This window comes from Gemmobacter lanyuensis, from assembly GCF_014652355.1.
Lineage (GTDB): Bacteria > Pseudomonadota > Alphaproteobacteria > Rhodobacterales > Rhodobacteraceae > Gemmobacter > Gemmobacter lanyuensis.
Map to the genome: position 1 here is coordinate 111,485 of NZ_BMYQ01000004.1, position 55,436 is coordinate 166,920.

Genomic DNA, 55,436 nt, shown 5'->3' on the forward strand with positions numbered 1-55,436 from the left:
TGAAAGATCCCGGGAAGCGATGGATGCGATCCGCAACCAAGGCCTGTCCAAGCAGCTGATCAGGGAAAAGTATGACTGCGTGATCGGGGTGCAGAACGCCTCGTTCACGGTGGGTCGTGGCGAGATCTTCTGCATCATGGGCCTGTCGGGGTCGGGGAAATCTACCCTGATCCGGCACATCAATCGCCTGATCGAGCCGACCGCCGGGTCGATCATCATCGAGGGCCAGAACGTCAACGCAATGAACGCCCGCGACCTGCGCGCCCTGCGCGCCGAGCGCATCGGGATGGTGTTCCAGAGCATGGCGCTGATGCCGCACCGCACGGTGCAGGAAAACGTGGGCTTCTCGCTTGAGGTGCGCGGTCTTGCAGATGCGCAGCGCGCCAAGATCGCCCAGGCCATCGAGGCAGTCGACCTGACCGGCTGGGAAAAGAAATACCCTGACGAGCTGTCGGGCGGGATGCAGCAGCGTGTGGGTCTGGCCCGCGCCATTGCCGCCGACCCGACCATCCTGCTGATGGACGAACCCTTCTCGGCGCTGGATCCGCTGATCCGCAAGCAGCTGCAGACGACCTTCATGGAGCTTTCGGCAGAGCTGCACAAGACCACCGTCTTCATCACCCATGACCTGGATGAAGCCATCCGCATCGGTGACCGGATCGCGATCATGAAGGACGGCGTTCTGGTGCAGATCGGCACGCCTGAACAGATCGTGACAGAACCCGCCGACGATTATGTGGCGGAATTCGTGGCCGGGATCTCCAAGCTCGATCTGGTGACGGCCGCGCGCATCATGCAGCCGCTGGCCCAGTATGAGGCCGCCAACGGCCCGCAGAATATCAGTGCCTGGTCGGTGGCCCGGCCTGAAGACAAGCTCAATACGCTGGTCGATCTGGCCGTGGGGTCGGACAGCCCGATCCGCATCGAAGCCGAAGGTCGCACCGTGGGTGTTGTGACGCGCCGCGCGCTGCTGCGTGGCATCCAGGGCCGCGAGGAAGTCGGCACCAGCGCGATGGAGACGGCGTGATGGAAGAAAAGACCTTTGACTGGCTGAACCCCTTTGCTTCGATCGACCTCGGCATCGGGGCCTGGGCTGACGGGATCAAGGGCTGGGCGATTTCCAACCGGGATCTGATCCAACCGCTCAAAATCTTCTTCGAGGGCGTGATCGTGCGGATCGAGGCGGCGCTTCACGCCGTACCGCCGGTTGTCATGCTTATCCTGCTGACGCTGATTGCTTGGCAGGCCGCCGGGCGCCGCGTGGCCATTCTGGTGGGGTGCTGCCTCGTCCTTCTCGGCCTGTTGCATCCGGAGGCCTGGGGCCTTGCGATGACGACGCTGGCCATCGTCACCTCCTCGGTGCTGCTTTGCGTGCTGATCGGGCTGCCGCTTGGCATTCTGGCCGGCAAGAGCGACCGGTTCGAATCCTTCGTGCGTCCGGTGCTTGATACCATGCAGACCATTCCGGCTTTCGTGTATCTGGTGCCGGTGGTGATGCTGATCGGCATTGGCAACGTGTCGGGCGTGATCGTGACCATCATCTTCGCGCTGCCGCCGCTGGTGCGTCTGACCTCGCTCGGCATCCGCAGCGTAAACCAGAGCGTCGTTGAAGCCGCACGCGCCTTTGGTGCAACGCCCGGGCAGATCCTGTTCAAGGTCGAGCTGCCGTTGGCCACGCCCACCATCTTGGCCGGCCTGAACCAGACCATCATGCTGTCGCTGTCGATGGTCGTGATTGCCTCGATGATCTCGGTCAAGGGGCTGGGCAACGAAGTTCTGCGCGCCATGGGGCGCCTCGATGCCGGCAAGGCGATCGTGGGCGGCTTGGGCATCGTGATGCTGGCCATCGTGCTGGACCGCATCACGCAAGGTTTGGGTCGTTCGGGGCGCGAACGTGGCCACCGTCACTGGTGGCAAACCGGCCCCGTCGGCCTGATCACCGGGCTTTTCGCCCGCAACTAAAACCAAATCAAAAGCCACAACAGGAGGACTCAATGAAACATCTGGCTCTGACCTCGATGCTTGCCCTGGCCCTTGCGATGCCCGCATTCGCCAGCGAAAAGCCCGGCGAGGGGAAAACCGTCCGCGTCATCATGCCGACGCAGATCGAAGAGCACTTCCACCACTACGTTCTGCTGCGCGCCCTGCAGGATCTGGGGTATGAAACCGCCGAGCCCGCCGAAGCGGAATACCAGACCATCCACCTGGCAATCGGGTCGGGCGACGCGGATTTCACCGCCAACCACTGGCAGACGCTCCATAACGCCTTCTACGAAGAATCCGGCGGCGCTGCCGTGATGACCAAGGTCGGCGTGATCCTGGAAGGCGCGCTGCAGGGCTACATGGTCGACAAGGCCTCGTATGATGCCGGCATCACCGACCTGTCCATGCTGAAGGACCCGGAAGTCGCCAAGAAGTTCGACGCCGATGGTGATGGCAAGGCCGACCTCGTCGGCTGCATGCCCGGCTGGGGCTGCGAACGTGTGATTGAGCACCAACTCACCGAGTTCGGCCTGCGCGATACCGTCAGCCACAACCAGGGTTCGTATCAGGCGATCATTGGTGACGCGATTGCCCGCCACGCCAACGGCGACCCGATCATCTACTACAACTGGGTTCCCTACTGGGTCTCGGGCGTGCTGGTGCCGGGCAAGGACGTGGAATGGCTGAGCGTTCCCTACACCTCGCTGCCCGATGGCAATGACGCGAACACCACCTTCGATGGCAAGAACCTTGGCTTCGCCGTGGACAATGTGAGCGTTCTGGCCCGCAATGACTTCCTCGCGGCGAACCCGGCGGCCAATGCGCTGTTCGAAACTGCCAAAATCCCGGTGAATGACGTTTCGGTCGCCGCACTCGCCATTTCGAAAGGCGCAGACAGCACCGAAGAAATCTGGGCTCTGGCGGACAAATGGATTGCGGACAACCGCGCCACCTACGACTCTTGGCTGGACGCGGCGCGCAAAGCGTCGGAATGATCTGATGACACGGGGGAGGGCGCTACGGCGCCTTCCCTTTTATGGGATGCGGAACCATGACCAAAACCTCGCACTTCGTATTCCTGCTGCTTGAAGACTATACCCATCTCGCTTTCTCCTGCGCGGTCGAGCCTCTTCGGATCGCGAATTTCGTTTCGGGCCAGCCTCTCTACAAATGGTCGCTTGCCAGTGCCGACGGCATCTCTGCGCGCTGTTCAAACGGGTCTGTGACGCTGGTTGATGCCGGGCTCCAGCCCCTGTCCCGTGTGGATCGGCTGTTTCTGGTTTCGGGCCTGAACGTGCAGAACCATACCAGCCCCGAAGTGCTGAATTTCCTGCGGCGCGAGCGTGTTGCCGGCACGCAGATCGGTGCGATCTGTTCGGGCGCTTATGTCCTTGCCAAGGCCGGCTTCCTGAATGGTATCGATACGGCGATCCATTGGGAATATCACGATCTCATCACCGAGGAATTCCCCGAGGTTTCGCTGGTGCGGAACGTCTTTGTGGCCAATCAGAAGCATATCACCGCCTCGGGCGGGACGGCGGCGGCCGATCTGATGCTGCATCTGATTGCCAAGGAACATGGCGGCGATCTGGCGACCGCGGTGGCCGACCAGATGGTTTACAATGCCGTGCGTGAAGGCAGCGCCGCGCAGCGCGTGTCATTGCAATCGCGCCATGGGATGCGGAACGCCCATCTGGCCCGGGCCATCCATCTGATGGAAGCGAATATCGAGGACCCCTGTTCCCCCTTCGAAATCGCCGATCAGGTGGGCATTTCCACCCGCCAGCTGGAGCGTCTCTTCGGGCGTTATCTCAACACGTCGCCCAAGCGCTACATGATGGAAATGCGTCTGCATCGCGCGCGCAATCTGATCGTGCAGACGGAACAGTCGATCGCCCAGATCGCCATGGCCTGCGGGTTCAATTCGACCTCGCATTTCTCCAAGGTGTTCCGCAGCCATTACGGCGTCTCACCGATCAGCCATCGCAGCACGCTGAACTGACCACATCCACCGACCCACAAATGACAAACCCCGCGACACCGCGGGGTTTTGGTCATTTTTGGCGATGGGTGAGAGGCTGGACAACGACCCAAGCGGGGCTCGTTACGGCTGCTTCCTTCCGGACCTGACCGGGTTGGCGAGGCGCTCGCCCGCGCCAACCTCTCACCGCCTCAAATAGGGGAGGCGGCAGGATTCTGCAAGCCCCAAAGGCCCATCACTAACGTGGCAGGGTGGTCAGAAAATCGCGCAGCAGGGCAGAAAATCTGTCCGGTTCCGCCCGCTGGCTTTGCAGATGGTCGCCCCGGGTGTGGAGAAAGGTCGTCCCGCCCGCGCGTGCCTCAAGCAGGGCAAAGCTGATGTCGGCGGGGACGATGCGGTCGGCCGAGCCGTGGAACAGCAGAATCGGACCTTTGAAGTTTGCCAGCACAGGAATCACCTGTGCATGGCCCATGTATTCCCCATGGGTCAGCGCGAAGGCCGAAATCGCCAGCGGTACCCCGATGCTCCGCAAAGGCAGGCCCAGCCGGTCGGTGATATGCTGCATCACCATCGGGAAATCGAGCGCGGGCGCATCGAGGATGACCGCCGTGACCCGGTCGGCCAGGGTGGAATGACCAAGAAACTGCCCGACGATGCCGCCCCCCATCGAAGCCCCGATCAGAACCACCTTGTCGATCCCGCGGGTTTGCAGGGCGGCGACCGCGGCCTGAAGATCCTGCCATTCCGTCACGCCAAAAAGGCGCAGCCCTTCCGGCGAGGCCGGGGCCCCCGCGTCGTTGCGATAGGTCATCATCAGCACCGGCAGACCTGCGGCATGCAGGTCGCGCAGGTACAGATACCCATCTTCACGCGCGCCGCCGATCCCATGGACAAAGATTGCGGCCGTCTTGCTGCCTGGCGTGCCGGGAACCCACCAGGCGGGTGCGGCACCAAGCGGCGTCTCGATGGCAATCTCTTCGAACGGAAGGCCAAATGCCTGTTGCGGCGTGCCGCGATAGCCCAACGTCATCGGGTCGGTGATCGAAGCATCCGGGTCGGAAAAGGCCTGACCCGACAGCACCTGCACCATCAACCGATGGGTGAACCAGGTTGAAAACAGGACAGCCAGACCCGCCAGCAGCGTGACGGCCAGTATAAGGCGGCGGGGCCAGGGGGAGGGTTTCTTCATTTTCAGATCAACCCCACCAGACGCGCGCCATTGATAAGATCGCGAGCGACATGATGGGCATGCCGACCGTCAGTTGGCAGGATGTCCGGCACCTGGATCACGGTGCACCCCGCCGCACGGGCAGCCTCGGCCCCCGGTTCGCTGTCCTCGAACACCAGACACCGGGCGGGATCGGCCCCCAGCAGCGCCGCGGCCAGCAGATAGGGTTCCGGGTGCGGCTTGGCGTTCTGCACATCTTCCAGTGTCACCACATGGCGAAAGGCCGCTGCGATACCAGCCTTGTCCAGTTTCACATGGGCGCTGTCCCGATGCGAGGAGGTGCAGATCGCCATGGGCAGGGTGATCTTGTCCAGCAGGTCGCGCGCCCCGGGCTTCAGCGGCAGGTCGGTTGCGATCGCGGCCTCGAATCCGCCGCGCCAGAGGCGATTGAGTTCTTCCAGATCCAGCTGCGGATATGCGGCGCAAAGAATGGCATTGCTGGTCGGGGCATCCTTGCCGATCAGGCTGTGGAAGATCGCCTGATCTGCCGGAAGGCCCATCTGCACGAAGGATTCGACCCCGACGCGCATGGCGACGGATTCGGTATCGATCAGCGTTCCGTCCAGATCGAAGATCACGGCGTCAAACATGGTGTGCCCTTCCCTGCTGCCCTGCAGGATTAACGGATCAGAGATGCAGACGGAAGCGCGCAAAGCCTTCGTCGGTCAGACCCAGTGGCTCTGGCCGGAAATGGGCGATCCTGTCCAGATGCGCGGTGGCGGCCGGTGCGGTATCATATGTGACCGTCGTGCCGGGCATGGGGCGAAAGCGGAATGTCTCGGCCGGGGCGGGGGCGGTTGGTTCATGTTCGGCCAGATGCCGCAGCAGGATATCGCGGATCGGGGCGCGGCCGACATCAACCAACCGTTCGGGCCGCGCCTGCGCATAGCCGCCGCATCCGGCTGACCGATAGCTGTTGGTTGCCAGCAGAAATTCCTGATTTGGGTCAAGGGGAAGCCCGTTATGCCTCAGGTCATGCACACGTCGGGCATGGGGTGCGCGCAAACGGCCGTGGCGATTGTAGCGGCTGGGTTGGCTCAGATCGATCTCGAAGCTCAGTCCCAGGATCCGGTCATGGTTGTAGCACGGAAAATCAGCGTCGATCAGCGGCACATCCACCGCGCCCGGCTGGATCTGATGGAACAAGGTCACGGCATTTTCCAGCCAGTCAGCCAGTTCCGCCCCGGTCAGGCGCAGCGCCGCGATGGTATTGGGAAAGATGTAAAGATCCGCGACATGGCGCAGCGCAAGGTCGCCCGCCGGGATCTGGGTATAGTTCTGCGGCCCGCCACGCCCCCCGGCCTTCAACGGCGAAACCGCCGATACGATGGGCAGCGCGGCCTCGGTCCGTCCTGCCACCTGGCGGGCGACGTGTCGGGCCTGCGCCTCGGCCACCACGCGCATGGCGGCACTGGCGGTGGCGGTGGCAAAGAATGTGTCCAGCGGCACCAGGCTGCGCCCGACGCTGCGGCGCGAAAAGGCGACCGTGGCGCCGTGTTCGGCGCGCACTTCCTCGACCACCTCGGGCAGGGCGGGGGTCCCGGGTGTGATGCTGCGCAGCGAAACGGCGGCCGGGCGGCTGGTCCATCGGCCCGCGTGCCGTTCAAGCTGCAGGTCGATCACGCCGATATGCATGGCATTGAAGCCGGGCATGACCACGGGCACCCCCGCGATGGTGCCGCGTGCAAGATCCACCCCCGGCGCACCGGCAAAGGTGGCAGACGGGAACAGAAGATGGCTGTGCCCTGCGATGATCGCATCAATTCCCGCCACCTGTGCGAGGGCAGAGCTTGCATCCTCGGCGCGGTCGCCAGCCATGGGCGTGCCGATCCCGGAATGGGACAAGGCGATCACCACATCCGCCCCCGACGCGCGCAATTCCGGAACGCGGGCCTTCGCGGTTTCCACGATGTCACGGGTAAAGATCCGACCCTCGAGCAAGGGGCGGTCCCATTCCACGATTTGCGGCGGCGCAAAGCCGATGATGCCGATCCGAAGGCTCTCGGTCCGGCCGTTGCCAAGGGTGATCTCCCGCGTGATCAGCGCATGGGGCGCGACAAAGGTTACATCCTCGGCCGGGGATGGGCCCAAGGCCCAGGCGATGTTGGCGGAAACGAATGGGAAGCGGGCCCCCTCCATCATTCCCGTCAGCGTGGGCAGGCCATAGTTGAATTCATGATTCCCCAGCGTTGCCGCATCATAACCGAGCCGGTTCATCACACGCACCGCCGGATGGATGCACCCTTGTTGCAGGCCGGGCCCCAGAACGTAATCGCCCATCGGGTTCCCTTGCAGGAAATCACCATTGTCAAGGAGCAGGCTGTTTGCCACCTCGGACCGCGCTGCAGCGATCAGGGTGGCGGCATGCGCAAGACCCAGTGTCGGGTCGGGCCGGTCGGCATAATAGTCATATCCCATCAGATGCACATGCACATCCGTGGTCGCGATGATCCGCAGCCGGGCGCTGTTCCGGTCGGGGGGCGGATCTGTGGACGCGGTACCAGGCACGGGCTGTCCTTGCTGCCAACAGGGCGGTCGGTTCCGTTCGCGGCGCGGGGGCTGCGTCGCGCCGGACAGAGGAAGGTAAGATACTGACAAGGCTAGGCTTCGGTGGGACCATGTCAACGCGAACAGCCGTTAATTCTCGTTCAGGTTGTTCTTTCGCAACAGGCCGCGCGCCTCAGGCTGCGGACAGGGGCTTTACCGATCCCGGGCTGCGTGCCAGAACCGCGGGGCAACAGGCGGGGGAAGCGGATGCGGCTGGCAGAAACGGTGACCTTCGGGGGATCTGGGCTGAACCGCGCGGCCCATCTGCGCGGGGATGCGGCGGCGCTGCAACAGGCCCTGTCCACGGGTTGTGTGCTGCCGGTCTGGCGGGGCAAGCCGCTTTTGTGCGCAGACGCGCTGGGGTGGCTGCCCGCGGGCCATGCCGCCCTGGCCCATGGTCGGAGCCCGGTCTTTCTGGGGCTGGACGAGGCGGGGCTGGCCTATTTCACGCAAGACATTTCCGACTGGACGCCCGAAGCCGGGGCCGAGGCGGTGGAGCAGGGGTTTCTGGACCAGTCCATCCAGCGCCATCCCGCGCTGAACGAGGCTTACGGGTTCGAGGAACTCCGCGCCGTCATGGTGCGCCTGACCGCGCGCGATGCAGAGCTGGCCGCCACCGCCCGCGCCGTGCTGCATTGGCACCGCAGCCATGCCTTCTGCGCCACCTGCGGGCAGGCCTCGGACATGGTTATGGCGGGCTGGCAACGTCAGTGCCCCGGCTGCGGCGCGCAGCATTTTCCACGCACCGACCCGGTGGTCATCATGCTGGTCACGCACGGTAACCGCGCGCTGATGGGCCGGTCCCCCGGCTGGCCCGAGGGGATGTATTCCTGCCTTGCGGGGTTTGTGGAACCGGGGGAATCGATTGAGGCTGCAGTGCGGCGCGAGGTGCTGGAAGAGGCCGGGGTCACGGTCGGTCCGGTGCGCTATCTGGCGAGCCAGCCCTGGCCCTTCCCGGCCTCGCTGATGATCGGCTGTGCCGCCGAGGCGCTGACCGAGACCATCACCCGCGATCCGGCCGAGCTGGAAGACGCCCTGTGGATCAGCCGCGAGGATCTTCTGGCGGCCCAGAGTGGCGAGAGGCCCGGCCTGATGCCTGCGCGAAAGGGCTCCATCGCCCATTTCCTGCTGACGAACTGGCTTGCGGATCGCCTGAATTGATTGGAAACAGAAAATCACCACGAAAATCTAGACGATTTTCTGAACGAGGGTTTTGAGCCGAATGAAACTCAGCACGCGCGAAGATATCGAGGCCCCGCTCTCATTCGTTTTCGGTGCGTTTGCCGACACCGAAGGGTGGGAGCGCGCAGCGATGCGCCGGGGCGCCGAGGTCACGCGGACGGATCGTCTGGCCACGCCGGGGCCGGGGATGGCGTGGAATGCCGCCTACAACTGGCGCGGCAAGATGCGGCGGGTTTCGATCAAACTTGCCGCCATCGACCCGCCGAACAGCCTGCGTTTCCAAGGCTTTGGCGGTTCGGTTGAGGCGGATTTGGCCCTTGAATTCGTGGAGCTTTCGGCCCGTCGTACCCGCGTGGCCTTTGCCGTCGATCTCAAGCCGCGCAATCTGGGCGCGCGGGTGTTCCTGCAGTCGCTCAAGCTCGCGCGGGGCAAGATCGAACGCAAGTTCGAGGCCCGCATCGCGCAGCTCTGCAACGACATCGAAGAACGGTATCGCCAATCCGCGCGGCGCTGATCTGCGCCGCGCCGGTGGGGGCAGACCCTCAGTCGCGGCTGCGGTCGGCCGGATAGACCCCCAGAATGTCCATGTGCGAGGTGAAATAGCGCAGCTCGTCCAGCGCCAGCGCGACATTCGGGTCCGACGGGTGGCCTTCGATGTCGGCGTAGAATTCGGTCGCCGTGAAGCTGCCGCCCACCATGTAGCTTTCCAGCTTGGTCATGTTGACGCCATTCGTCGCAAAGCCGCCAAGTGCCTTGTAGAGCGCGGCCGGAATGTTGCGGACGCGGAAGGTGAAGGTGGTCATCATCCGCGGGCTGCGGCGGCTGTGGTCGGGATCGCGGCTCATCACCAGAAAGCGGGTGGTGTTGTTCTTCTGATCCTCGATCTCACGCGCAAGAACATCCAGCCCGTAGATTTCCCCGGCAAGTTCGGATGCGAGCGCCGCCTCGGCCGGGTCGCCCAGACGGGCCACTTCCATCGCGCCGGCAGCATTGTCGTGCCAGTTCATCGTGGCGAAGCCGTGGGACCGGATGAAGCTGCGGCACTGCCCGTGCAGGATCGACATGCAGCGCACGCGGCGGATCTGGTCGATGGGCGTGCCCTTTACCGCCAGCAGTGCGATATGGACGCGCACGAAGGCCTCATCGATGATGTGCAGGCCCGAATTCGGCAACAGGGTGTGCACGTCTGCCACGCGGCCATAGGTCGAGTTTTCCACCGCCAGCATGCCCAGATCGACCTCGCCGCGGCGGGTCATGTCGACCACATCCTCGAAGGTGGCGCAGGGCACGACCTCCATGTCGGGGCGCGACTGGCGGCAGGCCTGATGCGAATAGGCGCCCAGCTCTCCCTGAAAGGCGATGCGTCCGGCCATGTGTCCTTCTCCTGTTGTTTGCGCTCCCATCGCGGCGGGGGGCGGCTTTGGCGGGCTGCGGACGGATTGGTCGTGGTCAAATCGCCGCATTTGCGGGGCCGGACGTGCTACTACACCTTGAAACCGGAGGGGGGAAGCGGATAGAAGCCCCCGAAGCTACATGCCAAAACGGGACGCGACATGTTCGACACGATGACATTCACCAAGGTGCTGGGCGCGGTCTGCGGGTCGCTGCTCGTGTTCCTTCTGGGCAACTGGGCAGCTGACGCCCTCTATTCGATGGACGGCGGTCACGGCGGCGAGGAAACGCAGGCCTACAGCATCGCGGTCGAAGGTGGCGATGCCGCCGGTGGCGCTGCTGCCGATGCCGGCCCGGCCTTCGCCGAAGTCTTTGCTGCGGCCGATGCCGCCAAGGGCGAAAAGGTCTTTGCCAAGTGCAAGGCCTGCCACAAGGTCGATGGCACCGATGGCACCGGCCCGCACCTGAACGGCGTCGTGGGCCGTCAGATCGCCGCCGCCGCGGGCTTTGGCTATTCGGACGCGCTCAAGGGTATGGCTGGCAAGGCCTGGGCCCCGGAAGAGCTGAACCACTGGCTGGAAAACCCCAAGGCCTATGCGCCGGGCAACAAGATGTCCTTCGCCGGTCTGCCCAAGATCGAAGATCGCGCCAACCTGATCGCCTGGCTGGCCACCCAGCAGTGATCGGCAAAGCAGCCTGATTTCAGGGCCATCCCGCCGGGGTGGCCCTTTTGCTTTGCGCGGCACCCGGCCGCAGGCGCGGCTCACGCATTCGCGCCTTGAGGGGGCGGGATTTTTCGCTACTCTCTGCCCCGGGGCCGCCGCAGAACGGCCCGTGACAGGAGTGCCGAATGTCCCGATCCCGTGCCGCCGCCAAAGCCGCCGTTTCCCCGCTTCACCCCGCGTTGCACTGGCTTGGCCTCGGATTGGCCGCGCTGTCGGTGGGGATGGTCGCGACACTGGCCCGGGCAGAAGATGGCGTCACCGTCGCGCATGGCATCTCGACCTTCGGGGATCTGAAATACCCGGCCGATTTCCAGCATCTGGACTATGTGAACCCCGATGCCCCCAAGGGCGGTGAAATCAGCGAATGGACGATGGGCGGGTTCGATTCCATGAACCCCTTTTCGGTCAAGGGCGTGGCGGGCAGCCTGTCCACCATCATGCTCGAATCGATCCTGACCGGAACGGCGGATGAGATCGGCGCAGCTTACTGCCTGCTCTGCGAGACGATGGAATATCCTGCCGACCGGTCCTGGGTGATCTTCAACCTGCGCCCCGAAGCCAAGTTTTCGGACGGCACGCCGCTGACGGCTGAGGACGTGCTCTTTTCCTATAAAACTTTTCTGGCCAAGGGCCTGACCGATTACCGCGCCGTGCTGGGCCAGCAGGTCGAAAAGGTCGAGGTGCTGGACCCCCACAAGATCAAGTTCACCTTCAAGGCCGAATTCCCCAAACGCGACCTGCCGCAAGAGGTGGGGGGGCTGCCGATCCTGTCGAAGGCGCAATATGAACGCGACGGCCTCGATCTCGAGGAAAGCACGCTGAAGCCCTATATCGGCTCCGGCCCCTATATGTTCGACCGGATGGAGGTGGGCCGCACCCTCGTCTACAAGCGCAACCCCGATTACTGGGGCGCGGATCTGCCGATCAACAAGGGCCGCAACAATTTCGACCGCATCCGACTGGAATATTTCGCAGACAGCTCGGCCGCGTTCGAGGCGTTCAAATCCGGGACCTATACCTTCCGCAACGAAAGCTCGTCCAAGCAATGGGCGACGGGTTATGATTTCCCGGCGCTGACCGCGGGGCATGTGGTGAAGGCCGAACTGCCCAATGGCAACAAGGCCACCGGGCAGGCCTTCCTGTTCAACCTGCGCCGCGACACCTTTCAGGATCCCCGCGTGCGCGAGGCGATCGGCCTGATGTTCAACTTCGAATGGTCGAACCAGACGCTGTTCTACGGGCTGTACAAGCGCATCAATTCGGTCTGGGAAAACAGCTGGCTTGCAGCCGAAGGCACCCCCTCGCCCGAGGAGGCGGCGATTCTCAAGCCCCTGGTCGATGAAGGGTTGCTGCCCGCCACGATCCTGACCGACGCGCCCGTGATGGCGCCCGTGTCTTCTGACCGGCAGCTTGATCGCAAGGCGCTGCGCGCGGCCTCGAAACTTCTGGATGATGCGGGCTGGCCGGTGGGCGAGGGCGGTCTGCGCCGGAACGCCAAGGGTGAGGTGCTGAAGATCGAATTCCTCAATGATGACCCGTCCTTTGACCGCGTCATCAACCCCTTCGTGGAAAACCTGCGCGCGCTTGGCGTCGATGCGGTGAACACCAAGGTGGACCCGGCGCAGATGGAAAGCCGCACCCGCCCGCCGCAATATGATTTCGACATCATCACCGGGCGCGCGGCATCAAGCTATATCTCGGGGGCAGAGCTGAAGCAGTACTATGGCTCGGCCACGGCGGATGTATCGGCCTTCAACCTGATGGGGCTGAAAAGCCCGGCGGTGGATCGGCTGATTGATGTGCTGCTCGCGGCCGACAACAAGGATGCCCTGACGGTTGCCACCAAGGCGATGGACCGCGTGCTGCGTGCCGAACGCTTCTGGGTGCCGCAATGGTTCAAGGATACCCATACGGTGGCCTATTTCGACATGTTCGCCCACCCCGAGGCCCTGCCGCCCTACGCTCTGGGCGAGCTGGATTTCTGGTGGTATGACGCCGAAAAGGCCGCCGCCCTGAAAGCTGCTGGCGCCATCAAATAACAAGAACGGGCAGACGCACCCCATGGGCGCCTATATCTTCCGACGGCTCTTGCTGATCCTTCCGACGCTATTCGGGATCATGCTGATCAACTTCACCCTGACCCAGTTTGTGCCAGGGGGGCCTGTTGAACAGGTCCTTGCCCGGCTGGAAGGGCAGGGGGATGCGTTCCAGAACATCTCGGGCGGTGGGGATGCCGGGGTGGAAGACCCCGGCGCCTCGGGGTCCGAGGGCAGCTATATCGGCGCGCGCGGTCTGCCGCCCGAATTCATTGATGCGCTTGAGGTGCAGTTCGGCTTTGCCCGCATCACCTGCGCGCCGGGCTATGACGGCCCTGTCACCACCAAGGCGCCCGAATGTGCCAAGGAACCCATCGCCCTGATGGAGCGGTTCTGGATCATGATGGGCAACTATGCCCGCTTCGATTTCGGGCAAAGCTATTTCCGGTCCATCTCGGTGGTGGATCTGGTGCTGGAAAAGATGCCGGTCTCGATCTCGCTGGGGCTGTGGTCCACGCTGATCGCCTATCTGATCTCGATCCCGATGGGCATCCGCAAGGCGGTGCGGGATGGCTCCAGCTTTGATACCTGGACCTCGGGCATCATCATTATCGGCTATGCCATCCCCGGTTTCCTGTTTGCCATCCTTCTGCTGGTGGTCTTCGCAGGGGGCAGCTACTACCAATGGTTCCCCTTGCGGGGTTTGACCTCTGACAACTGGGAGGAGCTGTCCTGGCTGGGCAAGATCGCGGATTACGCCTGGCACATGGTGCTGCCGGTCACGGCCTCGACCATTTCCAGCTTTGCCACGCTGACCCTTCTGACCAAGAACAGCTTCCTTGATGAAATCCGCAAGCAATATGTGATGACCGCCCGCGCCAAGGGCCTGTCCGAGGGGCGGGTGCTTTATGGCCATGTCTTCCGCAATGCCATGCTGATCGTGATTGCGGGCTTTCCGGCGATTTTCATCGGGGTGTTCTTCGGCGGGTCGCTCATCATTGAGACGATCTTCTCGCTCGATGGGTTGGGGCGGCTGGGCTATGAGGCGGCGATTGCGCGCGATTACCCGGTGCTGTTCGGGACGCTGTTCATCTTTGGCCTGATGGGGCTGGTGGTGGGGATCCTGTCGGACCTGATGTATGTCTGGGTTGATCCCCGGATTGATTTTGAGCGGAGGGGCTGATCCATGGCGCTGTCCCCGCTGAACCAGCGACGCTGGCGCAATTTCAAGGCCAACCGCCGGGCGTTCTGGTCGCTGTGGATTTTTGCGGTGCTGTTCGGCCTGTCGCTTTTTGCCGAGGTGCTGGCCAATGACCGCCCCCTGCTGGTCAGCCACAAGGGCGAGTTTTACACCCCCTTCCTGCGGTTCTATCCCGAAACCGAATTCGGCGGTGATTTTCGTACTGAGGCCGCCTATCGCGACCCCGAGGTGCAATGCCTGATCGTGGCCCAAGGGGCCGAGGCCTGCTGGGACGACCCAGAGGGGATTTTGGCCGAGGCTCAGCAGGGCACGGTGGAAGGCCGGCCGATCACGCCGGGCTGGATCATCTGGCCGCCGATCCCCTACAGCTACAACACCATCAATGACATCGGCGGGGCGGCCCCTTCGGCGCCCGATGCGAACCACTGGCTGGGCACGGATGACACCGCGCGCGATGTGCTGGCGCGGGTGATCTATGGCTTCCGCCTGTCGATCGCCTTTGCGCTGATCGTAACGGCGCTGACCTCGGCCATCGGGATCGTGGCGGGGGCGGTGCAGGGCTATTTCGGCGGCTGGGTCGATCTGGTCTTTCAGCGCGTGATTGAAATTTGGGGTGCGACGCCGTCGCTCTATGTCATCATCATCGTGGCGGCGATCTGGCAAATGAATTTCTGGCTGCTGATCGGGCTGATGGTGCTGTTCGGCTGGACCTCGTTGATCGGGGTGGTGCGGGCCGAATTCCTGCGCGCGCGCAACTTCGAATATGTTCGTGCCGCCCGCGCGCTGGGGGTGCCCGACCGGGTGATCATGTTCCGGCATGTGCTGCCCAATGCCATGGTGGCCACGCTGACGATGATGCCCTTCCTCGTCACCGGGGCCATCGGCAGCCTTGCCGCGCTGGATTTTCTGGGCTTCGGCCTGCCTGCCTCGGCCCCTTCGCTGGGCGAGCTGACGCAACAGGCCAAGCAGAACCTGCAGGCGCCCTGGCTGGCCTTTACGGCCTTCACCACCTTTGCGCTGATGCTCTCGCTCTTGATCTTCATCTTTGAAGGGGTGCGCGACGCCTTTGACCCGAGAAAGACCTTCCAATGAGCGTGCTGTCGGTTGAAAACCTGAACATCCGCTTTCGGCAGGACGGGCGCCTGATCCATGCGGTCAAGAACGTCAGCTTCAGCGTCGGCAAGGGCGAAACCGTGGCCCTTGTGGGGGAAAGCGGGTCGGGGAAATCGGTTACCGCGCTGTCCACCGTCGCCCTGCTGCCCGATGCGGCGCAGGTGGACGGGTCAATCACTTATACCGGCACGCAGATGGTGGGGGCGCCGGAACCCGCGCTGCGGCGCATTCGCGGCAATGACATCAGCTTTATCTTCCAAGAGCCGATGACCAGCCTGAACCCGCTGCACACCATCGAGCGGCAGCTGGGGGAAAGCCTGTCGCTGCATCAGGGCCTGACGGGTGCTGCCGCGCGCAGCCGCATTCTCGAACTGCTGACCAAGGTCGGCATCCGCGACGCCGAAACCCGGCTGAGCGCCTATCCCCACCAGCTTTCGGGGGGGCAGCGTCAGCGGGTGATGATTGCCATGGCGCTGGCCAACGGCCCTGACCTGCTGATCGCCGACGAACCGACCACCGCGCTGGATGTGACGATCCAGGCGCAGATTCTGGATCTGCTGGCCGATCTGAAGGCGCGGGAAGGGCTGAGCCTTCTGTTCATCACCCATGATCTGGGAATCGTGCGCCGCATCGCCGACCGCGTCTGCGTGATGAAGGATGGCGAGATCGTCGAACAAGGCCCCGCGGCCGAAATCTTCGCCCATCCGCAGCACCCCTACACGCAAAAGCTTTTGGCGGCCGAACCCAAGGGGCGGGCCGAGCCGCTTGCTCCGGGCGCGCCCGAGGTGGTGCGCGCTGATCACCTGCGCGTCTGGTTCCCCATCCAGACCGGGCTTCTGCGCCGCGTGACGGGCCATGTGAAAGCGGTGAATGACGCAAGCCTTTCGGTCCGCGCCGGCGAAACGCTGGGCGTGGTGGGCGAAAGCGGGTCGGGCAAGACGACGCTCGCGCTTGCGCTGCTGCGGCTGATCAACTCCGAGGGGAAGATCGCCTTTCAGGGGCGCGAGATCGCGGATCTGACCGGGGGCGCCATGCGCGACCTGCGCCGCGATATGCAGATCGTGTTTCAGGACCCCTTCGGATCACTTTCGCCGCGCATGACGGTTGAAGAGATCATCGCCGAGGGGCTGGGCGTCCATGGCGTTGAACCGGGCCGCAACCGGCGTGACATGGTGGCCGAAATCATGGGCGAGGTCGGGCTCGACCCTGCCGCCATGGGCCGTTACCCGCATGAATTTTCGGGCGGACAACGGCAACGCATCGCCATTGCGCGGGCCATGATCCTGCGCCCGAAGCTGGTGGTGCTGGATGAACCCACCTCGGCGCTGGATATGACGGTGCAGGTGCAGATCGTCGATCTGCTGCGCGATCTGCAGCGCAAATGGGGGCTGGCCTATATCTTCATCAGCCATGACCTGCGTGTGGTGCGTGCCTTGTCGCACAAGGTGATCGTGATGAAGAATGGCGACGTGGTCGAGGCGGGCGCGGCGCAGGCCGTCTTCGACGCCCCGCAAAGCGATTATACCCGAACCTTGATGAAAGCGGCCTTCGGCGCCGATGTGTAATTATGAAAATCCTGTTTGTGCATCAGAACTTTCCGGGCCAGTTTTTGCATCTGGCCCCGGCGCTGCAGGCGCGGGGGCATGAGTGTCTGGCGCTGACCGACGGGGCGAATAACCGCCCTTCGGCCATCCCGGTGGTGAAATATCGCCACAGCAGTCCTGCGCCCGAACCGCAGGCCTGCCGTCTGGGCCGCAACTTCACGCAGATGAGCGACCGGGGCGTCACGGTGGCCCGTGCCTGCCTGCAGCTGCGGGAAAAGGGCTATGTCCCCGACGTGATTTTCGGCCATTCCGGCTGGGGCGAGACGCTGTTCCTGAAAGAGGTCTGGCCCGAGGCGAAGCTGCTGGTCTATTCCGAATTCTACTACAAGGGCCGCGGCGCCGATGTGGGCTTTGATCCCGAATTCGAACAGCCGAGCTTTGATCAAGTGATGATCGCGCAGGGGCGGGCGGCCCATCTGGGGCAGGCGCTTCTGCATGCCGATGCCGGGCTGTCACCGACGCATTGGCAGGCCTCGACCCATCCGCCCATCCTGCGCGAGCGGATCGAGGTGATTTTCGACGGGGTGGATACCGAGACGATGCGCCCTGACCCCACCGCCACGCTGGCCCTGCCCAATGGCCGGGTGCTGAAGGCGGGGGATGAGGTACTGACCTTCGTCAACCGCAACCTTGAACCTTATCGTGGCTATCACACCTTCATGCGCGCGCTGCCTGCCATTCTGGCCGAACGCCCCGAGGCGCAGGTGGTGATCGTGGGGGGCGATGATGTCAGCTATGGTCGCCCCGCCCCCAAGGGCCAGAAATGGCGCGACATCTTCCTGTCCGAGGTTCAGGACCGACTGGATCTGAGCCGTGTGCATTTCATGGGCAAGGTGCCCTATCCGACCTTTGTCAGCATGATGCAGGTCAGCCGCGTGCATGCCTACCTGACCTATCCCTTCGTCCTCAGCTGGTCGATGCTTGAAGCGATGAGCGCGGGGTGCCTTGTGATCGGGTCGCGCACGGCGCCGGTGCAAGAGCTGATTGATGATGGTGCGAATGGGCGTCTGGTGGATTTCTTTGATGCGCCGGGATGGGCGCGGATGATCACCAAGGCGCTGGCACGCCCCGAACGCTTTGACGACATGCGCCGCAAGGCGCGGGAAACCATCTTGCGGGGCTATGATCTGAAAACCGTCTGCCTGCCGCGGATGATCGACTGGGTCGAAAGCTTCGGCCCCCGTCCATAAGCAAAAGGGCCGGGGAGGACCCGGCCCTTTTCATCAGATCGCGGCGGAATGCTGCGCCTTTGACTGGTCGTAATCGTCAAAGCAGCGCGCAATCATGCGGGTCAGCGGGCGCGCCTTGACCGGGATCGACATCCCGTCGGCAGTGAGCTGCACCATATCGCCGAACTGGGCGACAGCCTTGTCGAACATGGCCGCAAGCTGCGCCTCGGTCGCGCCGAAATCAGCCAGAAGCTCGGCCCGGTTCACGCGGAAGTCAGACATCAGCGCCTCGATGATGCGGCCGCGCAGCTTGTCCTCGCCCGCGAAGACATGGCCGCGGTGGGTGGTGAATTCACCCGCGCGGATCGCCTTGGTGTAATCCGAGGTGCCAGAGGCATTCTGGGCATAGCCCTGCGGAAAGCGCGAGATGGACGAGGCGCCAAGCCCCACCAGGACCGGCGCCGTGTCATCGGTATAACCCTGGAAGTTCCGCCGCAGCGTGCCGTTGCGCGCAGCCACGGCCATGCCATCGGTCGGGCGGGCGAAATGGTCGATCCCGATCGCCTCATACCCGTCCCACTGGAACAGCTTGGCGGCGGTTTCAAACAGCTTCAACCGTTCCTGCGGGGTCGGAATGGCATCCGAGGGGATCATCTGCTGGCGGCGGCTCATCCACGGGACATGGGCATAGCCGTAAAGCGCCACCCGGTCGGGCGAGAGGCTGAGAAGCTTCTGCACGCTGTCGGAAATACGCGCCTGCGTCTGATGCGGCAGCCCGTAAAGGATATCGGCATTCAAGCTTTTGACGCCGCGGTCGCGGATCATCTCGGCCACGTCGCGGGTCAGTTCATAGGGCTGGATACGCCCGATGGTGCGCTGGATTTCCGGGTCAAAGTCCTGCACCCCGATCGAGGCGCGGTTCATCCCCGATTGCGCCAGCGCGTCCAGACGTGGGGCATCCACCTCATCGGGGTCGATCTCGACCGAAAATTCCGCACCTTCGCCCATCGGCACGGCGTCAAAGATCGTTCCGGCCAGATCGCGGATCAGATCGGGGGCCAGAAGGGTGGGGGTGCCGCCGCCCCAATGCAGCCGGCTGAGCCGCACGCCACGGGGCAGATGCCGGCGCAGCAGGGCGATTTCGGCCTTCAGCGTTTCGACATAGGCCTTCACCGGCTCATCGGTCGAGGTGCCCTGCGTGCGGCAGGCGCAGAACCAGCACAGCCTGCGGCAGAAGGGCACATGCAGATAGAGCGAGATTTCCGACCCCTCGGGAATCGCCTCGATCCATGCTGCAAAGAGCTTGGGCGTGACGGCATTTCCGAAATGCGGGGCAGTGGGATAGCTGGTGTAACGCGGCACGCGCGCGTCAAACAGACCAAGCTTGGCGAGTTGCGATTCCTGTTCCATCCGGCTACAGTTAAAGGCACGCCGTGCGAAAGCATTGATACAGATCAATATCAGGAAGACCCGGATGCCGATGCAGGACATGCACCTTGTGCATCACGAGTGTGGGGATTGCCCCATCCGTCACCGTGCGGTTTGTGCCCGCTGCGAAGCAGATGAACTGCAACGCCTTGAACAGATCAAATATTATCGTACCTATCAGGCTGGTCAGACGCTGATCTGGTCGGGCGACCGGATGGATTTCGTGGCTTCGGTCGTGTCGGGCATTGCCACTTTGACGCAGACGATGGAAGACGGCCGTCGCCAGATGGTCGGGCTTTTGCTGCCGTCGGATTTCGTGGGGCGCCCGGGGCGGTCGACCGCTGCCTATGACGTGACCGCCACCACCGATCTGGTGATGTGCTGCTTCCGCAAGAAACCGTTTGAAGAGCTGATGGTTTCGACCCCGCATATCGGCCAGCGTCTGCTGGAAATGACCTTGGACGAACTGGATGCCGCGCGGGAATGGATGCTGCTTCTGGGGCGCAAGACGGCGCGGGAAAAGATCGCTTCGCTGCTGGCGATCATCGCGCGGCGCGATGCCTCGCTCCGGGTGAAAGCGGCCAAGGGCGCCCTGGTGTTCGACCTGCCGCTCACCCGCGAAGAAATGGCCGATTATCTGGGGCTGACGCTGGAAACGGTCAGCCGCCAGATGTCCGCGCTCAAGCGCGACGGCGTCATCCTGCTGGATGGCAAGCGCCACGTCACCATTCCCGATCTGGACCGCCTGCTGGAAGAGGCGGGCGACGACAGCGACGGCGGCGTTCTGGACTGAACGCTTTCGGGCGGCCCGCGATACGGGCCGCCGGGTCGGCGCATCAATGCGCCATCAGAACTGGCACCTCCGCCTGTTCCAGCATATTGCGGGTTGCGCCGCCCAGAATCGCCTCGCGGAACCGGGAATGGCCATAGGCGCCCATCACCAGCAGATCGGCATTCATGTCGCGCACATGGCGGTTCAGCACGTCTGAAATGCGCGGCATAGACCGTGCCAGCACCGAAACCTCGGCCTTGACGCCGTGACGGACGAGCATCTGGCACAGCATCCCGCCGGGGTCCGACCGTTCCGGGCCATGCTGCGGCGGATCGATCACCGCGATGTTCACCAACCCCGCCCGTTTGAGGAAGGGCAGCGCGCGGCGCACGGCGACCATGGCCTCGCGGCTCTGGTTCCAGCCGATCACCACCCGTTCGGGCAGTTTCACATCCGCGCTGTCGGGCAGCACCAGCACCGGGGCCTGCCCCTCGAACAGCGCCGATTCCAGCACCGCCTCGGCTTCGCCGCCCCGGCCCTTGCCATAAGGGCGCGGCAGCACCAAGAGATCGGCAAAGCGCGCACGCTGTGCCACCAGTTCGCCCACGGCGCCCACCTGGGCCACCGCGCTTTCCAGCGACCAGCGCAGGTCCACCGCCTCGGCCGAAAGCAGCGCCTTGGCCGCAGTCTCCGACTCGCGCGCGTCCTGTTCGGCGCGCTCCATTGCGACCTGCATCAGGACCGCCCCGCTCCCAAGGTAGGAATACCCCAGCTGGGTGCGGTCGATCCCGAGGGCAAGGACATCCAGATGTGCATCGAGTGCAACTGCAAGATGCGCCGCGCTGGGAAGTGCGGATCTGGCTTCATCCGGCGAAGAAATGATCGTTGTCAAGGATTTGTAGGCCATGACGCTGTCTCCTCGGGTGTTGGGAAGATGCCCCAAGCTATGCGCGGGGTCACCTTGCCGCATTGACCTCGATCAAGCGAGCCCCCCCTTTGTGTTGACATGGATCAATGCCGCTTGGACGCTCATCTGCGAAAGCGGAATGGTCGAAAAGCGCCCGGACGACTCGTGCAAGCGGGACGGACCGGGCCAAGACGAAGGGACGCAATATGTGGGATTACGTTAAACTGGTCGTGCTCGGCCTGATCGCGGTCTTTGCCGCGATCGCGGCCAATTACGCGCTCGACCTCGCCTATATGGTGAACGCGATCGTCGTCATGCTTGCGGCAGCCATCACCTTCATCGTGGTGGCCCGCGGAATGTATGAGCCGAAGGTCGCGGTTTCCGCCAATGAATACAACGACGGCGTCGTGCGCGCCGGCGTCATCGCGACGGCCTTTTGGGGCGTCGTGGGCTTTCTGGTCGGCGTGGTCATCGCCTTCCAGCTGGCCTTTCCGTCGCTGAACATTCCTGGCGTCGAGGGCATTCTGAACTTCGGGCGCCTGCGTCCGCTTCACACCTCGGCCGTCATTTTCGCCTTTGGCGGCAATGCCCTGATCATGTCGGCCTTCTACATCGTGCAGCGCACCTGCGCGACCCGGCTCTGGGGTGGGAACCTCGGCTGGTTCGTGTTCTGGGGTTGGCAGCTGATGATCGTGCTGGCCGCGACCTCGTATGTTCTGGGCGGGACCCAGGGCAAGGAATATGCTGAAACCGTCTGGTACATCGACTGGTGGATCGTGGTCGTCTGGGTCGCCTTCCTGGTGGTGTTCTTGGGCACGCTGATCATGCGCAAAGAGCCGCATATCTACGTTGCCAACTGGTTCCTGCTGTCGATGATCATCACCGTGGCCATGCTGCACGTGGTGAACAACCTCGCCATCCCGGTCAATATGTTCTCGTCCAAGTCGGTGTCGCTGTTCGGCGGCGTGCAGGACGCGATGACCCAGTGGTGGTATGGCCACAACGCGGTGGGCTTCTTCCTGACCGCGGGCTTCCTGGGGATGATGTACTACTTCGTGCCGAAACAGGCCGAACGTCCGGTCTACAGCTACAAGCTGTCGATCATCCACTTCTGGGCGCTGATCTTCCTGTATATCTGGGCTGGTCCGCACCACCTGCACTACACCGCGCTTCCCGATTGGGCCGCGACGCTGGGCATGGTGTTCTCGGTCATGTTGTGGATGCCCTCGTGGGGCGGCATGATCAACGGCCTGATGACGCTTTCGGGCGCCTGGGACAAGCTGCGGACCGACCCGATCATCCGCATGATGGTGGTGTCGATCGGCTTCTACGGCATGTCCACCTTCGAAGGCCCGATGATGTCGATCAAGGCGGTGAACAGCCTGTCGCACTACACCGACTGGACCATCGGTCACGTCCATTCCGGCGCGCTTGGCTGGAACGGCATGATCACCTTCGGCGCGCTCTATTTCCTGACGCCGCGTCTGTGGAACCGCTCGGGGCTCTATTCGCTGAAACTCGTGTCCTGGCACTTCTGGCTGGCGACCATCGGGATCGTGCTTTACGCGGCTTCGATGTGGGTGACCGGCATCATGGAGGGCCTGATGTGGCGCGAAGTCGATGCGAACGGTTTCCTCGTGAATGCCTTCGCCGATACCGTGGCCGCCAAGTTCCCGATGTATGTGGTGCGGGGTCTGGGTGGGGTCATGTTCCTCAGCGGGGCGCTCATCATGTGCTACAACCTGTGGATGACCGTGAAGGCCGCACCTGCGAAGGTGTCTGCCGGCGCGGCTGTCCCGGCTGAATGAGGAGGGAAACGAAATGGCTTTCCTCGACAAACACAAAGCAATCGAAACCCATGCCACGCTGCTGCTGGTCCTGTCCTTCCTGGTCGTGACCATCGGGGGCTTGGTGCAGATCGTGCCGCTGTTCTACCTGGAAAACACCATCGAGAAGGTTGAAGGGGTCCGCCCCTACAGCCCGCTCGAACTGGCCGGGCGTGAAATCTACGTGCGCGAAGGCTGCTATGTCTGCCACAGCCAGATGATCCGTCCCATGCGGGACGAGGTCGAACGCTATGGCCATTACAGTCTTGCGGCGGAATCGATGTATGACCATCCGTTCCAGTGGGGCTCCAAGCGCACCGGGCCGGATCTGGCCCGCGTCGGTGGCCGCTATTCGGACGAATGGCATGTGCAGCACCTGATCAGCCCGCAATCCGTCGTGCCGGAATCCGTGATGCCGAAATACGCGCATCTCATGGATAACGAACTGGATGGCGCGCATATCGGTGACAGCATGTGGGCGAACAGCGTGGTGGGCGTGCCCTACACGGATGAGGCCATGGCAAATGCCCAGGCCGACTTCCAGGCCCAGGCGGACCCGAACGCCGATACCGAAGGCCTGCTGGCCCGCTACCCCGGTGCCGTGGTCAGCAACTTCGATGGCCAGCCCAAGCTGACCGAGATGGATGCGCTGGTGGCTTATCTGCAGGTGCTGGGCACGATGGTCGACTTCTCGACCTTCCAGCCCGATCCGAGCCGCTGAGGAGGGGGGATCATGGATACCTATTCCTTCCTTCGCCACTTCGCTGACAGCTGGATGCTTCTGCTGATGACGGCGCTGTTTGTGGGGGTGGTGGTTTACGCCTTCCGCCCCGGCAGCCGCAAGCTTCAGGACGATGCCGCCAACTCGATCTTCCGCAATGAGCGGCGCCCCGCGCCGCCCGCTGCGGAACCGGCCAGCCGCAATTTCAAGGAGGCGTGAGAGATGTGCGCCAAGCAAGTGAAGAAGGTCGGTGACGTCGAAACCACCGGCCACGAATGGGACGGCATTGCCGAGCTCAACAATCCGCTGCCGCGCTGGTGGCTGTGGACCTTCTACCTGACCATCATCTGGGCTGTCGGCTATTCGATCTACTACCCCGCCTGGCCGCTGCTGACGCAGGCCACGCAGGGGATGGTGGGGCAGTCGGCCTCCGGGGATACCCGTCTGGCCGTCGCCGAAGAGATCAAGCGCTTTGACGATGCCAACGCCCCGATCAAGGCCAAGCTGGTGGCCGCCGACCTGAACGCGATTGCCGCCGATCCCGAACTTGGCGGTTACGCCAAGGCCGCCGGGGCCGCCGTGTTCAAGACCTGGTGTGCCCAGTGCCACGGTGCCGGTGCGGCGGGCGTGCAGGCCGGGGGCTTCCCGAACCTGCTCGACGACGACTGGCTCTGGGGGGGCGATATGGAGGCGATCCATACCACCATCACCCACGGCATCCGCAACACCACCGATCCTGACGCGCGCTATTCGCAGATGCCCGCCTTCGGCACCGATGGTTTGCTTGAGCCGACCCAGATCGGCGAGGTGGTCGAATATGTGCTGCAGCTGTCCAAGCAAGAGCATGACGCGACCAAGGCCACCGCTGGCGCACAGATCTTTGCGGAAAACTGCGTGGCCTGCCACGGTGAACAGGGTCTGGGTGACCGCACGCAGGGCGCGCCGAACCTGACCGATGCCGTCTGGCTCTATGGTGGCGATCGCGCCAAGATCACGGAAACCGTCACCAAGGCCCGTTTCGGCGTCATGCCGAACTGGAATGCCCGCCTGTCGGAAGACGAGATTCGCGCCGTTGCGGTCTATGTGCATGGTCTGGGCGGCGGCGAGTAATCGCCCCACCCCTTCCTTCAAAATGCAAAAGGCCCCCGGAGCGATCCGGGGGCCTTTACTGTTCATCCTGCATGATCAGCGCGTCCGGGGGCTGGGCGGCGTCGTGTCGCGCGGCGGGGTGGTGCGGGTGGCTACCATCAGGCTTTCTGCAATCAAGGCTAACATCTCCATCTCCTTTTCTGTCTGGATGGGTTGAATATGGCATGAAAAGAGGGTTGCATCGACTCAGAGATTTTTCGCGCATGTAAGTTGAGGTTACATTATGGATTGGCGCCTGATGCCGCCGCTTTCAGCCCTGCGTGCCTTTGCCGCCTTTGCCGAGGCCGGCGCGATCGAGGCGGCCGGCGCGCGGATCGGGGTGACGCATGCCGCCGTATCACAGCAGATCCGCGCGCTTGAGGCGCATCTGGGTTTGTCGCTGGTCGAACGTGGCGGTCGCCGCCTGACCCTGACGCCAGAGGGCCGCCGCCTTGCCGAGGCGCTTGAGGCAGGCTTTGGCCAGATTGCCACTGTGATCGCCGCGCTGACTGGCGCGGATCAGACGGCGCCGTTGCGGATCACCACGACCCCCACCTTTGCCGCCGGTTGGCTCATGCCGCGCCTGCCGGATTTCCGGGCGCGCCACCCCGATGTGGACCTTGCCATCGACCCCGCCCCCGAAAACCGCGACATCGGGCGCGAGGCCGATGTCGGCCTGCGCTACGGCAATGGCGACTGGCCGGGGCTGGAGACGCGGCTGATCCTGCGGTCTTCGGTGGTGGTGGTGGCCGCACCCCGGCTGGTTCCGCCGGGCGACGGTGCGGATCTCGCCCGATTGGCGGGTCTGCCCTGGCTGCAAGAGCTTGGCACCACCGAAGCCACCGCCTTTCTGGAACAGAACGGCCTGACGCGGCGGGCAGGCGCAGCCATCATCTCATTGCCCGGCAATCTGATGCTTGACGCCGCGCGCGACGGGCAGGGGGTAGCGGTGATCGCCCGCGGCTTTGTCGAGGCCGATCTTGCGGCGGGGCGCCTGCATGTTCTGCACGAAGATGCCGCGCGCGAGGGGTATTTTCTGGTTACCCGCCCCGGCCCGCAGCGCCCGGCCCTGCGCGCCTTTACCACCTGGGTGCTGCGACAGTCTGGCGCAGGCTTTGCGCCCAAACCGCCCCCCGGCATTTGACGCAGGTCAAGGTGCGGCCCGCGGATCGCGGGCAAGGTGATCTTGTTCCGGTTGCAAGGCCGGGCATGGCACCGCCGTCCCATCCTGTTCGCGCGTTTCCTGGGGGCGACGGTGCCTTTTTCTTTCCGCCGGATCAGCCCCCAGATCAGCCCATCGACGCCCCGCGACTTTGCCCGCGTTCGGCCAGACGCCGACTGTCGCGTCGGGTGATCCAGATCGCCAGCCCGGCCCATGTCACGATATAGGTGGCCCCCAAGCCCAGCACGACAAGCCCGGGCAGCGGCCCGATGTCGGCGCGGGCGATGAACGTGGCCAGATCGGGCACCGAAACCGGATGAACCAGCAGCTTGCCGACATAGGCCAGGGACTGGATCAGCACGATCCAGAGATAATTCGACCGCACCCGCCGCGCCACCGCCACCAGATAGCTGACGTGATAATCCGGCGCGCGATAATCCTGTGCGAGAACGCTGCGCCAGACGACCGGATCATGCGGTGCGACGGGGTCCAGAATCGGCACATAGAGATGCCGCTCCATCCAGCGCGCCCGCGCGCGCCAGACGTTGAAGTAACGATAGCGCCGCGCCTCGAGCGCGAGGAAGAACAGCACCAGCACCCCCACCAGAACCAGCGGCAGGGGCGACGCCTCGGGCGAGCTGAAGGTGATCGACAGTGCCACCCCCAGTGTCACGACCGACCAGTTTGTCGTGGTATCCAGCCGCGTGCGCCACACGGTGGAACGATAGACCTCGCCTCGGTAGAGATGCGCCAGCGCCCCGATCTCGGCCGCGCTAAGTTCGGCTGGGTCCTTGGGGTTGGCCGGTTCGGTCATGGGCGCTCCTGTTTCTGGGCGCGCGGGCGGTGATGCGTCCCTTGGCCGCAGCATGACAGGCTGCGAAACAGCGGTCAAAGCCTGGTTTTCAACCGCAAAAGTCAAGCCGCCCGGCCCTTGGGATGTTTTTGGCCAATATGACGCATGGCTTAGGTGTATCGCCGATGCGATTTTTGATACAGGTCAAGGCAGGGGCGTGGCCCTTCCGCGCATATCTGCCGCCAGAACGCCAGTCGGAGTTTTTCCGTGTCCAGCCCAGATACCGATCATGCCCTTTATGCCGCGCGGGAACCCGTGTTCCCCAAGCGCGTCAAAGGCGCCTTCCGCACCCTCAAATGGTGGCTCATGGCGCTGATGCTGGGGGTCTATTATCTTGCCCCCTGGATTCGCTGGGACCGTGGCCCCGCGCTGCCGGATCAGGCGATTCTGCTGGACCTTGCGAACCGCCGGTTCTTCTTCTTCATGATCGAGATATGGCCGCATGAATTCTATTTCGTCGCGGGCCTGCTGATCATGGCGGGTCTGGGGCTTTTCCTGTTCACCTCGGCGGCGGGGCGGGTCTGGTGCGGCTATGGCTGCCCGCAGACCGTCTGGACCGACCTGATGATTCTGGTGGAGCGTTGGGTTGAAGGCGATCGCAATGCCCGGCTGCGCCTGCACCGCCAGAAATGGGACATGGAAAAGATCCGCAAACGCGCGATCAAATGGACGCTGTGGATGCTGATCGGTCTGGCCACGGGCGGGGCCTGGGTCTTCTACTTCACCGATGCCCCGACGCTGGCACGCGATCTGGTCACCGGGAACGCCCATCCCATCGCCTATACCACCATCGCGATCCTGACCGCGACGACCTTCAGCTTCGGCGGCTTCTTCCGCGAACAGGTCTGCATCTATGCCTGCCCCTGGCCGCGCATCCAGGCCGCGATGATGGACGAAGACACGCTGACCATCGCCTATCGCGAATGGCGGGGCGAACCGCGCGGCAAGATGGCCAAAGGCGGCGGCGTGGCCGAAGGGCAGGGCGATTGCATCGATTGCATGGCCTGCGTCAACGTCTGCCCGATGGGCATCGACATCCGCAACGGTCAACAGATGGCCTGCATCACCTGCGGCCTGTGCATCGACGCCTGCAATGAGATCATGGACAAGATCGACCGCCCGCGCGGCCTGATCAGCTATCTGGCGCTGACCGATGAAACCCGCGAACGGACTGGCCTGCCGCCGAAAAGCGTGTGGAAACACGTTTTCCGCCCGCGCACCATTCTTTATACGGCGCTCTGGTCGGCGGTGGGCATCGGCCTTGTGGTGGCGCTGTTCCTGCGCTCGGACATTGACATGAACGTCAGCCCGGTGCGGAACCCGCTTTACATCACCCTGTCGGATGGCACGATCCGCAACGTCTATGACATCCGTCTGCGGAACAAGCTGGGCGAGGCGCATGACTACGCGCTGACCGTGACTGCCGATGCCGACCTGGCGCTGCGCGTGGAAGGGGCCGAGGGCAATGTGGTGACGGTTCCGGCCAATGACACCCTGTCGGCCCGGGTCTATCTGGATGCACTGCCTGACAGCAAGGCCGCGCATGAGGGCCGGACCGAGGTGCGCCTTTGGGTCACCGATGACGAAGGCAAGGGCGGCACCCCGGCCCGCATTCACCACGACACCGTCTTCAACGGAAAAGAGGCGCAGTAACATGGCCCAGATCACCGGACGTCACGTTCTTGTCTTCACCGTGGGTGCCTTCAGCATCATCATCGCGGTGAATGTGCTGATGGCCTGGAAGGCGATTTCCACCTTTCCGGGCCTTGAGGTGCAGAATTCCTACGTCGCCTCGCAGCAATTCGACGCCGAACGTGAGGCGCAGACCGCGCTCGGCTGGACCCTGACGCAGGATTACCAACCCGGCGCGGGGCTGTTCCTGACCTTCACCGATGCCGAAGGTCTGCCGGTGCAGGTCGAGGATCTGCAGGTGCTGGTGGGCCGCTCCACCTCGGTCGCCGATGACCAGCGGCCGAACTTCGTGCGTGAGGCGGGCCGCTATACCGCCGCCGTCGATCTGGCGCCGGGCAAATGGGTGTTGCATGTCGAGGCCAAATCCCCCGATGGCACGGGGTTCCGGCAGCGGCTCGACCTTTTCGTAAAGGGCTGAGCCATGGCCGTGGCAGAGCGCATCCCCCCGATCGAGACGGAAGCCCGGCTGGCCGCCTCGGCCTGCCCGGCCTGCATCGCAGCCCCTTCGGCCGAGGATCTGGCCAAGGCGGGCGCGGCGCGGGATACGCGGCTGATGCTGTCGATCCCGACCGCCCATTGCGCGGCCTGCATCTCGACGGTTGAGGGCGCGCTGGCGCAGGTGCCGGGGGTGAAATCGGCCCGCGTGAACCTGACGATGAAGCGCGTCTCGGTCGATGCCGGGCCTGAGGTCGATGCCGCCCCGCTGATCGCCGCGCTGGAAGGCGTGGGCTATGAGGCGCATGAACTGGACGCAGGGCTTCTGTCCGCCACCGAAACCGATCGGCAGGGCCGCGACCTGCTGATGCGGCTGGGGGTGGCGTTCTTCTCCATGATGAACGTCATGCTTCTGTCGGTCGCCGTCTGGTCGGGGGCCGAGGATGCGACGCGCGATCTCTTCCACTGGATTTCCGGCGCCATTGCGCTGCCGACGGTGGTCTTTGCGGGCCAGCCGTTCTTCAAATCGGCCTGGGCCTCGCTCCGTGTGGGGCGGCTGGGGATGGATGTCCCGATCAGCCTTGCGCTGATCCTCGCCTCTTCGATCTCGGTCTTCGAGACGATGAATTCCGGCCATCACGCCTATTTCGATGCTGCGGTGATGCTGTCGTTCTTCCTGCTGCTGGGCCGCTATCTCGACCATCGCACCCGCGCCATTGCCCGATCGGCCGCCGAAGAGCTGGCCGCGCTGGAAGTGCCGCGCGCCGTGGTGATCCGCGAAGGGGAAGAGCGCACCGTCGCCATTTCCGAAATCGCGGTGGGTGAGATCGTCCGCGTGCGCCCCGGTGGGCGGATGCCGGTGGATGGCGTGGTGATCGAAGGCACGTCCGAGGTGGACCGTTCGCTTCTGACCGGGGAAAGCCTGCCGGTCTGGGCCGGCCCCGATACCGTGGTCAGCGCGGGTGAGGTAAACCTGACCGGCCCGCTGACCCTGCGCGTCACTGCGGCGGGCAAGGATTCCAGCCTGCATCGCATGGCCGATCTCGTCGCCGTGGCCGAGGCCGCCAAGACCCGCTACACCGGCCTTGCCGAACGCGCGGCCCGGGCCTATTCGCCGCTGGTGCATCTGCTGTCCTTTACCGCCTTCGGGTTCTGGATGTGGAAAACGGGCGGCGATCTGCGCTTTGCGATCAATATCTCGGCCGCGGTGCTGATTATCACCTGCCCCTGCGCGCTTGGCCTTGCCGTGCCTGCCGTGGTGACGGCGGCCAGCGGCAAGCTGTTCCGCAAGGGCCTGCTGATCAAGCATGGCACCGCACTGGAGCGTCTGGCCGAGGTGGATACCGTGGTCTTCGACAAGACCGGCACCCTGACGCTGGGTGTGCCGGAAGTGACCAACCTGCAAGATCATCCGCGCGTTGCCAGCGAAGTCGCCATGGCGCTGGCCGCGGCCTCGTCGCATCCGCTGGCGCTGGCGCTGGTGCAGGGGGCCAAGGCGGCGGGCATCACCCCGGCCGAGGTGACCGACCTGCAAGAGGTGCCGGGCTATGGTGTCGAAGGCAAATGGCGCGGGCGTCGGGTGCGGCTGGGCCGCGCGGGCTGGTGCGGTGCCAGCGCCGATCTGGGCGTGACGGCCACCTGGCTTTGCACGGGCGAAGACACCCCGCGCGCCTTCACCTTTGTGGATCGCCTGCGCCCCGGCGCGGCCGAGGCCATCAGCGCCCTGCGCGGCCAAGGCATGCAGATCCGTCTGATTTCCGGTGATACCGAAGGGGCGGTGGCGGCGCTGGCCGGGCGGCTGGGGATTGCCAACTGGGTGTCGGGTGCCCTGCCCGCGGAAAAGGCCGCGCTGGTCGCCGATCTGACGGCCGAGGGACGGCGCGTGCTGATGGTGGGCGATGGTCTGAACGACACGGCGGCCCTGGCCGCGGCACATGTGTCGATTTCACCGGCTACGGCGCTCGATGCCGCGCGCGTGGCCTCGGATATCGTGCTGCTGGGGCAGGATATGTCGCCCATCGCCGATGCGGCGCGCATTGCCCGGCAGACAACGAAGCGCATCAAGGAAAACTTCGCCATTTCCGCGGTCTATAACGTGGTGGCCGTGCCGCTTGCGCTTGTCGGGGCGGCCACGCCGCTGGCGGCGGCGCTGGCCATGTCGCTCTCGTCGATCTCGGTCACCCTCAACGCCCTGCGCCTGAAGTGATGCCATGGAAATTCTGACGATCCTCATCCCTGTGTCGCTGCTTTTGGGCGGGATCGGCTTGGCCTCATTCTTCTGGGCGCTGCGCAAGGGGCAGTTCGAAGACCCGCAGGGCGACGCGAACCGCATCCTGACCACGGATTACGACGATCATCCGAAGCCATGAAAAAGGGGGCGCGAGGCCCCCTTTTCGACATCGATTCCGGCCTGTCTCAGCGCCAGCTGAAGAACCCGGACGGAGCCTGCGAAAGCAGGCTACGGGCCAGATCGGCCCCCATCGCGGCGGCGTCGGCAATGCTGCTGCGCGCCTCGCCGACGATGACCTCTGACCCGTCGGGGCGCAGGATTTCGCCGCGCAGCCAGACCTGATCCCCCTCGAGCAGGGCCAGCCCCGCAATCGGGGTTTCGCAAGACCCGTCGAGCGCGGCCAGAAAGGCGCGCTCCGCCGCAAGGCGCTGGCCTGTGGGCGTATCATGGATCGCGGCCAGCATCGCGGCGGCGCGGTCATCCGCGGCGCGGCGTTCGATGCCGATGGCCCCCTGCGCCACGGCGGGCAGCATCTCTTCTACCGCGATAGCCGATCGCGCGACCTGCGCCATGCCCAGACGGTTCAGGCCCGCCATGGCAAGGAAGGTCGCAACCGCGACTCCATCTTCCAGCTTTTTCATCCGCGTCTGCACATTGCCGCGGAACTCGACCAGGTTGAGGTCGGGGCGGCGATGGGCCAGCTGCGCGCGGCGACGCAGGCTCGACGATCCCACGGTCGCACCTTGGGGCAGATCGGCCAGCCGTTCCACCAGAGGCGAGACGAAGGCATCGCGCACATCTTCCCGCGGCAGGTAGCAATCCAGCAGCAGGCCGTCCGGCTGGGCCACCGGCATGTCCTTCATCGAATGGACGGCAATGTCGATGGCACCGGCCAGCATCGCCTCTTCGATTTCCTTGGTGAACAGACCCTTGCCGCCGATCTCTTTCAGCGGGCGGTCCAGCACGCGGTCGCCGGTCGTCTTGATGACCACGATCTCGAACGCTGCCTCGGGCAGGTCGAAGGCCGCCATCAGGCGGCTGCGCGTCTCATGGGCCTGGGCAAGCGCCAGCGGGGAACCGCGGGTGCCGATCTTCAGGGGTTCGGCGGGGGAGGGGAGCGTGATCGTCATGGCCAAGTCCTAGCCGTGCCGGGGCAATGTTTCAACGGCTCTTGCGTCGCACCCCCTTTGCGCGGGGCGGGGGCGCGGCTAGAACGGCGGCATGACCCTGTCTTTCCTGATCGCCCTTGCCTTGCCCCTGCTTCTGGTGGCCCTTGCCCTTCGGATCGAGGCGGGCGCCATCCGTGACCGCATCTCGGGCGGCAACGGGCTGATGCTGCTGGCGGCTTTTGTGGTTTCGGTCGGGATTGCGCTTCTGTCCGTGGGGCTTGTGGCCTTCCTGCTGGGCAGCAAGGCGGCGGTTGGCCTCGGCGCGCTGCAAATCACGCTGCTCGCGGGGCTTTGGCAGTGCAGCCATTGGCACCTGCGGCGGGTGATCGCGCAGGGCCGCGACAATCGCCGCGCTTGACTTCGCAGGGCGGGCAGTCAAGTCAGAGCCATCAGGAAAGAGGACGCGACCCATGACCGACAAGACCATCCTCCGTGCGCTGAAGGGCGAGGTTCTGCCGACCCCGCCGATCTGGATGATGCGTCAGGCCGGGCGCTATCTGCCGGAATATCGCGCGACGCGCGCGCAGGCGGGCGATTTCCTCTCGCTCTGCTATAATCCCGAACTCGCGGCCGAGGTCACGCTGCAGCCGATCCGCCGCTACGGGTTTGATGCGGCGATCCTCTTTGCCGATATCCTGCTGATCTGTCAGGCGCTGGGGGCAGACCTGTGGTTTGAAACGGGCGAAGGCCCGCGCTTGTCCACCATCACCTCGGCCGCTGATCTGGCCCGGCTGAAGCCCGCGCGCGCGATCCATGATCGCCTTTCGCCGGTCTATGAGACGGTGAAGATCCTGTCCCGCGAATTGCCGCGCGAAACCACGCTGATCGGCTTTGCCGGGGCGCCCTGGACGGTGGCGACCTATATGATCGCCGGACGTGGCACCAAGGATCAGGGTCCGGCCCATGCGCTCAAGTCCGCCGAGCGCGCGACCTTTGCCGCGCTGATCGACCTGATTACCGAGGCGACGGTGGATTACCTGTCGGAACAGGTGAAGGCCGGGGCTGAGGTCGTAAAGCTGTTTGACAGCTGGGCGGGCAGCCTGAAGGGCGAGGATTTCACCGATTTTGCCGTGAAACCCGCCGCGCGGATCATTTCCGAACTGAAGGCCCGCCACCCCGGGCTGCCGATCATCGCCTTCCCGCGGGAGGCGGGGCAGGGCTATGTCGGCTTTGCCAAGGCCACCGGCGCCGATTGTGTGGCGCTGGACAATTCCGTCAGCGCGGATTGGGCGGCGGCCCATGTGCAGGTTGACGGCTGTGTGCAGGGCAACCTTGCGCCCGACCATATGGTCACCGGGGGCGAGGCTCTGGTGCGCGAAACCCGCCGCGTGGTCGAAGCCTTCCGCAAGGGGCCGCATATCTTCAACCTTGGCCACGGGATCACGCCGGATGCCGATCCGGAAAACGTGCGCCTCATGATTGAAACCGTGCGCTCGGCCTGACCAGTTAGGTCAGGCTTATTGACACGCTTCGCGCCGCGGCGCAGTCTGCGCCACAAGCGACAGGGGCATCTGGGAGGATGACGATGCAGTGGACGGATGTGCTGGCAACGCGCAGCACGCGCATGAAGGCGTCGGAGATCAGGGAGCTGCTGAAGCTTCTCGATCAGCCTGACATCATTTCCTTCGCGGGCGGGATCCCCGATCCGGCGCTGTTCCCGGCGGATGCCTTCGCTGCGGCCTTTGCTACGGCCATGTCGGGCAGCACGGCGGCCACGGCGCTGCAATATTCGGTCTCCGAAGGGTATCGCCCGTTGCGCGACTGGATCGCGGGGTGCATGGCCGACCTCGGGATTCCCTGTGACGCCGAGAATATCCTGATCACCTCGGGGTCGCAGCAGGGCCTGGATTATCTGGGCAAGCTGATGATTTCGCCCGGCGATACCGTCATGGTGACCTGGCCCACCTATCTGGGCGCGCTGGGGGCTTTCAACGCCTATGAGCCGCGCTATGTCCGGCTGGACCCGATGGCCAATACCAGCCCCGAGGCGGTGAAGGCCGAGGCTGCGGCCGCCGGCAGCACCGTGAAATTCGCCTATCTGACGGCTGACTTCTCGAACCCGACGGGCGAGACGATCCCCGTCGCTGCCCGCCACGCCCTGTTGGATCAGGCCGAGGCGCTTGGCATCGCCATCGTCGAGGATGCCGCCTATCAGTCGCTGCGCTTTGACGGCACGCCCGTGCCGCCCATTCTCGCGCTGGAGATCGAGCGGACCGGCAGCATCGAGGCCGCGCGGACCATCTATTGCGGCTCCTTCTCCAAGACGCTGGCACCGGGGCTGCGCGTGGGCTGGATCTGCGCCGCGAAAGAGGTGATCAGCCGTCTGGTGCTGCTGAAACAGGCGGCGGATCTGCACTCCTCGACCCTCAGCCAGATCGCGACCGAGATCGTCGCCCGCGAGATGTTTGACGACCATGTCGCCAAGCTGAAGGCCACCTACAGCGGGCGGCGCGACCGGATGCTGGCGGCACTGGAACGGGAAATGCCCGCAGGCGTGCGCTGGACGCGGCCTGAAGGCGGGATGTTCATCTGGCTGACCCTGCCCGAGGGCATGGATGGCGCCGATCTGCTGGCGAAATCGCTGGCCTCGGAACGGGTGGCCTTTGTTCCCGGCGGGGCCTTCCATGCCGATGGCAGCAACCGTAACACGCTGCGTCTCAGCTATTCCTGCGCCTCGGATGCCCAGATTGATGAGGGCATCGCGCGGCTGGGTCGGCTGCTGCGGCGGTGAAACAGAAAGGGCGCGCGGGGAACCGCGCGCCCGTTTCGATTACAGGCCCGGCAGGCCCATCTTTTGGAGCTGCGCCAAGGCCGCCTCGGCCCCGTCGCAGGTTTTCAGCCGCACGGCAACCTGGCTTGCATAGCCAAAACGCCCCGCCTTTTCCGGCCGCAGCGTGACCAGAAGGTCGGTGCCTTGCGTGGCGACAGCGGCAATCGCGTCTTCGGCGCCAAAATCTTCGTCATTCACCTCAAACCACACCGCGCCGCCGCCAACGGGCTGGCGGAACAGGGCATAGTTTTCCTCGCGGCCATCGACAAACCCAACGAAAACCGCGCCCTCTTCGGTGGCGACGGTCGCATAGGCGGCCTTTACGACAAGTTCGCTCATTCCCGGCCCTTTCGGCGGTTTAGTACCATTTCGCGATGGGCGGCAGGCTCATCAGCACGGCATCGGCATTGTGGCCTGTTTCCAGCCCGAATTTCGTGCCCCGGTCATAGACAAGGTTGTATTCGGCATAAAGCCCGCGATGGCGCAGCTGGGCCTCGCGGTCATCGTCCGAGGCGGGGGTGCCAAGGCGCCGTTCCGTGACCGGCAGGAAGGCCGGCAGGAAGGCGCGGCCCACGTCTTGGGTAAAGGCGAAATCCGCCTCCCAGTCGCCGGTGTTCAGATCATCATAGAAGATCCCGCCGACACCCCGCGCACGGCCCCGATGCGGGACAAAGAAATAGTCGTCGGCCCAGGCCTTGAAGCGGGGGTAGTAATCGGGCGCATGGGCATCACAGGCCGCCTGAAGGGTGGCGTGAAAATGCGCGGTATCCTCGGGGTATTCCAGACAGGGGTTCAGGTCCGCGCCGCCGCCGAACCACCAGGCATGGGGTGTCCAGAACATGCGGGTATTCATATGCACCGCCGGGGTATGGGGGTTCTGCATATGCGCGACAAGACTGATGCCGCTGGCCCAAAAGCGCGGGTCATCGGCCATGCCCGGCACACCGCGTGCAGCCATCGCCTTTTGCGCGCGTTCACCCAGCGTGCCATGCACGGTCGAGACATTGACCCCGACCTTTTCGAACACCTGCCCGCCGCGCATCACGCTCATCAACCCGCCACCACCGCTTTCGCGGGTGGTGGGGGTTACCTCGAACCGCCCGGCGCGGTCGCCGCCAAAGCGGTCTTCCAGCGCCTCGAAGGCGGTGACGATGTCATCGCGCAGGCTGCGGAACCAGTTGGCCGCGCGGTCCTTGCGGGCGGCGAAATCATCGGACATGGGCCTCTCCTGTTCCTTAATGGGCGGGCGTCGCCACGGGGTCGAGCAAGCTGCGCCCGCCATCCAGCGTCAGCACCTGACCGGTCATGAACCCCGAGGCATCCGAGGCCAGATATTGCACCGTTTCCGCCAGTTCCGCCGCCGCCGCAATGCGGCCAAGCGGCGTGCCCGCAGTGATGGCCGCGCGGCAATCGGGGGTTTCCTTGATCTGGGACAGAAGGCTCGCGCTCATCACCGACCCTACGGCTATGGCATTGACGCGAATGCCCCGCGGCGCCAGTGCCAGTGCCATGCTGCGGGTCATCTGATCAATCCCGGCGCAGGCGATGGAATAGCCCAGCAGCTCGGGCCGGGTCTGGCGCGACACGATCGAGGACAGGTTGATGATGCTGCCCGCGGGCGTGCCCGGTTCTGCCCCTTCGGTCTGGGCGATCATGCGTTTGGCGCAGAGCTGGGCCAGGCGCAGGCTGCCCAGCAGGTTTTGCTGCAGCATCTGCTCCACCCCGTCATCCTCGCTTGCCAGTGGGTCGGACAGGATCACCTGCCGCGTCGCGTTCACCAGAATATCCACCCGTTCAAAGGCATCCATCGTGGCCGAGAGCAGATTGGTGATCGCCAGCTTCTGCCGCAGATCCCCGGCAAACAGCCGCACCGGCCCTTCGGCCCGGGCCTCGGCGCCGATTTCATCGACCAGCCGGTCCTCGTCGATATCGGCGAACATCACATTCGCGCCCTTGTCGACAAAGTGACGCGCGATGGCGAGGCCGAACCCATTGGCGGCGCCGGTGACGATGGCGGTCTTGCCTTGAATGGAAAGGGACATGGGGGCTCCGGGTCAGCGACGAACGGGATAGGAGGCGCGGGTGACCCGGAAGGCACCGTCGCCGCCGACATCCTCGATCTCGCGGAAGAGGGCGCGCAGGGCGGGGTCGTAGGGCAGGTGGCGGTTCCACACAACCCAGAGCGACCCATCGGGGGCCAGCATCTTGGCCGCCGCCCGCAGGAAGGCCAGCCCCAGCGCGGGGTCGGCATCGCGCCCGGTGTGGAAGGGCGGGTTGCAGACCACCGACCCCGCCAGATGCGGCACCTGCCAGGTGGTCGCATCGGCCCAGTGGAACTGGGCGCGGTCGTCGGTCACATTCTGGCGCGCGCAGTCCAGCGCGGCCAGCTCTGCCTCGACCAGGTGCAGCTCTTTCACGCCAGCGCGGGTCAGGATGTGGCGCGACAGATACCCCCAGCCCGCGCCCAGATCGACAACGCGCGAGGGGAACTTGGCCGGCAGCGCCGCAGCCAGAAGCGCGGATCCCCGATCCGGCCCATCGGCGGAAAAGACGCCCGGGGCGGTCACAAACCCCTCGACCTCGGCCACAGTCCCGGCCCAGTCGGTCAGGGCATTGCCCGCAGGGAAGCTGAAGATCTTGCCATGCGCTTTTGCCATCGCCTCGGACACGGCAACCCGACCGCGCAGATCCTTATACACCGCATCGACGCCATCGGTCTTTTGTCCATCGACCACCACCGGCGCACCGTGGGGCAGGGCGGCACAGGCCGCGGCCAGCAGGGCGCGGGCCTCGGCCTTGGCGCGTGGCAGGCAGACCAGCGCCGCGGCAAAGGCGCCCTCGACCGCCGTCGCGCAGGCATAGCCGCGCGCGGTGAACCAGTCGTGATCGGGCCGGAAGCCGGTGATGACGGTCACGCGGTCTTTCGGCAGATCCGACAGATCATCCCCGCTGCGGGGGCGGAACACCGCGATGCGGCCTTCGGTGGGCAGGGAAATCGCGCCGGAATCCAGCGCAAGGGCAAGGCGGGCAGATCGCATGTCGGGCTGTAGCAGGGCAGCCAAGGCGGCCCGGTCCTATTTTCCGGGGCCGGTCATTCCTTCTCCATCGTGCATTGCAGCGGATGCTGATGCCGACGCGAGAAATCCATCACCTGGGCCACCTTGGTTTCCGCCACCTCGAAAGAGAACACGCCAACAACGGCAAGCCCCTTCTTGTGGACGGTCAACATGATCTCGAACGCCTGCGCGTGGTTCAGGCCGAAAAACCGTTCGAGGATATGCACCACGAATTCCATCGGGGTGTAATCATCGTTCAGCAGCAGCACCTTATAAAGCGGCGGGCGCTGCGTGCGCGTGCGGGTCTTCGTCAGGATCGAAGCATCCGATCCATTCCCATGGTCTTTGTCGGACATCATGAGGGGGCGAAGGGGCACGGCGCTCTCCGGGGTTGGCGGGCGGATTCGGGATCGGTTCAGACCCGGAATTATAGCGGAAAACTGTGTCACGAAAAGGGGCTGGCAAAAATCCCCTGCATCCGGCAGGGTCCTGCCATGGCGCGCATCACTTTCATCGGCTTCGATGCCGACGACACCCTCTGGCAGAACGAAACCTTTTTCCGCCTGACGCAGGAAAGGTTTGAATCGCTTCTGGCCGATCACGCCGATCCCGCTCATCTGCATGACCGCCTTCTGGCGGCCGAGCGGCGCAATGTCGGGCATTATGGCTTTGGCGTGAAGGGCTTTGTCCTGTCGATGATCGAAACCGCCATCGAGGTGACGGAGGGCCGGGTTCAGGCCTCGGTCGTTGCAGAACTGATGGCCGCGGGCCGCGAGATGCTGGCCCACCCGATCGAGCTTTTGCCCCATGCGCGTGACGCCGTCGTTGCGGCCGCCGATCACGGGGCGCGGGTGGTGCTGATCACCAAGGGCGACCTGCTGGATCAGGAACGCAAGCTTGCCCAATCGGGGTTGGGGGATCTGTTCCACGGGGTCGAGATCGTGTCGAACAAGACGGCCGATGTCTACGCCCGCCTCTTCATGCGCCATGGTGTTGCAGCCGAGGGGGCGATGATGCTGGGCAACTCGCTCAAGTCCGACGTGCTGCCGGTGCTTGAGACGGGTGGCTGGGGCGTGCATGTCCCCCATCACCTGACCTGGGCGCTGGAACACGCAGAGCCCCCCCACGGCCATGAGCGGTTTTGTGAACTTTCCGATCTGGGAGGATTGTTGCCGCTTCTGAACAGGGTGGACCCCTGATCTGGTATCTGCTACCCATCTTGCCCACTAGATGTTCCTTCGCGCAGTCTTGCCACAGGCTAACTGTATCGAATTTAAGGGGTTTTCGGCTGACAGCCTGCTGTGATAGCATCCGGGAAAGTCCCGGAAACACGGGACATCGAGGCAGAGAAACGAAGGCAAGGGGCAGCGACGTGGTTTCGCGACTTGGGCAGTTCGTCCGTAACATCACACTGCTCACGACGTTCATCGTGGTGGCAGCCTGTTCCGCCACGAAACCGACGGTGTCGGATGCCGCGCCCTATGCGGCTTATGTGATGGACGCCCGCACGGGCGAGACGCTGTATGAAACCAACGCGGAAACGCGGCTTCATCCGGCCTCTCTCACAAAGATGATGACGCTCTACATCGCCTTCGAGGCGATTGAGCGGGGCGAGATCAGCCTTGATTCGATGATCAAGGTCACGCGTCATGCCTCTGAACAGCCGCCGTCGCGTCTGGGTTTGAAGCCGGGCCAGAAGATCGCGTTGCGCCATCTGATTCGGGCCGCGGCAATCAAATCGGCCAATGATGCGGCCACCGCCATCTGCGAAGGCATCGGCGGGTCGCAGGAAAAATTCGCGGATCGCATGAACCGGACGGCCAAGGCCATCGGCATGACGAATTCGCATTTCGTGAACTGCAACGGTCTGACAGCCAAGGGGCATCTGTCCACCGCCAAGGACATGTCGGTGCTGGGTCGTCGGCTGTTTTATGATTTTCCGCAGTATTACAACATCTTCTCGCGCCGGGAAACCGATGCGGGCGTCAGTGACGTTGTGTCCACCAACCGCAAGTTTCTGGACATGTACAAAGGTGCCGATGGCATCAAGACCGGCTTCACCAATGCGGCGGGCTTCAACCTGACGGCTTCGGCCGAACGCAATGGCGTGCGCCTGATCGCCACCGTCTTTGGTGGCACCTCGACCGCGCAGCGCAACGCCAAGGTGGCCGAGCTGCTGGATCTGGGTTTTTCGCGCGCGAAACCGGGCAAGGCCGTAGTGCCGCCGCCTGCGCCTGTCTATGAGGCCGCGCCGCAGGAGCCTGTCCTGATGGCCGAGGCCACGGGCGAAGGCACCCGCGTTCAGGGCGCCAAGACAGTGCGGGTTTCGACCACCGTTGTAACCTCGATCCGGCCGCGCCCCCGCCCGCAGATCGCCGCCGCCGCGCCGGTGCAGGTTGCTGCAGCCGAACCCGCGCCCAGCGGCGATGACCCGCTGGCGGAAATGATTGCCGCCGAGGTGGCCGTGAACGCCATGCAGGGCGATATCGCCGGGGCGCTGGCCGAGGCGACAGCCGCACCTGCGGTCCCGGCGATGGATGACGGCAGCGTGATCAACCTCGCTGCGGCGACCATCACACCCGCCGCACCGGTACCTGCGCCCGAGCCGGAACATGTGCCGACCGTCATTCACACCACCGCGACCGATGTGGCCATGGTCGCCCCGGATCCCGTGCCGACCGAGGCCGAGGTCGTGACCCGAATCTCCACCTCGGGCGGGCGGCATTGGGGCGTGAACATCGGCCGTTTTGCCAGCCGTGTGGCTGCGGAACGTGCGCTGATGCAGACCATGCTGGAAGAAAGCGCCACGCTGAACGAAGGCCTTCGCAAGATCGTGCAGCGCCCCACCGGCTTTGACGCGAATTTCATGGGGCTGAGCCAGAAACAGGCCGAGCTTGCCTGCCTGCGTCTTCAGGCGCGCGGCACGCAATGCTTTGCCATCGGGCCGTAACGCCCCCAGCCACGCCTTGCACGATGAACCGCCTCCGGGCAGGGTGAACCCCTGACCCGGAGGTTTCGTTTCATGGACTATGTCTTTCCGCCGCATCCGCAGCCCAGCCTGCCGGTCGAGGGCAGCGCCGCCCGCTTTCCCCTGCGCCGCATCTTCTGCGTCGGGCGCAACTATGCCGAACATGCGCGCGAAATGGGCAATGATCCCGACCGCGAGCCGCCGTTCTTCTTTACCAAACCCGCCGATGCGCTGGTTCAAAGCGGGGCAGAGATCCCCTATCCCCCGGCGACGCAAGACCTGCATCATGAGGCCGAGCTGGTGGTCTGCCTGTCGCGCGGCGGGGCCGATATTCCGGCTGAACATGCGCTGGCCCATGTGTTTGGCTATGCGGCCGGCAATGACCTGACGCGCCGCGATCTACAGTGGGAGGCGAAGGCCGCCAAGCGGCCCTGGGACATGTCCAAGGGTTTTGATCGTTCGGCGGTGATCGCGGCAATCCGTCCGGGTCAGGCGGTGCCGGAGGGCGGCCTGCGCGCCTGGGTGGGGGATGAGCTGCGCCAGAGCGCACCTCTGGCCACGATGATCTGGCCGGTGCCGATGATCATCGCCTATCTTTCGCGTCTGGTGACGCTGGCGCCGGGCGACATCATCATGACCGGCACGCCCGCAGGTGTCGGCCCCATCCTGCGGGGGCAGGACTGCCGGGTTGAAATCGACGGGTTGGCACCCGCGGTGGTGCGGGTGGTCTGACCGCCGTTCAGGGCAGGACCTTGCCGGGATTCATGCGGTTGTCAGGGTCGAGCGCCTGCTTGATCTGCGCCATGACCGCAAGGGCCACCGGGTCTTTGCGCCGCCGCATCGAATTGCGCTTGGACAGGCCCACCCCATGTTCGGCGGAAAAGGTGCCGCCAAGGCGCTGCACCTCTTCCTCCAACATTTCGACGATCCGGTCTGCCTGTTCGGGATCGGCGGTCGGGGGAAAGACGGTCAGATGCACATTGCCGTCGCCCAGATGGGCCACGGCCATCATCTCGGCCGCCGGCTCAAAGGCCTGCAGCCGCGCCTCGAACCCTTCCATCAGCGGGGCCACGGCATCCAGCGGCACGGCGACATCGGTGTCGATGAAGGGGCGGCGGGCAAAGGTGATTTCTGCTGCGAGTTCCCGGCGCTGCCACATCGCGGCGCGCTGGCTTTCGTTCCGGGCGATCTGGGCATCCAGCACCAGCCCGTCCTCCATCAAATCGGATAGAGTGGTTTCCAGAAGGTCGGTCAGGGGCAGGCTGCCATCGGGCAGGGGGGTGGTGTCGCGCGTGGCAGTGGCGCCGAGTTCGACCAGAATCGTCACATCGGGGCGGGGGGTGAAGGGTTCGCCAATGTCGGGCCGCGCCTCGGACAGGCGGCGCATATAGCTCGCGGGCATGTATTCAAACGCCTCGACCAGACCGCCGGTCGCCTGTTGCAGGCGGTTCAGCAGCACCAGCGCCTCGGGCAGGCTGCGGACGGCAAGGGTGGCGGTGGCATGGGCGCGCGGGGCGGGCACCAGTTTCATCACCGCCGCGGTGATGATGCCCAGCGTGCCTTCGGCCCCGATGAACATATCCTTCAGTGCATAGCCGGAATTGTCCTTGTGCAGCGCGTTCATCAGGTTCAGCACGCGGCCATCGGCCAGCACGACCTCAAGCCCCAGGCAAAGGCTGCGGGTCGATCCATAGCGCAGCACATTGGACCCGCCCGCATTGGTGGACAGCGCCCCCCCGACCATCGCCGACCCGCGCGCCCCGAACCAGAGCGGGAAGTAGAGGTCCAGCGCGGCCGCAGCTTCATGCAGGCGCGACAGGATCACCCCAGCCTCGACCACGGCGACACGGGCCTCGGGGCGGATGTCGCGGATGCGGTTCAGCCGCTCGACCGACACCATCAGGCCGCCGCGTGTCATCAGCCCGCCCACCAGCCCCGTGCGCCCTGCCGCAGGCACAACGGCCACGCCACGCTGCGCGGCAAGGCGCAGCACCTCGGCCACCTCGGCGGTGGATCCGGGGCGCACCACGGCCAGCGGATCGGCAACATAAGCGCCGGTCCAATCGGTCAAATAGGGTGCCCGATCGGCCCCGGTCAGCACATGGGGGGCGCCCAGACAGGCAATCAGATCAGTCAGCAGGGCTTGGGTCATCGGGGGCTCCTTCCCCGGCAGAATGGCGACTTGTCGCCGCCCTGACCAGAGGGTGTTGACACGCCCCGCCGCCTTCGGGAAAGGCTGTCGCGGGATCAAGACATGAGGGCGCGATGCGCAAACTTCGGGGATGGGTGCTGGCCGCAGCGGTAATGCTGGTGACCGGGGCACAGGCACAAGAGGCACAGGTTCTGGCAGTAGACCCGAACCCGCCGGCGGGGGCCTATACGCTTGACCTGACCCATGGGCGGTTGATCTTCAAGGTCAGCCATCTGGGCTTTTCCAACTACACCGCCTTTTTCCGCGACTTCAGTGCCGATCTGGCCTTCGATCCCGCGAACCCCGCCGCGATGAGCGTGGCGACCAAAGTCAAGGCAGCCTCGGTCGAGACGCTGTTTTCCGATCCGGGGGTCAATTTCAATGCGCTGATCGCAGGGCCGGAATTTCTGGATGCCGCGCAATTCCCTGAAATCACCTTTGTCAGCACCGCCGTGCTGGTGACGGGGGAAAAGACGGCCATCGTCACGGGCGACCTGACCTTGCATGGTGTCACCAAGCCGGTGGCGCTGGATGTCACCTACAATGGCGGCTGGGCCGGGCATCCGATGGACCCCGGCGGGGCGCGGGTGGGCTTTTCCGCCAAGGGCAGCCTGAAACGGTCGGATTTCGGCATCACCTATGGTCTGCCCACACCGGGAAGCACGCTGGGCGTGGGTGATACCGTGCAGATCGAGATCGAGGCCGAGTTCATCAATCCTGCCGCCCCCAAGCCCGAAGCGCCGGCCCCTCAGGGCTGAACGCGGGCCAGAAGCTCCAGCACCTTCGGACCCAGATCGGCCACGATGCGCTTCACCCCTTCCGGGTTGGGGTGGATGCCATCGGCCTGCATCAGGCGACGCGCCGCGGCCGGATCGTCGCCCCCCAGCCCCGCCATGAAGTTCGGCGCGAGCAATGTGCCATGCTTGGCCGCAAGCTCGGGGTAGATCGCATCGAATTGCGCCTTCCAGTCGGGGCCGAAATTTGCAGGCCCCGGCAGGCCGATCAACAGCACCGGAAGCTTGCGCGCGTCCGCCTTGGTCAGGATCGCCTCCAGATTGGAGCGCGTGACGGCAGGGTCCAGCCCGCGCAGCAGGTCATTCCCGCCCAGCGTCACGATCAGCGCATCGGTTTCCGGCGTCAGCGACCAGTCGAGCCGGGCAAGCCCCCCGGCCGTGGTATCACCTGACACCCCGGCATTGACCACCGTGGCATCCGACCCGTTCGCCGCCAGCCATTGCTGCAACTGGGGGACAAACCCTTCGCCCTCGGCCAGACCATACCCGGCGGTCAGGCTGTCACCCAAGGCTACAACGCTCAAAGGTTCGGCATGCGCCACTCCAAAGGATAACGCGAACGTCAGAAGGGCTTTGCCGAGGCAGCGTCCTGCCCCATATCCGAGAGAGAAAACAAGGCGAAGGGCAGTGACCATGGGTGAACCGATTCTGACATTGGACGATGCGCGACTGACTTTGGCGGGAAACGCTGGTCCGGTCGAGATTCTGAAAGGCATCACACTGACAGTTGAACGCGGCGAAACCGTGGGGCTGATCGGGCCTTCGGGGTCGGGCAAATCCTCGCTTCTGATGCTGATGGGCGGGTTGGAGCGCGCAACCGGTGGCCGCGTCGCGGCGCTGGGGCAGGATCTGGGCGCGATGAATGAAGATGCGCTGGCGCGGTTCCGGCGCGGCAACATGGGGGTGGTGTTTCAAAGCTTTCACCTGATCCCCACAATGACCGCGCTTGAAAACGTGGCGGTTCCGCTGGAGCTTGCCGGGGTGTCCGATGCCTTTGACCGGGCCGAGGCCGAGCTGCGGACCGTGGGCCTTGGCCACCGGATCGACCATTACCCGGCGCAGATGTCGGGGGGCGAACAGCAGCGCGTGGCCTTGGCGCGCGCTGCCGCACCCCGGCCCGCGATCCTGCTGGCCGATGAACCCACTGGCAATCTGGATGGTGTGAACGGTGCTGCGATCATGGATCTTCTGTTCGGGCTGCGCGACCGGCACGGCGCGACGCTGGTTCTGGTGACCCATGCCCCCGAACTGGCGGAACGCTGCGACCGCGTTATCCGCTTGGCCGACGGTCGGGTGGTGGCATGAGCTGGTCCCTTGCGGCGCGCCTTGCGCGACGAGAGCTTCGGGGTGGTCTGCGCGGCTTTCGCATCTTTCTGGCCTGTCTGGCCCTGGGTGTCGCGGCGATTGCGGCAGTGGGGCAGGTGCGATCCGCCATCGAGGCCGGTTTGGCCGATCAGGGGGCGGTGCTTCTGGGCGGCGATGCCCAGATGGAATTCACCTATCGTTTCGCTGATGACGCCGAGCGCGCCTATATGGCCCAGATCGCCGAGCGCGTGTCCGAGGTGGTCGATTTCCGCTCCATGATCGTGGTGGGGGATGAGCGCACCCTGACGCAGGTGACGGCCGTCGATGATCTCTATCCGCTGCTGGGTCAGGTAGAGCTGGATCCGCCGCAGCCGCTGTCACAGGCCTTGGCGGCAGAGGGCGGTGTGCCGGGCGCGGTGGTGGACCGGGTGCTTGTGGACCGGCTGGGCCTCAAGCCGGGCGACCGTTTCAAGCTGGGCCTGCAAGACTTCCGTCTGGGTGCCGTGTTGCTGCGCCAGCCCGACAGCGCGACCGGCGGCTTCGGCCTTGGCCCGCCCGCCATCGTGCGGACGGCGGATCTGGCGCAATCCGGGCTGTTGGTGCCGGGGGCGCTGTTTGAAACCGAATACCGGCTGGATCTGCCCCCGACCGTCAATCTGGCGGCGCTGGAGGCCGAGGTCGAGGCCCGTTTCGCCGACAAGGGCCTGCGGTGGAGCGATTCGCGCCGCGCCGCCCCCGGGGTGGAGCGGTTTGTCGATCGTATGGGCGCCTTTCTGGTGCTGGTGGGGCTGGCGGGGCTGGCTGTCGGCGGCGTGGGGGTTTCGGCCGCCGTGCGCGCCTATCTGGATGGCAAGGTGCCGGTCATTGCCACCCTTCGGACCATGGGCGCCGAGGGCAGCCTGATCTTCCGCAGCTATCTGATGCAGATCGGTGTGCTGGCCGGGCTGGGGGTGGTGATCGGGCTTGCGCTGGGTGCACTGGTACCGCTGCTGGCGGGGCCGCTGATCGCCGCGGCGCTGCCGTTCCCGGTGGCCTTTGCGGTCTATCCGGTGCCGCTGCTCGAGGCCGCGTTCTATGGTATGACCACGGCCTTCCTCTTTACCCTCTGGCCGCTGGCGCAGGTCGAACAGATCCGTGCGGCGGCCCTATATCGCGGGGTTGCGCGGCAGGGTTGGCCCGCGCCGCGGCGTCTGGTGGCGATCGTCGCGCTGGCGGTGTTGCTGATCGGCGGGGCGGTCTGGCTGTCGGGGGTCTGGACCCTCGCGCTGGGCACTGCCGGTGGCGTGGCGGGGGCGCTGGCGCTGCTGGCGCTGGCGGCGCTGGGGCTCCGGCGTCTGGCGCGGCATCTGGCCCGCCGCGTGCGTGGTGCCGTGGCGCTGCGCGCGGCGCTGGGCGCCATTGCCGCCCCGCGGGGCGAGGCCGTGTCGGTCGTGCTGTCGCTGGGGCTGGGCCTGTCGGTGCTGGCCGCCGTCGGGCAGATCGACGCCAATTTGCGCGCAGCCATCGACCGCGACCTGCCCACCCGCGCGCCAGCCTATTTCTTCGTTGATATCCAGCCTGACCAGATCGAAGGCTTCAAGGCCCGTGTGGCGGCTGACCCCGATATCTCGCGCGTGGAAACGGCGCCGATGCTGCGCGCGGTGCTGACCCAGATCAACGGTCGCCCGGCGCGCGAGGTCGCGGGCGAACACTGGGTGGTGCGCGGGGATCGGGGCATCACCTATGCCGATGAACCATCCCCCACCACCCGCATCGTCGCGGGGAGCTGGTGGCCCAAGGGCTATACCGGCGACCCGCAGGTCAGCTTTTCTGCCGCCGAGGCCGAAGAGATCGGCCTGAAACTGGGTGATACCGTGACCGTCAATGTGCTGGGCCGCGACATTACCGCCACATTGACCAGCCTGCGCGAGGTAGATTTTGCGACCGGCGGCATGGGCTTTGTGATGACCTTCAATGCCGCGGCTTTGCAGGGGGCGCCGCATACCCATATCGCCACGATCTACGCCCCGCCCGAGGCCGAGGCCCGCATCCTGCGCGATCTGGCCAGCACCTGGCCCAATATCACCGCGATTCGTGTGCGTGACGCCATCGACCGCGTGACCGAGGCGCTGGATGCCATTGCCACGGCCACCGCTTGGGCCGCGGCGGCAGTGTTGGTGACGGGCTTTGTGGTGCTGATCGGCGCGGCGGCAGCCGGTGAACGCAGCCGCACCTATGAGGCGGCGGTTCTGAAGGTGCTGGGCGCCACCCGCCGCCGCATCCTGCTGAGCTTTGCACTGCGGGCCATGCTCATGGGGGCTGCAGCCGGGGCGGTGGCGATTCTGGCCGGGGCCGTCGCGGGCTGGGCGGTTCTGGAGTTGGTGATGGAGGCCGACTACGCCTTTGAGCCGCTCTCTGCCCTGGCCATCATCGTGGGGGGCATTGCCGCAACGGTGCTGGCGGGCCTGTTCTTTGCGCTGCGCCCCCTGCGTGTGCGCCCGGCACATGTGCTGCGCGGTGCGGAATAAAAGCACCCGGAAAACCCCCGCCGGGTTGCAAGCCTGGCGGGGCAGATCTCTGGATCAATTCGGAACCAACGGGGCCTGCGAGGTAAAATCCGCCTCTGCCTCGACTGGACGGCGCTTGCCAGCCGGTTGCGACGTGGTTCCAATCTTTTCATTTAAAGCTGCGACAAAATCGTCCGTTCTGAGGGATATGCTGGGATTTGACGATATTTGACGATCCCTCGCCCCCCGCAAGCCGCTCTGCTCTGCCGTTTTGGAATTTTTTGGTTGATATGGTCCATAAATGGAATATCAATTCCATCAAGGCGACGGTGAGTCCCGTCGTGACCCGGGGGAGAACGATCCAAATGCTGCCGTTTGCGCTGAACCACATGACCACGCCGCGACTGGGCTGGGAGGCGTTTCTCGACCTCGCCAAATCGCTGGGCTGCGTCGGCGTGGAATTCCGGAATGACCTGCCGGGCGCGCTGTTCCAGGGTGAAGATCCGGCCCGCGTCGGCGAAGCTGTCCGCGCCCGTGGCCTGCGCTTCCTTGCGCTGGCCGAAGTGAAGATGTTCAACGACTGGTCTGACGCCAAGGCCGCCGAGGCCGAGGCCCTGATGAAGATCGCTGTGGCCGCCGGGGCAGATGCTGTCAGCCTGATCCCGCGCAACGATGGCGTGGCGACCGAGCGCGGCGAAAGCCGCCGGGTGAGCGAACTGGCCCTGCGAGAGATCCTGCCCATGCTCAAGGCCCATGGCCTGAAAGCCATGGTCGAGCCGCTGGGTTTTGAGGTCTGCTCGCTGCGCTACAAGGACATTCTGGCCGATGCCATTGATGCCGTGGGCGGCGTTGGCACCTATTACATGGTGCATGACACCTTCCACCACGCCCTGGCGGGCTGGGGTCCGATCTTCCCGGAACTGACCGGGATCATCCATGTCTCGGGCGTGACCGCCCCCGCCTATGTCGGCGATATGCGCGATCCGCACCGCGTTCTTGTGGACGCGGACGACGTTCTTGGTAACGTGGCACAGATCCGTGCCTTGCGTGCCGCGGGCTATTCCGGCCCGATCAGCTACGAGCCCTTCTCGCCCGAGGTGCATGCGTTGGATGACGCAGGTCCCGCCCTGAAGGCCTCGATGGACTTCATCGAACGTGGTGTTGCCGCCTGAGGCGACTGCGTTCGGCGAACAGCCGCTCCGGGGAGGGGCGGTCCGGCAGGGAGAAACGGGTGCGCCGGACACCTGATGTGGAGGAAAGACAATGAAAAAGACCCTTATCGTCGCTGGTTTCGCCGCACTGATGGGCACCAGCGCCATGGCGGATGGCATCGGCGTGTCGATGGCGCTGTTCGATGACAACTTCCTGACCGTCCTGCGCAATGGCATGGATGCCAAGGGCAAGGAACTGGGCGTTTCGCTGCAGATCGAAGACGCTCAGAACGACGTGGCCAAGCAGCTGGACCAGATCAACAACTTCATCGCGTCCGGCGTTTCGGCCATCGTGGTGAACCCTGTTGATACCTCGGCCACCCAGGCGATGTCGGATGCGGCCGCTGCCGCCAATATCCCGCTGGTCTATGTGAACCGTCAGCCGGTCAACGTCGATACCCTGCCCGACAACCAGGCTTTCGTTGCGTCGAACGAAGTGGAATCCGGCACGCTGGAAACCATCGAGGTTTGCCGTCAGCTGAAAGAAGCCGGCAAGACCGAAGCCAACGTCTATGTGATGATGGGCGAACTGTCGAACCAGGCCGCCGTTCAGCGCACCGCCGACATCCACGACGTGATCGCCGCCGGCAAGTGCGAAGTGAAACTGAACATCATCGACGAGCAAACCGCGAACTGGTCGCGTGACCAGGCGCAATCGCTGATGACCAACTGGCTGTCGACCGGCACCGCCTTTGACGGCGTGATCGCCAACAACGACGAGATGGCCATTGGCGCCATCCAGGCGATGAAAGCCGCGGGCATCGACATGGCTTCGGTTGTGGTTGGCGGGATCGACGCCACCCAGGACGCTCTTGCCGCCATGCAGGCCGGCGATCTGGACGTGACCGTGTTCCAGGACGCTGCCGGTCAGGGCGCAGGCGCGCTGGACGCAGCCATCAAGCTGTCGAAGGGCGAGGCGGTTGACCAGAAGGTCTACATCCCGTTCCAGCTGGTGACCCCGGCGAACGTTGGCGATTTCCTCGCCAAGAACTGATCGCCCAAGGGCGAAGGGGCGGCGCGGCCAGCGCCGCCCCCATTTCTTCCCTGACCGGGCGCGGGGGCGCAGGCGGGGCAAGCTATTCATGACATTACCGGGGGAGAGGGGAGCGCACCATGTCATCCACTACACATGGGCTGGGCGGCCTGAAGTATGATCCATCGAAAAAGGCCCGCGCGCCGGAATGGAACGTTTTCTTCGCGCTGATCGGCATCATTGTTATTTTCGAGGTCATCGGCCGCGTGTTCATGGCGGACAGCTTCCTGTTCAATACCCGTGAAAACGTCAGCAGCCTGTTCAACGAACAGCGCCTGCAAATCATCATCCTGCAAGTGTCGATCACCGGCATCATTGCCCTGGGCGTGACGCAGGTCATCATTTCGGGCGGGATCGACCTCAGCTCCGGCTCGGTGGTGGGCGCCACCGCGATGATCGCGATGAGCTTCGCCCAGGTCGCCATGGTGAACGGCAACCCCAACCCCAAGGCCATTTTCGGCGAACTGGGCTGGGTTGACCTGCCGGTCATCGTGCCGGTGCTGGTGGGGCTTGGCTGCGGTCTGGTCGCCGGTCTGGTGAACGGCGCGCTGGTCGCCTACACCAAGATCCCGCCCTTCATCGCCACGCTGGGCATGATGGTCACGGCCCGCGGCATCGCGAAATGGTGGTCGAAGGGCAACCCGATCTCGTTCCCGACGGAAAGCTATGCCGCCATCGGCAAGGGCATGATGCCGGTCGTGATCTTTGTGGGCCTTGCGATCCTCTTCCACCTGATCATGACCTATACCCGCTATGGCAAGCATTGCTACGCGGTCGGTTCGAACGAAGCGGCGACCCGCATGTCGGGCATCAACGTCGACCGCACCAAGGTGCTGATCTATGTTATCGCGGGCCTTCTGTCGGCGCTGGCGGCGGTGGTTCTGTCGTCGAAAAACCTGACGGCGCAGGCTGGCATGGGCGTGATGTACGAACTTGACGCCATCGCCATGGCGGTCATCGGCGGCGTGTCGTTGCAAGGGGGCCGCGGGTCGATCCTGGGGACGGTGCTGGGCGCGCTGATCTTCGGGGTGATCATCTCGGGGTTCACCTTCCTCAAGCTCGACGCCTACTACCAAGAGATGGTCAAGGGCGTGATCATCGTGGCAGCCGTGGTGCTGGATCAATGGCGGCAAAAAGGCCGCGCGCGGGGGTAATCATGAGCGATATCATTCTTGAAACGCGTGGCCTGACGAAACACTATGGGGGTGTCCACGCCCTCGACGACGCGAATTTCATCCTCCGCAAGGGCGAACATATCGCCGTGGTGGGCGACAACGGGGCCGGGAAATCGACCTTCGTGCGCCAGATCACCGCGGTGGAACAGAAGACCGGCGGCCAGGTGTTCTTCGACGGGCAAGAGGTGAACTTCACCGGCCCGCTGGAAGCGCGCGAGGCCGGGATCGAGACGGTGTTCCAGACGCTGGCGCTGGCCGATGATCTGGATGTGCCTTCGAACCTCTTCCTGGGGCGCGAGCTTTACAAGTTCCGCCTTGGCCCCTTCTCGGTTCTGGACCGCAAGGCGATGCGCGACCGCACGATGGAGGCGCTGAAGACCACCGCCGTCAAGATCCCGAACGTGGACAACCCGATCCGCAACATGTCGGGCGGGCAGCGGCAGTGCGTGTCCATCGCGCGGACGGCGGCCTTCGCCTCCAAGCTTGTGATCATGGACGAACCGACGGCGGCGCTTGGCGTGCAGGAAACCGCGCAGGTGGAAAACATCATCCGCGGCCTGAAAGAGCGCGGCATCCCGATGATCCTGATCTCGCACAACCTGCGTCAGGTCTTTGATCTGGTGGACCGGATCGTGGTGTTCCGTCGCGGCCGGATCGTGGCCAGCCTGAACAAGGACGAAACCGATGGCAATGACATCGTGTCCTATATCACGGGCGTGAAGGGCGGCACGGACGCGACCTATGCGTGATCACGCGCAGACCGTTGCAGTGATTACCGGTGGATCGCAGGGCCTTGGCCTTGCGATCGCCGAACGCCTGCTGGCCGAGGGATGCCCGCAGATGATCATTGCAGGTCGGGGTGTGATGAAGGGCGAAGAGGCGGCGGAACGTCTGCGGGAAACCGGGGCCGATGTGCGCTTTCTGCCAGTAGATATGGGTGATCCGCAGGATGCCATCGACCTGATCAATCGCGCGGCCACGCGCTTTGGCCGGGTCACGGCGCTGGTGAATGCGGCGGCGGCGACGGACCGGGGATCGATACTCGATACCACGCCTGCGTCTTGGGACGGGCTGATGGCTGTGAATGCGCGGGGGCCGTTCTTCGCGCTTCAGCGTTTCGCGCAGCTCGCCATCGAAAACGGACATCCGGCGCAGGCGGTGAATATCCTGTCCATGGTGGTGCATTGCGGCCAGAGCTTTCTGGCCCCCTATTCGGCCAGCAAGGCGGCGCTGGCCAATGTGACGAAAAACGCAGCGCAGGCGTTGCGGGCCCACCGGATCCGGGTGAATGCCATCAACTGCGGTTGGATGGATACCCCCGGCGAGGATGCGACCCAGCGCCGCTATCATGGCGCAGGCGACGACTGGCTGGCGCAGGCCGAGGCCGCGCAGCCGATGGGAATGCTGGTCAAGCCGGTTCATGTGGCCGGACTGGCAAGCTACATGCTCTCTGCGGCGTCGGGCGTGATGACCGGCGCCGTGGTGGACTTTGATCAGAATGTCTCCGGGGCTTACCCGGAGTGAACAACCGGCCCGTCCGGGCCAACCCTGTGAGGACAAGATGACTGTCAAATTCGGGCTTCTGGGTGCAGGCCGCATCGGCAAGGTTCACGCCAAGGCCGTGACCGGCGATGCCAATGCCGAACTCGTTGCGGTGGCCGATGCCTTCCCGGCGGCCGCCCAGGCGATTGCCGATCAATACGGCTGCGCCGTCCGTTCGATCGATGAGATCGAGGCCGCCAAAGACATCGACGCTGTGGTGATCTGCACCCCGACCGACACCCACGCCGACCTGATCGAGCGTTTCGTGAAAGCGGGCAAGGCCGTGTTCTGCGAAAAGCCGATCGACCTGTCGCTGGCCCGCGTGAAGCAGTGCCTCGAGGTCGTGCGCGCCCACAAGGGCACGCTGATGGTGGGCTTCAACCGCCGCTTCGACCCGCATTTCGCCGCTGTCCGCGCCGAGATCGACAAGGGCACCATCGGTGACGTGGAGATGATCGTCATCACCTCGCGCGATCCGGGCGCCCCGCCGGTGGATTACATCAAGCGGTCGGGCGGCATCTTCCGCGACATGACCATCCATGACTTCGACATGGCCCGCTTCCTGCTGGGCGAGGAAGTGACCGAAGTTTCCGCAACCGCCGCCGTTCTGGTCGATCCGGCCATTGGCGAGGCTGGCGATTTCGACAGCGTTCAGGTGCTGCTGAAAACCGCGTCGGGCAAGCAGGCGATGATCTCGAACTCGCGTCGCGCCACCTATGGCTACGACCAGCGCATTGAGGTGCATGGGTCGAAAGGTGCGGCCTCGGCCGAGAACCAGCGCCCGGTGTCGATCGAGGTTGCGACCGCGACCGGCTACAACCGCCCGCCGCTGCATGACTTCTTCATGACCCGCTACACCGAGGCCTATGCCGCCGAAATCGCGGCCTTCATCGCCGCTGCCGGTGGCAAGGGTGCGGCTGCACCTTCGGGCGAAGACGGGCTGGTGGCGCTGGCGCTGGCCGATGCTGCCGTCAAATCGGTTGCCGAAAAGCGCACCGTGCTGGTGAGCGAAGTTCTCTGATCTTCCCTCAATAGATCAGGGTCGGGCCGCGCAGAGGGTGCAAGCTCTGCGCGGCCTTTCTGTATCTTCAGTTGCTGAGGAACAGGTAATTCTCATCTTCGGGGCCGGGGTTCCGCAGGGTTACGGTGACAAAGCCGCTTTCGACCAGCGTTACGCCGCAATAGCCGCGCGCCCGGCACAGCACCGCATCGCCTGCCGCCGCCTCGATTTCCAGCTGCGACAGGCCATCGGTCACCACCCCCAGATCCAGCTTCACCCCCCCATCGGCGGGCAGGCGGTAGCGATGCGCCTGACCGGGCGCCAGCGCCGCAGCCGAGCTGCGGACGCTGCCTTTGGGCAGCACCTCGGCGCTGGCCATGGCCGAGGTCAGGAAAATCCCCAGCGTTTCGTCGGCGGCCACAGCCGCCTTGGCGCCTTCCAGCATCCGTGCGGCATCGGGGGGGATGGCGGCGGCCTTGGGGGTGCCCTTGCCCTCGACCTCGGGTTTGCGCTCAACCGTTTGCAGGGCCACGCTGGCGGCAATGCGGGCGGCTGCGATCTGTGACAGCCCGTCCCGCTCGGCCTGCCCGGTGGCAAACAGCCGATGCGCCAGCACCAGCCGCTCCACCGGGCCGGCGGTGGCGGGTTCGGCCTGGGCGGGCGCGGCCAGGAAGGTGGGCAGGGCGGCAATCAGCAGAAGGGGCAGGCGGGGCATCGCACTCTCGGAAGGGTCGGGTCAGGATCGCGGCAGACTGGCAGCGCCGTCGGGGAAAGGAAAGGCCGAAGCACCGCTTCGCCTGATCGGGGGTTTCGCACGGGGCGGGGGCGGTCTATTTGTCCGCACAAATCAGGAGGCCCCGATGCGTGCGATTTTCGACCGGCTGATGCGTTTTGATACCGTCAGCGCCAAGCCCAATCTGGAGCTGATGCTCTGGGTCAAGGCGGAACTGGCCGCGGCGGGGATCGAGGCGCTGCTGCTGCCCGATGCCAGCGGGCAGAAGGCCAACCTCTTTGCCACGGTCGGCCCTGCGGATGTGGGGGGGGTGATGCTCTCTGGCCATACCGATGTCGTCCCTGTCGAGGGGCAGGTCTGGACCAAGCCGCCCTTCGCCCTGACGGAAGAGAGCGGGCGCTTCTATGGCCGGGGTGCCGCCGACATGAAGGGGTTTTGCGCCCTTGCCATCGACGCGATGATCAAGGCGACGCACCGCCCGCTGAAGGTGCCGTTGCACCTTGCGCTGTCATATGATGAAGAGATCGGCTGCATGGGCGTGCGGTCGATGGTCGATATGCTGGCCAAGGCGCCGGTCAAGCCGCGTTTCTGCATCGTGGGCGAACCCACCGGGATGCAGGTTGCGACCGGGCACAAGGGCAAGATCGCGCTACGCGCCACCTGCACCGGACGCGAGGGGCATTCCGCG

The 55,436-nt window shown here is 64.7% G+C and carries 54 protein-coding genes and 1 other RNA gene (2 of these 55 running past the window's edge); 38 read left to right on the forward strand and 17 right to left on the reverse strand.

The window, feature by feature from the left end; all coding sequences use genetic code 11:
• The 4 genes in view from IE101_RS08945 to IE101_RS08960 are tightly spaced (at most 56 nt apart) and all read left to right on the forward strand, a layout consistent with a single transcriptional unit that may run on beyond the window.
• Positions 1-1,027, forward strand: the 3' portion of a protein-coding gene (locus IE101_RS08945) for a quaternary amine ABC transporter ATP-binding protein (RefSeq protein ID WP_189633483.1). 59 nt of this gene lie to the left of the window's left edge; 1,027 of the gene's 1,086 nt are visible here — the last part of the coding sequence; its start codon lies off the left edge, out of view; the stop codon is at positions 1,025-1,027.
• Positions 1,027-1,962 carry an ABC transporter permease gene (locus IE101_RS08950; protein ID WP_189633484.1) on the forward strand — a complete coding sequence of 312 codons (936 nt, stop codon included), beginning with the start codon at positions 1,027-1,029 and terminating at the stop codon, positions 1,960-1,962. Before IE101_RS08945 ends, IE101_RS08950 begins: the two co-directional genes overlap by 1 nt.
• 32 nt (positions 1,963-1,994) lie before the next feature.
• Positions 1,995-2,978, forward strand: a complete 984-nt coding sequence (proX, locus tag IE101_RS08955) for a glycine betaine/L-proline ABC transporter substrate-binding protein ProX (protein ID WP_189633485.1) — start codon at positions 1,995-1,997, stop codon at positions 2,976-2,978.
• Between the two features lie 56 nt (positions 2,979-3,034).
• Positions 3,035-3,985: a GlxA family transcriptional regulator gene (locus IE101_RS08960; protein WP_189633486.1), complete on the forward strand. Its 951-nt coding sequence runs from the start codon at positions 3,035-3,037 to the stop codon at positions 3,983-3,985.
• Between the two features lie 67 nt (positions 3,986-4,052).
• Here the strand turns inward: IE101_RS08960 and ffs are convergent.
• From ffs to IE101_RS08980, 4 genes are all read right to left on the reverse strand, one after another.
• Positions 4,053-4,149, reverse strand: an RNA gene (gene ffs / locus IE101_RS08965) — signal recognition particle sRNA small type.
• A gap of 53 nt (positions 4,150-4,202) precedes the next feature.
• On the reverse strand, positions 4,203-5,153 hold the full coding sequence (locus IE101_RS08970; RefSeq protein ID WP_189633487.1) for an alpha/beta hydrolase: 951 nt from the start codon (positions 5,151-5,153) through the stop codon (positions 4,203-4,205).
• A gap of 2 nt (positions 5,154-5,155) precedes the next feature.
• Entirely contained in the window at positions 5,156-5,782 is a 627-nt protein-coding gene (locus tag IE101_RS08975) for an HAD family hydrolase (protein ID WP_189633488.1), read from the reverse strand.
• A 37-nt stretch (positions 5,783-5,819) separates the two neighbouring features.
• Complete coding sequence (locus tag IE101_RS08980) at positions 5,820-7,700, reverse strand: bifunctional 2',3'-cyclic-nucleotide 2'-phosphodiesterase/3'-nucleotidase (RefSeq protein ID WP_189633489.1); 1,881 nt, start codon at positions 7,698-7,700, stop codon at positions 5,820-5,822.
• Between the two features lie 246 nt (positions 7,701-7,946).
• Between IE101_RS08980 and nudC the strand changes: the two genes are divergently transcribed.
• Together nudC and IE101_RS08990 are read left to right on the forward strand one after the other, a co-directional pair.
• A complete protein-coding gene (nudC, locus tag IE101_RS08985) occupies positions 7,947-8,900 on the forward strand; it encodes an NAD(+) diphosphatase (protein ID WP_189633490.1) in 954 nt (317 codons plus the stop codon).
• 61 nt (positions 8,901-8,961) lie between these two features.
• Entirely contained in the window at positions 8,962-9,435 is a 474-nt protein-coding gene (locus IE101_RS08990) for an SRPBCC family protein (RefSeq protein ID WP_189633491.1), read from the forward strand.
• Positions 9,436-9,463: 28 nt separating this feature from the next.
• Here IE101_RS08990 and IE101_RS08995 read toward each other — a convergent pair whose 3' ends face one another.
• The gene (locus IE101_RS08995) at positions 9,464-10,294 is read right to left on the reverse strand and encodes a prephenate dehydratase (protein WP_189633492.1); all 831 of its coding nucleotides are present in this window, start codon (positions 10,292-10,294) and stop codon (positions 9,464-9,466) included.
• Between the two features lie 180 nt (positions 10,295-10,474).
• On the opposite strand from IE101_RS08995, the gene IE101_RS09000 reads away from it, so the two are divergent.
• The 6 genes from IE101_RS09000 to IE101_RS09025 all read left to right on the forward strand — a co-directional run bounded on the left by IE101_RS09000 (position 10,475) and on the right by IE101_RS09025 (position 18,182).
• Entirely contained in the window at positions 10,475-10,996 is a 522-nt protein-coding gene (locus tag IE101_RS09000) for a c-type cytochrome (protein ID WP_189633493.1), read from the forward strand.
• Between the two features lie 167 nt (positions 10,997-11,163).
• Positions 11,164-13,077 (forward strand): extracellular solute-binding protein, encoded by a 1,914-nt coding sequence (locus tag IE101_RS09005; RefSeq protein ID WP_189633494.1) that lies wholly within the window; start codon positions 11,164-11,166, stop codon positions 13,075-13,077.
• A gap of 22 nt (positions 13,078-13,099) precedes the next feature.
• Positions 13,100-14,257 (forward strand): microcin C ABC transporter permease YejB, encoded by a 1,158-nt coding sequence (locus IE101_RS09010; protein ID WP_189633495.1) that lies wholly within the window; start codon positions 13,100-13,102, stop codon positions 14,255-14,257.
• A 3-nt stretch (positions 14,258-14,260) separates the two neighbouring features.
• Positions 14,261-15,367: an ABC transporter permease gene (locus tag IE101_RS09015; RefSeq protein WP_189633496.1), complete on the forward strand. Its 1,107-nt coding sequence runs from the start codon at positions 14,261-14,263 to the stop codon at positions 15,365-15,367.
• A complete protein-coding gene (locus tag IE101_RS09020) occupies positions 15,364-16,953 on the forward strand; it encodes an ABC transporter ATP-binding protein (RefSeq protein ID WP_189633497.1) in 1,590 nt (529 codons plus the stop codon). The genes IE101_RS09015 and IE101_RS09020 overlap by 4 nt, the downstream gene beginning before the upstream one ends.
• Positions 16,954-16,955: 2 nt before the next feature.
• Entirely contained in the window at positions 16,956-18,182 is a 1,227-nt protein-coding gene (locus IE101_RS09025; protein WP_189633498.1) for a glycosyltransferase family 4 protein, read from the forward strand.
• 33 nt (positions 18,183-18,215) lie between these two features.
• Here IE101_RS09025 and hemN read toward each other — a convergent pair whose 3' ends face one another.
• Positions 18,216-19,571: an oxygen-independent coproporphyrinogen III oxidase gene (hemN, locus tag IE101_RS09030; protein ID WP_189633499.1), complete on the reverse strand. Its 1,356-nt coding sequence runs from the start codon at positions 19,569-19,571 to the stop codon at positions 18,216-18,218.
• 64 nt (positions 19,572-19,635) lie between these two features.
• On the opposite strand from hemN, the gene fnrL reads away from it, so the two are divergent.
• Entirely contained in the window at positions 19,636-20,382 is a 747-nt protein-coding gene (fnrL, locus tag IE101_RS09035; protein ID WP_189633500.1) for a transcriptional regulator FnrL, read from the forward strand.
• Between the two features lie 43 nt (positions 20,383-20,425).
• Here the strand turns inward: fnrL and IE101_RS09040 are convergent, their stop codons facing one another.
• Positions 20,426-21,268: a universal stress protein gene (locus tag IE101_RS09040; RefSeq protein ID WP_189633501.1), complete on the reverse strand. Its 843-nt coding sequence runs from the start codon at positions 21,266-21,268 to the stop codon at positions 20,426-20,428.
• 206 nt (positions 21,269-21,474) lie between these two features.
• Here IE101_RS09040 and ccoN point away from each other — a divergent pair, with 206 nt between their 5' ends.
• The 5 genes from ccoN (at position 21,475) to IE101_RS09065 (ending at position 26,087) form a co-directional block, all read left to right on the forward strand.
• Complete coding sequence (gene ccoN / locus IE101_RS09045; RefSeq protein ID WP_189633502.1) at positions 21,475-23,076, forward strand: cytochrome-c oxidase, cbb3-type subunit I; 1,602 nt, start codon at positions 21,475-21,477, stop codon at positions 23,074-23,076.
• Positions 23,077-23,089: 13 nt separating this feature from the next.
• Positions 23,090-23,815: a cytochrome-c oxidase, cbb3-type subunit II gene (ccoO, locus tag IE101_RS09050; RefSeq protein ID WP_189633503.1), complete on the forward strand. Its 726-nt coding sequence runs from the start codon at positions 23,090-23,092 to the stop codon at positions 23,813-23,815.
• Positions 23,816-23,827: 12 nt separating this feature from the next.
• Complete coding sequence (locus IE101_RS09055) at positions 23,828-24,034, forward strand: cbb3-type cytochrome c oxidase subunit 3 (RefSeq protein ID WP_189633504.1); 207 nt, start codon at positions 23,828-23,830, stop codon at positions 24,032-24,034.
• A 3-nt stretch (positions 24,035-24,037) separates the two neighbouring features.
• A complete protein-coding gene (gene ccoP / locus IE101_RS09060; RefSeq protein WP_189633505.1) occupies positions 24,038-24,925 on the forward strand; it encodes a cytochrome-c oxidase, cbb3-type subunit III in 888 nt (295 codons plus the stop codon).
• Positions 24,926-25,187: 262 nt separating this feature from the next.
• On the forward strand, positions 25,188-26,087 hold the full coding sequence (locus IE101_RS09065; RefSeq protein WP_189633506.1) for a LysR family transcriptional regulator: 900 nt from the start codon (positions 25,188-25,190) through the stop codon (positions 26,085-26,087).
• A 145-nt stretch (positions 26,088-26,232) separates the two neighbouring features.
• On the opposite strand, the gene IE101_RS09070 is transcribed toward IE101_RS09065, so the two are convergent.
• Positions 26,233-26,919 carry a DUF2270 domain-containing protein gene (locus IE101_RS09070; RefSeq protein WP_189633507.1) on the reverse strand — a complete coding sequence of 229 codons (687 nt, stop codon included), beginning with the start codon at positions 26,917-26,919 and terminating at the stop codon, positions 26,233-26,235.
• 246 nt (positions 26,920-27,165) lie between these two features.
• Here IE101_RS09070 and ccoG point away from each other — a divergent pair, with 246 nt between their 5' ends.
• The 4 genes from ccoG to ccoS are packed head-to-tail and all read left to right on the forward strand — an operon-like array spanning position 27,166 to position 31,454.
• The gene (ccoG, locus tag IE101_RS09075; RefSeq protein WP_189633508.1) at positions 27,166-28,611 is read left to right on the forward strand and encodes a cytochrome c oxidase accessory protein CcoG; all 1,446 of its coding nucleotides are present in this window, start codon (positions 27,166-27,168) and stop codon (positions 28,609-28,611) included.
• Between the two features lies 1 nt (position 28,612).
• The gene (locus IE101_RS09080; RefSeq protein WP_189633509.1) at positions 28,613-29,068 is read left to right on the forward strand and encodes a FixH family protein; all 456 of its coding nucleotides are present in this window, start codon (positions 28,613-28,615) and stop codon (positions 29,066-29,068) included.
• A gap of 3 nt (positions 29,069-29,071) precedes the next feature.
• The gene (locus IE101_RS09085; RefSeq protein ID WP_189633510.1) at positions 29,072-31,291 is read left to right on the forward strand and encodes a heavy metal translocating P-type ATPase; all 2,220 of its coding nucleotides are present in this window, start codon (positions 29,072-29,074) and stop codon (positions 31,289-31,291) included.
• Between the two features lie 4 nt (positions 31,292-31,295).
• The gene (ccoS, locus tag IE101_RS09090) at positions 31,296-31,454 is read left to right on the forward strand and encodes a cbb3-type cytochrome oxidase assembly protein CcoS (RefSeq protein WP_189633511.1); all 159 of its coding nucleotides are present in this window, start codon (positions 31,296-31,298) and stop codon (positions 31,452-31,454) included.
• A gap of 46 nt (positions 31,455-31,500) precedes the next feature.
• Here the strand turns inward: ccoS and hemC are convergent, their stop codons facing one another.
• Complete coding sequence (gene hemC, locus IE101_RS09095) at positions 31,501-32,445, reverse strand: hydroxymethylbilane synthase (protein WP_189633512.1); 945 nt, start codon at positions 32,443-32,445, stop codon at positions 31,501-31,503.
• Between the two features lie 91 nt (positions 32,446-32,536).
• Here hemC and IE101_RS09100 point away from each other — a divergent pair, with 91 nt between their 5' ends.
• From IE101_RS09100 to IE101_RS09110, 3 genes are all read left to right on the forward strand, one after another.
• Positions 32,537-32,842: a hypothetical protein gene (locus tag IE101_RS09100; protein ID WP_189633513.1), complete on the forward strand. Its 306-nt coding sequence runs from the start codon at positions 32,537-32,539 to the stop codon at positions 32,840-32,842.
• A 52-nt stretch (positions 32,843-32,894) separates the two neighbouring features.
• The gene (hemE, locus tag IE101_RS09105) at positions 32,895-33,926 is read left to right on the forward strand and encodes a uroporphyrinogen decarboxylase (RefSeq protein ID WP_189633514.1); all 1,032 of its coding nucleotides are present in this window, start codon (positions 32,895-32,897) and stop codon (positions 33,924-33,926) included.
• A gap of 83 nt (positions 33,927-34,009) precedes the next feature.
• A complete protein-coding gene (locus IE101_RS09110) occupies positions 34,010-35,215 on the forward strand; it encodes an aminotransferase-like domain-containing protein (protein ID WP_189633515.1) in 1,206 nt (401 codons plus the stop codon).
• A gap of 39 nt (positions 35,216-35,254) precedes the next feature.
• On the opposite strand, the gene IE101_RS09115 is transcribed toward IE101_RS09110, so the two are convergent.
• The 5 genes from IE101_RS09115 to clpS are packed head-to-tail and all read right to left on the reverse strand — an operon-like array spanning position 35,255 to position 38,666.
• Positions 35,255-35,593 carry a hypothetical protein gene (locus tag IE101_RS09115; RefSeq protein ID WP_189633516.1) on the reverse strand — a complete coding sequence of 113 codons (339 nt, stop codon included), beginning with the start codon at positions 35,591-35,593 and terminating at the stop codon, positions 35,255-35,257.
• Positions 35,594-35,612: 19 nt separating this feature from the next.
• On the reverse strand, positions 35,613-36,473 hold the full coding sequence (gene hemF / locus IE101_RS09120; protein ID WP_189633517.1) for an oxygen-dependent coproporphyrinogen oxidase: 861 nt from the start codon (positions 36,471-36,473) through the stop codon (positions 35,613-35,615).
• 16 nt (positions 36,474-36,489) lie between these two features.
• Positions 36,490-37,296, reverse strand: a complete 807-nt coding sequence (locus IE101_RS09125) for an SDR family NAD(P)-dependent oxidoreductase (protein ID WP_189633518.1) — start codon at positions 37,294-37,296, stop codon at positions 36,490-36,492.
• A gap of 12 nt (positions 37,297-37,308) precedes the next feature.
• Positions 37,309-38,292 carry a class I SAM-dependent methyltransferase gene (locus IE101_RS09130; RefSeq protein WP_189633622.1) on the reverse strand — a complete coding sequence of 328 codons (984 nt, stop codon included), beginning with the start codon at positions 38,290-38,292 and terminating at the stop codon, positions 37,309-37,311.
• A 53-nt stretch (positions 38,293-38,345) separates the two neighbouring features.
• On the reverse strand, positions 38,346-38,666 hold the full coding sequence (gene clpS, locus IE101_RS09135; protein WP_189633623.1) for an ATP-dependent Clp protease adapter ClpS: 321 nt from the start codon (positions 38,664-38,666) through the stop codon (positions 38,346-38,348).
• A 138-nt stretch (positions 38,667-38,804) separates the two neighbouring features.
• Between clpS and IE101_RS09140 the strand changes: the two genes are divergently transcribed.
• The 3 genes from IE101_RS09140 (at position 38,805) to IE101_RS09150 (ending at position 42,010) form a co-directional block, all read left to right on the forward strand.
• A complete protein-coding gene (locus tag IE101_RS09140; protein ID WP_189633519.1) occupies positions 38,805-39,509 on the forward strand; it encodes an HAD family hydrolase in 705 nt (234 codons plus the stop codon).
• A 173-nt stretch (positions 39,510-39,682) separates the two neighbouring features.
• A complete protein-coding gene (locus IE101_RS09145; protein ID WP_189633520.1) occupies positions 39,683-41,260 on the forward strand; it encodes a D-alanyl-D-alanine carboxypeptidase family protein in 1,578 nt (525 codons plus the stop codon).
• A gap of 72 nt (positions 41,261-41,332) precedes the next feature.
• Positions 41,333-42,010 (forward strand): fumarylacetoacetate hydrolase family protein, encoded by a 678-nt coding sequence (locus IE101_RS09150; RefSeq protein ID WP_189633521.1) that lies wholly within the window; start codon positions 41,333-41,335, stop codon positions 42,008-42,010.
• 7 nt (positions 42,011-42,017) lie between these two features.
• Here IE101_RS09150 and IE101_RS09155 read toward each other — a convergent pair whose 3' ends face one another.
• Positions 42,018-43,430 carry an FAD-binding oxidoreductase gene (locus IE101_RS09155; protein WP_189633522.1) on the reverse strand — a complete coding sequence of 471 codons (1,413 nt, stop codon included), beginning with the start codon at positions 43,428-43,430 and terminating at the stop codon, positions 42,018-42,020.
• Between the two features lie 113 nt (positions 43,431-43,543).
• On the opposite strand from IE101_RS09155, the gene IE101_RS09160 reads away from it, so the two are divergent.
• Positions 43,544-44,227 (forward strand): YceI family protein, encoded by a 684-nt coding sequence (locus tag IE101_RS09160; RefSeq protein WP_189633523.1) that lies wholly within the window; start codon positions 43,544-43,546, stop codon positions 44,225-44,227.
• On the opposite strand, the gene IE101_RS09165 is transcribed toward IE101_RS09160, so the two are convergent.
• Complete coding sequence (locus IE101_RS09165) at positions 44,218-44,898, reverse strand: arylesterase (protein ID WP_189633524.1); 681 nt, start codon at positions 44,896-44,898, stop codon at positions 44,218-44,220. The genes IE101_RS09160 and IE101_RS09165 overlap by 10 nt on opposite strands.
• Between IE101_RS09165 and IE101_RS09170 the strand changes: the two genes are divergently transcribed.
• The 8 genes from IE101_RS09170 to iolG all read left to right on the forward strand — a co-directional run bounded on the left by IE101_RS09170 (position 44,897) and on the right by iolG (position 54,036).
• Positions 44,897-45,568, forward strand: a complete 672-nt coding sequence (locus tag IE101_RS09170) for an ABC transporter ATP-binding protein (RefSeq protein ID WP_189633525.1) — start codon at positions 44,897-44,899, stop codon at positions 45,566-45,568. The genes IE101_RS09165 and IE101_RS09170 overlap by 2 nt on opposite strands.
• A complete protein-coding gene (locus tag IE101_RS09175; protein ID WP_189633526.1) occupies positions 45,565-48,075 on the forward strand; it encodes an ABC transporter permease in 2,511 nt (836 codons plus the stop codon). Before IE101_RS09170 ends, IE101_RS09175 begins: the two co-directional genes overlap by 4 nt.
• 344 nt (positions 48,076-48,419) lie before the next feature.
• Positions 48,420-49,226 carry a TIM barrel protein gene (locus tag IE101_RS09180; protein WP_229804073.1) on the forward strand — a complete coding sequence of 269 codons (807 nt, stop codon included), beginning with the start codon at positions 48,420-48,422 and terminating at the stop codon, positions 49,224-49,226.
• Between the two features lie 91 nt (positions 49,227-49,317).
• Positions 49,318-50,259: a sugar ABC transporter substrate-binding protein gene (locus tag IE101_RS09185; RefSeq protein ID WP_189633527.1), complete on the forward strand. Its 942-nt coding sequence runs from the start codon at positions 49,318-49,320 to the stop codon at positions 50,257-50,259.
• A 119-nt stretch (positions 50,260-50,378) separates the two neighbouring features.
• On the forward strand, positions 50,379-51,452 hold the full coding sequence (locus IE101_RS09190) for an ABC transporter permease (protein ID WP_189633528.1): 1,074 nt from the start codon (positions 50,379-50,381) through the stop codon (positions 51,450-51,452).
• A gap of 2 nt (positions 51,453-51,454) precedes the next feature.
• Positions 51,455-52,222, forward strand: a complete 768-nt coding sequence (locus IE101_RS09195) for an ATP-binding cassette domain-containing protein (protein ID WP_189633529.1) — start codon at positions 51,455-51,457, stop codon at positions 52,220-52,222.
• Complete coding sequence (locus IE101_RS09200; protein ID WP_189633530.1) at positions 52,215-52,997, forward strand: SDR family oxidoreductase; 783 nt, start codon at positions 52,215-52,217, stop codon at positions 52,995-52,997. Before IE101_RS09195 ends, IE101_RS09200 begins: the two co-directional genes overlap by 8 nt.
• A gap of 37 nt (positions 52,998-53,034) precedes the next feature.
• Entirely contained in the window at positions 53,035-54,036 is a 1,002-nt protein-coding gene (iolG, locus tag IE101_RS09205) for an inositol 2-dehydrogenase (RefSeq protein WP_189633531.1), read from the forward strand.
• A 67-nt stretch (positions 54,037-54,103) separates the two neighbouring features.
• Here iolG and IE101_RS09210 read toward each other — a convergent pair whose 3' ends face one another.
• Positions 54,104-54,730, reverse strand: a complete 627-nt coding sequence (locus tag IE101_RS09210; RefSeq protein WP_189633532.1) for a hypothetical protein — start codon at positions 54,728-54,730, stop codon at positions 54,104-54,106.
• A gap of 145 nt (positions 54,731-54,875) precedes the next feature.
• On the opposite strand from IE101_RS09210, the gene argE reads away from it, so the two are divergent.
• Positions 54,876-55,436 carry the 5' end (the start) of an acetylornithine deacetylase gene (argE, locus tag IE101_RS09215; RefSeq protein ID WP_189633533.1) on the forward strand. Its footprint extends 588 nt past the window's final position, so 561 of the gene's 1,149 nt are visible here — the first part of the coding sequence; the start codon lies at positions 54,876-54,878; its stop codon lies off the right edge, out of view.

What these genes read in the sequence shown, in the direction of transcription:
- IE101_RS09160 (WP_189633523.1), top strand. Translation starts at nt 43,544, where the DNA reads ATGCGCAAACTTCGGGGATGGGTGCTGGCCGCAGCGGTAATGCTGGTG.
- IE101_RS09140 (WP_189633519.1), top strand. Translation starts at nt 38,805, where the DNA reads ATGGCGCGCATCACTTTCATCGGCTTCGATGCCGACGACACCCTCTGG.
- IE101_RS09040 (WP_189633501.1), bottom strand. Translation starts at nt 21,268, where the DNA reads ATGGCCTACAAATCCTTGACAACGATCATTTCTTCGCCGGATGAAGCC.
- IE101_RS09070 (WP_189633507.1), bottom strand. Translation starts at nt 26,919, where the DNA reads ATGACCGAACCGGCCAACCCCAAGGACCCAGCCGAACTTAGCGCGGCC.
- ccoP (WP_189633505.1), top strand. Translation starts at nt 24,038, where the DNA reads ATGTGCGCCAAGCAAGTGAAGAAGGTCGGTGACGTCGAAACCACCGGC.
- IE101_RS09125 (WP_189633518.1), bottom strand. Translation starts at nt 37,296, where the DNA reads ATGTCCCTTTCCATTCAAGGCAAGACCGCCATCGTCACCGGCGCCGCC.
- IE101_RS09025 (WP_189633498.1), top strand. Translation starts at nt 16,956, where the DNA reads ATGAAAATCCTGTTTGTGCATCAGAACTTTCCGGGCCAGTTTTTGCAT.
- ccoS (WP_189633511.1), top strand. Translation starts at nt 31,296, where the DNA reads ATGGAAATTCTGACGATCCTCATCCCTGTGTCGCTGCTTTTGGGCGGG.
- IE101_RS09065 (WP_189633506.1), top strand. Translation starts at nt 25,188, where the DNA reads ATGGATTGGCGCCTGATGCCGCCGCTTTCAGCCCTGCGTGCCTTTGCC.
- IE101_RS08970 (WP_189633487.1), bottom strand. Translation starts at nt 5,153, where the DNA reads ATGAAGAAACCCTCCCCCTGGCCCCGCCGCCTTATACTGGCCGTCACG.
- ccoN (WP_189633502.1), top strand. Translation starts at nt 21,475, where the DNA reads ATGTGGGATTACGTTAAACTGGTCGTGCTCGGCCTGATCGCGGTCTTT.
- IE101_RS09210 (WP_189633532.1), bottom strand. Translation starts at nt 54,730, where the DNA reads ATGCCCCGCCTGCCCCTTCTGCTGATTGCCGCCCTGCCCACCTTCCTG.
- iolG (WP_189633531.1), top strand. Translation starts at nt 53,035, where the DNA reads ATGACTGTCAAATTCGGGCTTCTGGGTGCAGGCCGCATCGGCAAGGTT.
- clpS (WP_189633623.1), bottom strand. Translation starts at nt 38,666, where the DNA reads ATGTCCGACAAAGACCATGGGAATGGATCGGATGCTTCGATCCTGACG.
- IE101_RS09150 (WP_189633521.1), top strand. Translation starts at nt 41,333, where the DNA reads ATGGACTATGTCTTTCCGCCGCATCCGCAGCCCAGCCTGCCGGTCGAG.
- IE101_RS09130 (WP_189633622.1), bottom strand. Translation starts at nt 38,292, where the DNA reads ATGCGATCTGCCCGCCTTGCCCTTGCGCTGGATTCCGGCGCGATTTCC.
- IE101_RS09190 (WP_189633528.1), top strand. Translation starts at nt 50,379, where the DNA reads ATGTCATCCACTACACATGGGCTGGGCGGCCTGAAGTATGATCCATCG.
- fnrL (WP_189633500.1), top strand. Translation starts at nt 19,636, where the DNA reads ATGCCGATGCAGGACATGCACCTTGTGCATCACGAGTGTGGGGATTGC.
- hemE (WP_189633514.1), top strand. Translation starts at nt 32,895, where the DNA reads ATGACCGACAAGACCATCCTCCGTGCGCTGAAGGGCGAGGTTCTGCCG.
- proX (WP_189633485.1), top strand. Translation starts at nt 1,995, where the DNA reads ATGAAACATCTGGCTCTGACCTCGATGCTTGCCCTGGCCCTTGCGATG.
- IE101_RS09110 (WP_189633515.1), top strand. Translation starts at nt 34,010, where the DNA reads ATGCAGTGGACGGATGTGCTGGCAACGCGCAGCACGCGCATGAAGGCG.
- IE101_RS09005 (WP_189633494.1), top strand. Translation starts at nt 11,164, where the DNA reads ATGTCCCGATCCCGTGCCGCCGCCAAAGCCGCCGTTTCCCCGCTTCAC.
- hemF (WP_189633517.1), bottom strand. Translation starts at nt 36,473, where the DNA reads ATGTCCGATGATTTCGCCGCCCGCAAGGACCGCGCGGCCAACTGGTTC.
- IE101_RS09055 (WP_189633504.1), top strand. Translation starts at nt 23,828, where the DNA reads ATGGATACCTATTCCTTCCTTCGCCACTTCGCTGACAGCTGGATGCTT.
- IE101_RS09200 (WP_189633530.1), top strand. Translation starts at nt 52,215, where the DNA reads ATGCGTGATCACGCGCAGACCGTTGCAGTGATTACCGGTGGATCGCAG.
- IE101_RS09195 (WP_189633529.1), top strand. Translation starts at nt 51,455, where the DNA reads ATGAGCGATATCATTCTTGAAACGCGTGGCCTGACGAAACACTATGGG.
- IE101_RS09115 (WP_189633516.1), bottom strand. Translation starts at nt 35,593, where the DNA reads ATGAGCGAACTTGTCGTAAAGGCCGCCTATGCGACCGTCGCCACCGAA.
- hemC (WP_189633512.1), bottom strand. Translation starts at nt 32,445, where the DNA reads ATGACGATCACGCTCCCCTCCCCCGCCGAACCCCTGAAGATCGGCACC.
- IE101_RS09175 (WP_189633526.1), top strand. Translation starts at nt 45,565, where the DNA reads ATGAGCTGGTCCCTTGCGGCGCGCCTTGCGCGACGAGAGCTTCGGGGT.
- nudC (WP_189633490.1), top strand. Translation starts at nt 7,947, where the DNA reads ATGCGGCTGGCAGAAACGGTGACCTTCGGGGGATCTGGGCTGAACCGC.
- IE101_RS08975 (WP_189633488.1), bottom strand. Translation starts at nt 5,782, where the DNA reads ATGTTTGACGCCGTGATCTTCGATCTGGACGGAACGCTGATCGATACC.
- IE101_RS09165 (WP_189633524.1), bottom strand. Translation starts at nt 44,898, where the DNA reads ATGGTCACTGCCCTTCGCCTTGTTTTCTCTCTCGGATATGGGGCAGGA.
- IE101_RS08995 (WP_189633492.1), bottom strand. Translation starts at nt 10,294, where the DNA reads ATGGCCGGACGCATCGCCTTTCAGGGAGAGCTGGGCGCCTATTCGCAT.
- IE101_RS09185 (WP_189633527.1), top strand. Translation starts at nt 49,318, where the DNA reads ATGAAAAAGACCCTTATCGTCGCTGGTTTCGCCGCACTGATGGGCACC.
- IE101_RS09020 (WP_189633497.1), top strand. Translation starts at nt 15,364, where the DNA reads ATGAGCGTGCTGTCGGTTGAAAACCTGAACATCCGCTTTCGGCAGGAC.
- IE101_RS08990 (WP_189633491.1), top strand. Translation starts at nt 8,962, where the DNA reads ATGAAACTCAGCACGCGCGAAGATATCGAGGCCCCGCTCTCATTCGTT.
- IE101_RS09155 (WP_189633522.1), bottom strand. Translation starts at nt 43,430, where the DNA reads ATGACCCAAGCCCTGCTGACTGATCTGATTGCCTGTCTGGGCGCCCCC.
- IE101_RS09080 (WP_189633509.1), top strand. Translation starts at nt 28,613, where the DNA reads ATGGCCCAGATCACCGGACGTCACGTTCTTGTCTTCACCGTGGGTGCC.
- IE101_RS09170 (WP_189633525.1), top strand. Translation starts at nt 44,897, where the DNA reads ATGGGTGAACCGATTCTGACATTGGACGATGCGCGACTGACTTTGGCG.
- IE101_RS08960 (WP_189633486.1), top strand. Translation starts at nt 3,035, where the DNA reads ATGACCAAAACCTCGCACTTCGTATTCCTGCTGCTTGAAGACTATACC.
- IE101_RS09010 (WP_189633495.1), top strand. Translation starts at nt 13,100, where the DNA reads ATGGGCGCCTATATCTTCCGACGGCTCTTGCTGATCCTTCCGACGCTA.
- IE101_RS09085 (WP_189633510.1), top strand. Translation starts at nt 29,072, where the DNA reads ATGGCCGTGGCAGAGCGCATCCCCCCGATCGAGACGGAAGCCCGGCTG.
- ccoO (WP_189633503.1), top strand. Translation starts at nt 23,090, where the DNA reads ATGGCTTTCCTCGACAAACACAAAGCAATCGAAACCCATGCCACGCTG.
- IE101_RS09180 (WP_229804073.1), top strand. Translation starts at nt 48,420, where the DNA reads ATGCTGCCGTTTGCGCTGAACCACATGACCACGCCGCGACTGGGCTGG.
- hemN (WP_189633499.1), bottom strand. Translation starts at nt 19,571, where the DNA reads ATGGAACAGGAATCGCAACTCGCCAAGCTTGGTCTGTTTGACGCGCGC.
- IE101_RS08950 (WP_189633484.1), top strand. Translation starts at nt 1,027, where the DNA reads ATGGAAGAAAAGACCTTTGACTGGCTGAACCCCTTTGCTTCGATCGAC.
- IE101_RS09015 (WP_189633496.1), top strand. Translation starts at nt 14,261, where the DNA reads ATGGCGCTGTCCCCGCTGAACCAGCGACGCTGGCGCAATTTCAAGGCC.
- IE101_RS09100 (WP_189633513.1), top strand. Translation starts at nt 32,537, where the DNA reads ATGACCCTGTCTTTCCTGATCGCCCTTGCCTTGCCCCTGCTTCTGGTG.
- IE101_RS09000 (WP_189633493.1), top strand. Translation starts at nt 10,475, where the DNA reads ATGTTCGACACGATGACATTCACCAAGGTGCTGGGCGCGGTCTGCGGG.